Origin of the sequence: Kitasatospora sp. NPDC008050, assembly GCF_042957465.1 — a bacterium.
Classification (GTDB): Bacteria; Actinomycetota; Actinomycetes; order Streptomycetales; family Streptomycetaceae; genus Kitasatospora.
The window spans coordinates 169065-226735 of sequence record NZ_JBIBIJ010000011.1 but is presented as its reverse complement, the minus strand read 5'-3'; the positions used below and the strand labels follow the sequence as shown (position 1 = coordinate 226735).

Sequence of the window (57671 nt, the reverse complement as noted above, 5' to 3'; positions counted from 1 at the left end):
TCCATGTGCTGGGCGGGGACGACTCGTTGATCCAGATCGTCGGCCCGCGCCGGATGCGCCATCTGGAGCGGCTGGTCTGCGGTCTCGAGCTGCTGCGCGCCGTCGCCATCACCGAAGGGGCACCGGCCAGGGCATACTTCCCAAGAGGGGCACCGGACCAGGCGGTGGACGAGGCCCTGCGGCTACTCGGCTCGCGGCGGGTCCACCTGTTCACCGAGTCGCCGGTGCCCGACCTGTGACGAGGGGGAGGGATGAGCGACGGCTTCTTCCTCTGGTACCGCGCTCCGTGGTCCCGCCAGGGTGCCGCGGCAGTGCTCAGGGCGCTGGCCACCAGTGAACTGACGTACCGCAACCCGGAAACCGGCGCCGTCACGCTGATCGCCCGCGACGCCGCGGGCCGGATCCGCCGGCAGGAGGCCACCGAGACGGAACTCCTCGACGCCCTCCTCCTGACCAACGCCGACCGGGCCGACTTTCACCTCTGGCTGCCCGACGGACTCGACGTCTTCACCCTGGTCCGACGCGGGCCGACCGGGCTGGTGGTCGACTTCGCCCTGGACGGGCTGGGTGATCGCCAGGAGCAGGCGATCGCCGCCCTGGTCAGGGTGGCCGGCCGGCCGCAGCGAAGTCTCCAGGGATTCGTACTCGACCGCACCGGCCGCACAGCCGCAACCGACTGGAACGCCGTACTGGCCGGCACCGAGCGCCAACTTCCCCACTGGCCCGACCTGCTGGCACTCCCCCACCACCACGCCGAACGCCTCACCGGCCCCGACCCGTGCCCCTCGGCGTACCAGGACGGCCCGTTGACCGTCCTGGCAGCCCGCTGACCGGCACCGTCCGCGAGCCGGCTCACCCGATCGCCAACACAGAATCCGCCACGAACGCCCAGCCCGCGCCCCCATCGCGCTGTGCAGGGAACGCACCTTCCACACGCGCAGTCATACGCGCAGGACGCCCTCTCCGGTACGTGAGTCGGGCCCAAATCTCCTCCTGAAAGGCATGACATGGGCAACATGGGCAATCCCCTGGACCACGGTGCCGACGAGAGCATCACGTGGCACAAGTCCAGCTACAGCGGTGAGCCGTCCGGCAACTGCGTCGAGGTCGGACGCCACCCGACCGGCACAACCGGCACCGTCCCCGTCCCCGTCCACGACACCAAGGACCGCGAGGGCGGAACTCTCACCTTCTCCCCCGAGGGCTGGACCGCATTCATCAGCGGCATCCAGGCCGACGACCCGCAGTTGACCGGCGGCCTCGCCTAACGGAGACAGGGCAGTGGGCTTCGACGCGCAGCGTCAAGGCTCACATGTTCCTTGCGCCGAATTCGGACGTCAGGCAGCCACTGACTGAAATGAGGTTGGGTGCGGCTCCTTTTGAGGGAAGGTTGTTGATCGGGCGCCGAGTTGGTAGTCGCGCTGGTCGGGGTAGGTGCGCTGGTGCCCACGGGGGTGATGGTAGTCAAGGTCGCTGTCGGTGTGCACGACACGGAGTTTGAGGACGGCTTCGGCGCCGGTCAGGCACTGATCGAAGCCGATCGGCGAGGCGCCGACCGGTGCGGGGTGCGGTCCGGCAGAGGGGCCGGACCTGGGCAGAGGGGGTCTGGTCGGGGCGGACGTGGAGGCGCTGGGCACGACGGCCCCCGACCAGTTGATCCGGCTGTTCAGTTCACGCAGCTGGGCACCAGGACTGCGCTGCCAGCGCAGTTGGTGGGCCTGTTGTGCTCCACCGCGCTGTATTTCAGCGCCACCGTGCCGGCGTTGTTGTTGATCCCGCCGGGACGGGTGCTGGCAGTGTTGTGCTCGAGCACGGTGCCGGTGAGCGTGACGGTCCCACCGTTGTTGGTCAGGCCACCGCCCTGGGCGCCCGTGCCGGTGGAGGTGTTGCGTTCGATCAACAGCCCCTTGGTGCTCAACGTACCCTCGTTGTAGACACCACCGCCCTGGGCATCGGTCCCCTCTGTCGAGTTACGTCCGATCACTCCACCGTCCATCGTCACCCTGGCGGCTGCTCCCTGGTTCGCGATGCCCCCGCCCACTCCCGGCGTGCTCCCCTTCGCTGTGGCCGTGTTGTGTTCCACCCGGGTGTTGTGCAGGTTCACCCTGCCGGGGTTGAGGTTGTAGATCCCTCCGCCGCCTCTGAAGCCACCGGTGCTGGCTGCGGCGTTCGAGAAGATCTTGGAATTATCGATCGTCGCCGGGCCGCTGTTGGCGAGTCCGCCACCGACACCGTCGGTGGTGTTACCGCTGATCGTGCTGTCGTCGGTGATGGTCAGGTTGCCCCTGCTCGAGATTCCGGCGCCGAATGCTGCCGAGGTGTTGTCGAGGATGGAACTGTGACGGATCCGCAGGGTGCCAGAGGCGAGGATGAAGAAGCCGCCGCCATCGAAGGCGGTACCGTTCCTCACGACGCTGCGCTGCTGTCGTTGGGTCCCGTCGGATGGTGGCGCCGCGTCCTTCAATGGTGAGTTCCCATCCCGGGCTGCCAGTTCGGCACCGTCAGCACCCCGATGACCTGCCGCTCGGCCCCCGCATACGCGTCCGCCACCCCCGCGGTGGACACCTCACCGGGCCCCACCGGCACCCGGGAGTTCTCCGGCGCCATCTCGGCGAGCACTTCGGCGAACGTCTCCCGCGCGATCCGCAACCGCTCCAGCACCTCCCGAGCCGCACCCAACCTCCCGGACAACTCGGCGAGTTCGGCCTCCAACCCCTCCACACGCACCCGGGCAGCCGCCTCGCGGGCCTCCAACTCCTCGAACAGCGGTTCGGGAACGCGGCCGACCACGGGGTGCGTGAGCCTAGGGCTGCCAGACCCTGCGGCCCTGGCGGCCGGCCGCCGGATCCGGGAGGCGACGGACGCCGCGCGGCGGTCTCCACCTCCCGGGTGGACGCCAGGTTCTGGCTCACCGGGCGCCACCTGGGCGTCGACGACTTCCTGGTGCAGCCCTTCGGGGTGGACGAGCTGGCGGTCCGGGTGCACGCCGCACTCCGCCCCTCCCAGCGGCAGCAGCCCCGGCGGATCGCGCTCGGGCCGGTCGCCATCGACCCCAACGAGCGGACCGTCACCGTCCGCGGCTCGGCGGTCGCGCTGACCCGCACGAAGTTCGACATCCTGCGGATGCTCGCCGACCACCCCGGGACGGTGGTGCGCCGGGAGCGGATCTGCCGCGAGGTCTGGCAGGGGTCCCGTCCCGAGGGCAACCGCAGCCTGGAGGTGCACATCGCCAACCTGCGCGCCAAGCTCGGCGTGCGGGACGTGATCAGGACCGTGCGGAGTGTCGGCTACCTGGCCGCCCAGCCGGACTTCCAGGCCGCCTGACCCCAGCCCGTTTGACGGAGCGTCAACAACTGGTGAAGCATGGGCGGCGTTCGATCAGCTCTGCCCCGGAGGGCCCCATGCCGTTCCTGCGGCGCAAGAAGGACGAGAACCTTCCGCCCGAGGTCCGGTTCGTGCGGACCGAGCGGTCCGACACGGCCACCTACCACGTCCACAGCGGGCCCGACCGGCAGGCGGCGCTGACCTTCCTACGCCGGAACCCGGTCCCGGACGAGCTCGTCTACACCATCGTGGAGACTCCGGAGGGCAACTTCGGCCGGGACCTCATCTACCTGTTCCACGAGGCGGACGGCTCGACGATCGAACTCGCCGGGCGGCCGCGGGCCCAGCAGCCGACGCCGTCGGACACCCGCTGCGGCTGGTGCTCCTTCTTCGTCGTCCCCACCACCGTTGCGATCAACGACCAGTGGGCCGGCACCGTTCAGGTGTACCGCACCTACGACGAGCTCGCCGCGCTGGTGAAGACCGGGGGCGGATTCCACTGCCGCTCCTGCTCGTTGCTGCAGTGCGCCGTGTGCAGCGGACTGGCCGACGCAACGAGCCGGGCCCGCGAACCGCGCTGCCTGGCCTGCGGCGGCGGGGTCTCGGTCCACGAGAAACTCGGCGCCCCGAAACGGCCGTTCGCGCACAAGCCGGCGGACCCCGAGGACGACCAGGTGCTCACCCTGCCGGCCGACCCGCTGGGCGACGAGCTCTGGGGGCTGGCGCCGCTGCCCGTGCCGTGGCGCATCGACGTCGCGGCCTTCCTCGCCCGGCCGGAACTGCCGTACCTGTGGCCCGAGAACGACAGGTACACCGGGTACATCGGCACGGGCGAGCGGGCCCAGCGGATGCTGCGTGCCAGTTGGACCAACGTCTTCCTGCACCACCCCAACCCCGATGTGGTGCTCCAACTGCTGCGCACCGCCCCGCCGGACGGGATGCTGAGCCTGAGCTCGCTCGCCGACCTGCTGGGCTCGCCGATCGCCGAGGCCCACGTCAAGGAGGAGGCCGCGCGGGCCTTCTGGCAGCTGCCGGACGGCGGGGTCACCTACACGCTCAACGTCCTGCTGTCGCGCGGGACGGTTCCGTCCGGCTACGACACCGGCTCGGTCCACCAGGCGGTCGGCCTGCTGCGGGCGGCCTGCCCGCAGGGGCGGCTCGGCTGGTTCGACACGCAGTTGGCCGGCCCCGAGGACGACTGACCGCCGGGACCCGGTCGGCGCGCCGTGCGAGCGCCTCAGACGCCGATGTGCACGTAGGAGGCCCAGAAGAACGGGTTCCGGTTGCCGTCCGGGCCGCCCTCCCGGACCCGGCGGACGGCCCGGTGCAGGGCGTGCGCGGCCCGGCCGGGGTCGAGCGCGCCGTCCGCGGTCCGCAGGTCGGTGTAGAAGTCGTCAGCGACCCGCACGGAGAGCTGGTCGTCCACCTCCCAGAGGGTGCTGACGACGTGCGGGAATCCGGCGACGTGGAACGCCGAGGCGAGGTGCAGGGACTCGTCGAGCAGCTGCACCGGCCGGGTCGCCGCCGTGCTGCAGGCCGACAGGTAGGCGAGCTGCGCCCCTCGGAGCGTGACCGGGGTCAGGCTCGCGGCGGTGAGCGGGTCGCGCTCGTGGTCCTGGAGCAGCAGTCGGCTGCGCGAGGGCTGGGCCGGGTCGGTGCTGCCGTGGCAACAGAAGTGCGCGATCGGATGGTCGGCCAGCCGGTCCAGCACGGAGTCCTTGGTCGGCTCGGCGGTGCCGCCCAGCGCGGTCTGCGTGCCGGCGAGCACGGTGAGTCCGGGCAGCTGCCGGCGCAGCACCGCGACCTCGTCCGCGACGAACGGCAGGCGGCCCAGACCGGGCAGGCCCGGCGTGGTCGGCATCGCCACCACCACGGCGCGGGGCTCGGCGGCGACCGGCCCGGCGGGCACGGCAGCGGAGGCAGCGGCAGAGGTAGAGGCAGAGGCAGACTGGAAAGTGGACGCGGACCGCCGACCGTGGACGAGCGTGCGCAGCGACGGCGTGTAGGAGGAGACCACCCGGTCGACGACCGTGCGCGGACGCTCCTCCTCGTCCGCCGTGGCGTGGTGGCCCGCTGCATGCAGCGGCAGCAGGTTCAGCAGCCCGCAGGGAACCCACCACACCCGACCCCAACTCGCCCCGTCGGTCGGACGGTTCGAGTGGCCCAGGCTCTCCAGGACGGGCCCGGCCGCGACGTCCCACAGCCAGGCCAGCACGGCCAGCATCCGGGCCCCGGCGTGCTCGTCGCCCGAGCCGTCCCCCACCAGGATCGAGTTCCGGGCCGCTAGGAACGCAGCCACCCGGGAGGCCAGTTCCGGCTCGCCGAGCTCGGGCAGCGGCAGCGCGGTGACGCCGGCCGGGGTGACCAGCAGGGCATGGCTGCCGTAGGCGGTGACGTTGAGGACCGCCACCGGACCAGCCTGCGCCGCGCCGACGAGGTCCTCGGGCCGGGGCGGCAGGCCGAACGAGCCGAACCCGTCCAACGCCCTGATCCGGTCCTGGACGGCGGCGAACTCGGCGGCGAGCTCGTGCCGTTCACGGACCTCGTGGCGCTCGCGGAACTCGGGCCGCTCACTGGGCTCGTGCCGTTCACGGCCACCGCCGTCGGCCGTCGAGCCCGCGTCCGCGTCCGCGTCCACGTCCGCGTCCACGTCCGCGGCGGTCGAGTAGGTGCCGGTGTCCCACGGCTGGTCCAGCCGGTCCCGGAGTTCGACGAAGCGCTCGGCCAGCTCCGGTCGCGCACGGCGGAGTTCCGACAGGTCGTCACGCCCGTCGAGGGCCTGGCTGATGATCACCGCGCGGCCGGCCTCCAGCAGGCTCAGGGCACGGCGCGCCCGGTCCGCCGCGGGCAGTCGCGGGTCGGCGAGCGCGAGCGCGGCGGCCTCACCCGCCAACCCGGCCAGCCCGCCCAGCGCGTACTCCTGATCGCTGCGCACCAGTCGGCGGGGGCTGACGCCCGGCAGCAGCCGCACCGCCTCCGCCAGCAGGTCCGCCGCCCGAAGCGGGTCACCGGCGGCGACCAGGTCGGCCGCGGCCGACCTGGCGGACCCGAGGCGCTGCCGCACCGGTGCCGACTGCACGGCCACCGCCTCGATGTCCACGGCCAGTGCGGCGCTGCGGTCGGCCGCGGTGCCCGTGCGCGCGTAACGCTCCCGCAGCGCGGCGCTCAGGTTGGCGAGGAACCGGGAGCGCTCTGGGTGGTGCTCGGAGATCAGCGCGACACTGCTTCGGCCGGCGGCGACGGCCTCGTCCAAGTCGTCGGCGCTACCGGTCCGTTCGAACCGCTGGGTGAGGCAGTGCGCCAGGTTCGAGTAGTACCGGGCCAGGTCGTCGTTCCGGTGGCGGGCCGCCGCCACGGCCCGCCGGGTGGTCTCGATCCCCTCGTCCAGGTCCGCGAGCCGGCCGCCGTGCCGGAACCTCGCCAGCAAGGCGTTGGCCAGGTTGGACAGGTGCATCGCCTGGTCGGAGCGGTGCACACCGGTCGCCACGGCCTCCCGGCCGGCGGTGATCGCCTCCTCGATGTCCTTCGGGTCCCGGGTCCGCTGGGCGCGGGCCCAGAGCACCAGCCCCAGGGTGTTCAACGTGCCGGCCCGCCGCCTGCGGTCGAGCGACGGGGCCGCCGCCAGCACACGCAGCCGGCCGACCGCCTCGTCCAGGTCGGCGAGCGCGCCCAGCTGCCGGTGGCGCAGGAACAGCAGCCCGCACAACGCCGTTGCGCAGTCCGCCTGGTTCGGCCCGCCGTCCCGCACCCGGGCCAGCCCGGCCCGGGCGAGCGCCACGGCCTCGTCCAGGTCGGCGACGGCACCGGCCCAGCGGTACCGGTGGTCGAGGGCAACCACCAGGGTCCAGGCGTAGCCGGGCGTACCGGTGTTGGCGAGGCCGGCAGCCCCGGAGGCTGCGCCGCGTGCCAGCCGCACCGCCTCATCCATCGGCCCGGCGTCCCCGGTCAGCCGGGTTTGCTGGGCCAACTGCCCTACCAGCTGCACGAGGTGGCCCTCCCGGGTCGGGTGGTCGGCGGGCGTCAGGTCGAGTGCGGCCCGACTGCACGAGATGGCCTCGTCGAGTCCCTCCGCCGTACCGGCGGCTCGGCACCGCTCACCCAGCACCAGGCCGAGCGCGCTCAGGTACGGGGCCCGGCCGTTCTCGTCCTGCGGACGGGCGTTGACGGCCCGCCGGGCGAAGGTGACGGCCTCGTCCCACTCCTCGCCCCGCCCCGTCGCCGCGGCGAGCCGGCCCAGGTTCTGTGCCAGGCGGTGCAGCGCGGCCTTGCGCGAACTGCCGGGCCGGCTCAGCGCGAGCGCCGTGCGGGCCAGGCCGATCGACTCCTCCAGGTCCTCGACCGAGCCGAGGAAGGCGAACCGCGCGCCGAGCGCGGCGCCGAGGCTCGCCAGCGCCGTGTAGCCGTCCGAGGACCGGGTGGGCGGCAGGGCGACGGCGATCCGGGCGAACTCGACCGCCTCGTCCAGGTCGGCCATCCGCTCGGAGACCCGGAACCGCTCCAGCAGCACCGTCCCGAGGGCTGCGAGGCAGCCGGTGTCCGTCCGGGCCAGCGAGACCGCCTCGCGCCCGGCCGCGATCGCCAGGTCGAGATCGACCGGGTCGCCGACCTCCTTGAACCGCGCGTGAGTCGCGGCGAGCAGCTGGTACAGGTACGGCACCCGGCCCGGATCGCCCTCGGGCACCGCGGCGACGGCAGTGCCGAACGAGGCGATCGCCCTGCCGAGTTCCGCTACGGACCGAGTCAGCTCGAAGGCGTCCCAGGCGGAATTTGCCTCCTGGGCATGGGAGGTCGCCGCACCGGGCGAGTGCACCGAGGTGGCCCGTCAGCTCACGGCAGCAGGATCCGCTGGGGATCCGCGCCGATGAGGCCGATCATCCGGTCCAGTTCCGCCGGTTCGATGTCGGCCGGCACCTCCAGCTTGGCCCCGGAGGCGAGTTCGATCACGATCCGCTGGCCCGCCCTGACCGCACCGCGCCCCAGGATCCCGGTGACCAGCGCGGTCAACGCCGAGCTCGCGGCGGCGACGGTCGCCACCAGGACTGCCGGATCGGAGGTCCGGAACCTCGATGCGGGCTGCTCCAACGCCAGCGAGACCCCGTCGCCCCAGGCATCCGCGCCCAGTTCGCCGTGCACGTCCTCAGCCGGGCGCGAATCCGACGCGATGACCACGCGCCAGTGCGCAGACTCCAGCACCATCCCGGGCCCTTCCCTCGAGGAATGATCAACAAGGGCCGCCCGGGCCCCCGTTGGTGCACTGAGTATGGCACGCCGATCACCTGCCACCGTCACTCAGATCAGCCCCTTCCGGATCGCGAACGCGACGGCATGGGTGCGGTTGCGCAACTGGTAACGGGTCGTCACGTTCTGCTGCCGAAGGACGTTCACGGATACTCCACGAACTTCCAGCAGGTCAACGACCGGGTCGGATACATCGACCACACCGACGGTCTGGTGAACCACCGTGTCCTCACAGCGGAAGCGGGCTCGTGGCTGACCGGGCAACTGGGCGTCGACCCGACGGCAGGGGAACTCACCGCTCGCGACTGGCTGACCATGCCGCAACAGCATCTCGCCGAGGTCACTGCAGGCGCGGTGTTCCATGACGATCTCGGCACACTCAGCGCGGCCCGGGAACGGCTGGCCTGGTATCCGGACCAGGTCTGGCGGTACCTACTGGCCTGTCAGTGGCAGCGGATCGCCCAGGAGGAGGCGTTCGTGGGGCGCTGCGCGGAAGCCGGGGATCCTCTGGGTTCGGCGGTCGTCGCCGGGCGCCTGGTGCGCGACCTCATGCGGCTGTGCCTGCTCTTCGGGCGCCGGTATGCGCCGTACGGCAAGTGGTTGGGGAGCGCGTTCAAGCAGTTGCCGGTGGCCGGGGAGTTGTCTGCGTCCCTCCAGGCGACGCTGGCGGCAACCGGCTATCGGGAACGCGCGAAACATCTGTGCGAGGCCTACGAGGTCGTCGCCGTGGTGCACAACGAATCCGGCCTCACACCGTCCCTGGCCACGACCTGCCGCCGGTATCACGGCCGTCCCTATCGGGTGCTGTTCGCCGAGCGTTTCGCGAACGCATTGGTCGAGACGGTCACCGATCGGCAGCTGCGCGAGTTGCCACGAATCGGGAGCGTCGATCAATGGGCGGACAGCACGGACTTCTTGGGCGCGCAGAACCTGCGACACGCTGTGACGGACGCCCTTGCCTGATGCTCCTTCAGTGCGTGATTGATGGTTTCAGTCGTCGCCAGCAGATGATGGCGCAGCCGAGGGTGAGGAAGGCCTGGTGGATGTCGGCGCGGATCTCCCGGCGGATGCGCAGTCGACGGAACCAGTGCAGGAGCGCGAAGGCCGCTTCGACGACCCAGCGGTTCTTGCCCAGGCCGCTGCCGTGTCCGGTGCCGCGGCGGGCGATGAGCGGACGGATGCCCGGCTTGCGGACCTGGCGGCGGTAGATGTCGTGGTCGTAGCCGCGGTCGGCGTAGAGCACGCCGGGACGCTGGCGGGGTCGTCCGCCCCTGCATCCGGACCAGCGGCCACTGGGACCCGTTTGTGCACGGCAATTTCCCTTTCGCGCACCAGCAGTACCCATTCGTACCTGGTTGCGCCCGCCGCGGATGGGATACCTTGCGTAGCCACATGCACATCCCCTGGCGCCAGGGCCTGCGATCGTCCGACCGAGCAGAGGAGACCGCCATCATGACGAACCTGCCGCTGCCCTGTCTGCTGCCCTCGGGTGAGGCATCCCGTTGCGTCGAAGCGGGCCACGGTAACGGGATTGACGGACTCGCCCGAATACGCCGGGCGCCCGCACTGGCCCGGACCGGTGGAGCGTGCTGAATCCGGCGGACACGCCGAGGAGTTGAGCTGCGGGACCGCAGGGTCTCCAGCTCCTGACCGGCATCGGCGTCAGCAGGAGGCGCACGCCCGCGAGGTGGCCGGCGCGCCGTCACCCCTCACCGAGAGCTGCGCGCGCCACCCGGCCCCTCGGTAGGACGCCCCCCACCCACCCGAGTCGTGTTGAGCGCCTGTTGATCACAGTCGGCAAGGGTGAATCCGGGAGATGCGATGCCGGTCATCGTGATCCCTGGGCGAGCGGCTGCTCGGCGGACATGCGCGAATCTCCCACCCTGTCGGCCCTGTTTTCTGGAGTCGGATACTACCAAGGAGTGCATTGACTGTGCTGCGGACTGTCGAGACCATTGATGCGGCCACGCTCCCGGTGTCTGTCGCGATCCACGCCTCGGACCCGATCTCGCAGACCGGGGTGACCACCCAGCTCCGCGAGTACCCGGAGCTGTTGCGCCTCGACGAAACCCACCAGGAGAACGGGCAGGTCGCGCTGCTTCTCGCCGACGCCGTCGACGCGTCGCTGCCCCTGCGGGTGCGCAAGTTGGCCCGTGCCGGGAACTCCCGGGTGGTCCTGGTCGTGGATCAGATCCGGGAGGCCGAGCTGATGGAGCTGGTCACCTGCGGGGTCAGCGCGATCCTGTGGCGCCGGGAGGCCACCGGGAACCGGCTGCTGCGGGCGATCCTCGCCGCCGGGCGGGGGGAGGGCTATCTTCCCGCCGACCTGCTGGGCCGGCTGCTCACTCAGGTGGGGCGGTTGCAGAGCAGCCAGGAGGGGCCTGCGGGAGTCGCCCCGACGGCGGGGATGGCACCGCGGGAGGTCGACGTCGTGCGCCTGCTGGCCGAGGGCAAGGACACCCAGGAGATCGCGGTCAGGCTCGCCTACTCCGAACGCACGGTCAAGAACGTCCTGCACAACCTGATGAACCGGTTCCAACTGCACAACAGGGCCCACGCGGTGGCCTACGCCATGCGTGAGGGCTACATTTAGGGCCCTGTCCAGCGACATCCGGTCGGCTACCGCACCTCGCTCGCCCAGGCTCGGCGCAGTTCATCGAGGTACGGCAGAGCGCCCAGGACGGCGTCCGTGTCTCCCACGAAGTCGATCAGGCAGGCGGTCTCATCGATCCCGATCAGGTCGAGCCGCCGCACCACGGCCAGTGCGTCGTCCACCGTGCCGAACAGGCCGCTGGTCTCGAAGTAGCGGTTGAAGGCCTGCTCCACCATGAAGTCGACGTCCTCGGGGTCGAGTTCGTCCCCGCCGTCGTCGGCGCTGGCCCCGCCGGCCCGGCTGGACAGGCCGACCGAGCTGCGCAGATAGTCACTGAACGGCCGGTGGACGATGCCACGCACCGACTCACGGTCGGCGCCCAGGAAGGTGTGGAGCATCAGCACGACGTTGCCTTCGCCGGCCTGCCCGTGCTCCGCGCGGGCCTCGGCGAAGCAGCGGCGGTATTCCGCGATGCTCGCGGCAAGCTCGTCGATGTCCTGCCCGAGCAGGTGGGTGAGGATCCCAAGGCCCGCGCGGCCCGCCGCCCGGAAGGTCTCGACGCTGCCCGAGGTGGTCAGCCAGACGGGTATCCGGGCCTGCACCGGCGCCGGGAAGATGCGCACCCGGATGGGCTCGCCCCTGCCGTCGGCCAACTCGATCTCCTCACCGCGCCACAGTCGCCGCACCGCGTCGACGGTGTCGGCCGAGACCTGCTTGCGGTCGGCGAAGTTCTCCGGTCGGATGGCGAAGTCACCGCTGTGCCAGCCCGAGGCGAAGGACACCCCCGCCCGGCCCCGCGAGAGGTTGTCGACCACCGCCCACTCCTCGGCGATCCGGACCGGCGAGTGCAGCGGGGCCACCACGCTGCCCGCGCGCACCGACACCCGTTCGGTGACGGCGGCCACGGCCGCGCTGGTCAGGGCCGGATTCGGGTACCCCCCGCCGAACGGGTGGAAGTGCCGCTCCGGGGTCCACACCGCGCTGAAGCCATGGGTGTCGGCGAACCGGGCGCCCTCCATGAGCAGCCGGTAGCGGTCCTTGTCGTGCTGGGATTCGTCCGCGAAATAGAAGAGGCTGAAGTCCACCGGGTTCCTCCGTGGTCGGTCAGAAGGTTGGCAGGGCCTGGGAGTTCGGAGCGGTCGGTCCGGACGGTGCGAGCAGCAGGGTGTGCAGCTCCTCGACCGCGCAACCCCGGGTGCGCTTGGTGACGATGGAGTGGGGTCCCAGCTGGATCCGCGGGATCCCTCGCTCGATCGCCCGGGCGATCGGCTCGTAGAAGACCAGGTTGTAGTAGAGCGATTCGCGGTCGGTCAGGGCGTAGTCGCAGCCCCAGCACCTGATCACCCAGTCGCCCTCGCGTTCCCAGATCACGCAGACCCCCAGTAGTTCGGCGCCCCGGCGGGCGACGAGGGCGAATCCGCTGTCCGCCATGGCCAGGCCGAGGCCGGTGAGGTAGAACTCGATCTGGTCCGCGGTTGTGGAGCGCCCGTAGCGCTGCTCCACCTGATGGACCAGGGGCGCTATTTCCTCGCAGACGTCCAGGACGGCCTCCTCGCTGACGGCGATGCCGCTCGCCAGGAACCGGCGCCGCTCCTTGCGGACGCCGGCCCGGCGGCTGCCGGCGAGCGAGGAGACGTACGCGTCGAAGTCCGGCCAGTCGATGTCCAGCCGGGCGACCGGCTCCTGCCGCAGCAGTGCGCCCCGGCGCAGTTCGGCCGGCACCAACTCCCGTTGGGCGTCGGTGAGGTAGGGCATCAGCGTGACGGCGGCCGGCTCCGTCCGGGCTGCCCGCAGGGCATGCTCGACCAGGAGCCTTCCCGGCGCCCGGCGCCCGGCCGGATCGAGGCCCGGCGCCACGGCGAGGTAGTTGGCCACGGCGCCCGGCGAGCCGAGCAGGTGGGCCTGCTCGGCGGCCGCCCCGCCGACGGGTTCGGGCGCGATGGCCGCAGGCAGCGGCTCGCTGGTGCGGTAGCAGGGCAACAGGCCCACCGGGCGCCGGTCCGCGTCGCGCGCCAGCAGGTAGCGCACCTGTGTGCCGCGCAGCAGCTCGGCGAGTTCGAGCCGGGCGAGTTCGGCCAGGTGGTGCCGGCTGCCGCCAGGCATCGCCAGCCCGTCGAGCGGCTCGTCCTCGAACTCCTCGACCGCGTCGTGCTCTTCGACCACCAGGTCGGACGGCGCCGCGCTCTCCAGCCCAGCAGTCGGCCAGACCGGACCGGGCGGACCGGGCGGACCGGGCGCCGTCACGCGAACTCCCGGCCGAGCTCGGCGATCCGCGGGATGCCCGCGAGCGCGTGTTCCGGGTCCACCCCGAAGTCGATCAGACAGGCGATCTCGTCGATGCCGATCCCCGCCAGCCGTTCGGCGGCGTCCACGGCCTGCGCGACCGTACCGAAGAGCGCGTAGTTGTCGTAGTAGTGGTCGAGCGAGCGGGAGACGATCGCGTCCACGTCGGCCGGGCTGAGGGTGGCGGGGTCGAGCTTGGCCGCGCCGCGCCGCAGCGAGCCCGCGATCAGGCGGAAGGAGCTGGTCAGGTAGGCGTGCAGGGCACCGGAAACCCGCTCGCGGGCCAGCTCGGGCGTGGCGTCCAGGTAGGTGGGCACCATCGCCACGACGTGTCCCGACCAGGAGTTGCCACTGGCCCGCCGGACGGCCGCACGGTACTCGCGGATCTTGTCCGCCAGTTCCTCACGCTCCTGGCCGAGTAGGTAGGTCAGCAGACCGACGTTGAGCTCGCCCGCGGCGCGGAAGGTCTCGGGGCTGCCCGCGGCGGTGAGCCACATCCTGGGCATGCTCTGCACCGGAGCGGGGAACGCGCTGACCGCCACCTGGCGGCCGCCGCCGTCCTTTGCGTCCAGTGCCTCCCCGCACCAGAGCCGGCGGACCTCCTCGACGGACTCGGTCACCTGCCGACGGCGGTGCTCGTACGCCTCGGGGCGCAGGACGAAGTCGGTGGCGTGCCAGCCCGAGGCGAAGGACATTCCCACCCGGCCACCGGAGAGGTTGTCCACCACCGACCAGTCCTCGACGATCCGGATCGGGTCGTGCAGCGGGGCGACGATGCTGCCGGCCCGGATCTGCACTCGCTCGGTGATCGAGGCGATGGCTGCGCCGGCGAGCGCGGGGTTGGGGTAGAGGCCGCCGAAGCGGTTGAAGTGACGTTCGGGGGTCCAGATCGCGCACAGGCCCTCGCGGTCGGCGATCCTGGCTCCGTCGAGCAGCAGCCGGTACTTGCCGACCTCGCGCGGGTCCGGGGCGCCGTGGTCCGCGGCGGCATGGTTCGGGGCGCCGTGATCCGGGGCGGCATGGTTCGGGGCGCCGTGGTCCGGGACGCCGTGGTCCGCGGCCGCGGCGGCGTGCTTCGGGGACCGGGGCGGGTGGTTCGCCGAGGCGTCGTCGGCGAAGTAGAAGAGGCTGAATTCCATCGGGTCTCCCCCGTGTGGGCCGACAGCGGCCCGGTGTCGGTGGTCGGAAAGCGGCGGGCTGGTCAGCGCACGCCGTCGAGCCCGCCGGTTTTGCGGCCATGGCGGATCAGCACGGAGAGCAGCAACGCCGCCGCCGCGAGCCACCCGGCGGCCACGGTGGCCTCCGCGGCGAGCTGCGCGCAGACCCGGCCCGCCGGGGCGCCGTCGAGCAGCCCGCGCAGCGCGCTCAGCCCATGGGTCACCGGCAGCAGGTCCGCCACGGCCGCGACCGGCGCGGGCCAGTACGACAGCGGCACGTTGACGCCGGTGAAGGCCATCAGGATCAGGTACGCGACGTTGAGCGCGCCCCACCCGGCATTGGGGAAGCGCATGGTGATGGCGCCGATGAAGGCGCCGTAGCAGTAGGCCGAGAAGCAGGACAGCAGCACGATCGGGGCGATCGCGACGGCGGCGGCGCCCGGCAGGTGGATGCCGAAGATCGGCACGATGAAGAGCAGCACGACCATCGAGCTGGCGAACCCGCTGACCGGGTTGTTCAGGCTGCGGCTGAGCAGCGCGGTGATGGCGTCGCCGGGGGCGGAGACCAGCAGCTCCAAGGTCCCGTTGCGGCGGTCCCGGACCAGCGAGAGCACCGAGGAGGTGGACTCGATGGTGCCGACGGCCAGGATGTTGCCGACCGCGAGGTAGCGCACGGTGTGGCTGTCGCCGACCACAGTGCCGATGGTGGCGAAGAAGACCACCTGGAAGATCAGGCGCAGTCCCCAGCCGAAGAACCAGGACCGCAGCGTGTACTGCGACCGGTATTCGGCGAAGCCGAGCCGGGCGGCGTTGCGCGTGATCTCCACCCGCGTTGCGAGAGCCTCACTCACGACGTCATCACCCTTCCGGTGTGTCGCACCCGGGTCAGCACGGCGTGGGTGCACCAGACGCCGGCCGCCAGGGTGAGCCCGCCGAGCAGCAGGACCATGGCGAGCTGGAGCCCCGCGTCCTTCATCGCCCCGGGCACGGTCGCCGCCCGCAGCAGGTCCGAACTCCAGGACAGGAAGATCAGCCGCGAGAGCGGACGCGACCACTCGGGCAGCACGGCGACCGGGACGAACACCCCGCCCAGCACGTAGACCGGGTAGTTGAGCGCGTTCTTGAAGGCCAGCGCGGTGCGGCCGAGTACGAAGACGGTGGCCATCACGGTGGCGGTGGCCGCCGTGGCCAGGCAGGTGGCCAGCAGGCCGGCCACGAACCAGAACGGGTGGGCGAAGGAGAGGTCGGCGTCGAAGAAGACCACGGCGAACAGCCAGGACTCCCCGAAGCAGAGCAGCCCGAGCGCGCCGACCGCGGCGCAGCGGCCCAGCAGGTTGTGGAAGAAGGCCGCGGGCGCGGCGAGCACCACGTCCAGGACTCCGTTCCAGCGGTCCGCGTCGATGATGTCGCCGGCCAGCATCAGCGACATCGTCCACATCCCGGCCAACGCGGGGGCCAGCGCGGCCTGCTGGTCCAGGTCGGCGCGCCCGCCGTGGCGGGTGATGGACAGGAAGATGAGGACGTGGAACGGCAGGGCGATGACGATGGAGACCCGCCCGATCGCGCTGCGGAAGATCGCCAGCTGGATGCGGAAGCCCGCTGCGAAGACCCTCATGCCGACACCTTCAACCCGCGCTCGCCGAGCATCTCGACGTAGACGTCGTCGAGGCTCGGGCGCCCGGTCCTGATCCGGGTCACCCCGGCCGCCACCAGCAGGGACAGCACGGTGCGGGCGGCGGACTCCTCGCGCATCCGGATCCGTACCGAGCCCGCGCCACGCTCCTCGACCGAGGCGACCCCGGCGAGGTCGGCGATCTCCTTCAGCAGCGGCTGCGGCGCCTCCTCGACGTCGATGTGCTCGTGGCGCGACATCAGCCGGCTGAGCGCCTCGGGGGTCTCGGTGGTGAGGATCCGGCCCTCGTTGATCAGTGTCACCCGGTCGCACAACTCCTCGGCTTCGGCCATGTCGTGGGTCGCGAGCAGCAGCGACCTGCCCTCGTCCCGCAGGGCGCGCACCAGGTCCCGGAAGGCGCGAGCGGCGACCGGGTCCATGCCCATGGTGGGCTCGTCGAGGACGATCAGGCGGGCCCGGCCGACCAGCCCGCGGGCCAGGTGCAGGCGCTGCTTCATGCCGCGGGAGAAGGTCTCCACCTTCACGTCGGCGCGCTCGGCCAGCCCGAAGCGCTCCAGCACCTCTTCGATCTGCCGCTTGGCCTCGGCGCGGCCGAGCTCCTGCAACGCCGCCCAGTAGCACAGGTTCTGACGTGCACTCAGGCCCTGGTAGAGACCGCGGTCGCCGCCCAGGACGAGGCTGATCTCGCGGCGCACCTCGGCGGCCTCGGTCAGCACGTCGTGGCCGTAGACACGGACCTGACCGGAGGTCGGGAGCAGCGTGGTGGCCAGGATCTTGACGAGGGTGGTCTTGCCGGCGCCGTTGGGTCCCAGCAGGCCGTGCACCTCCCCCTGATCGATCCGCAGGTTCACCTCGTTCAGCGCGACCCGCGTGGTGCGCGGGCCGCGCCAGCCACGGCTCTCGTACTCGCGGCGCAGGTCGCGCACGTCCAGGGCCACGGTGTTCGTGCCGGTCATCTCAGCGCCTCCCGGACGGCAGGTGCGGTGCGGCCTGCGCCGCGTTCCCGCCCAGCAACTCGGACAGGATCCGGCCCACTTCGGGTCGGCGCAGCAGGTCCTGGCGCGGGACGTCGAAGGAGTGCCGGGTGACGGCGTGCCGGGCGGCGCCCCCGGGGGTCGCGGACAGCACGGCGACGTGCTCCGGGGTCCACGGCGCCTCGGCGGCCAGGTGGGCGGCGACCAGGTAGGCCAGGAAGTTCCCGAAGCGGTCGGCCGCCTCGGCGGCCATTTCCTCCTCCAGCTCCGCCCGGGTGAAGGCCAGCACCGCCAGCTCGTGGTAGAGCTCCGCCAGGGCGGCCGCGGTCCTGACCGGGTCGGTGGAGTCGTCCGTGACCCGCCGGGCGCGGGCTCGGGCGCCCGCCAGCTCGGCGGCGCCGAGCTCCTCCGCCAGGCCCTCGACCACCAGGTCGAACTGGGCGCACAGGGTCTCGGCCGCCGGGTGCTCGGGGTCGAAGAGGATCACCACGGGGGCGTGCTCCTGGCGGGCGGCCAGCCAGCGGGCCAGCGCCAGGGCCAGCGAACTTCCCATGCAGTAGCCGAAGACGGCACGGACCGGCTCCGCCCGCCCGGCCAGCTCCCGGGTCCAGCCGGTGAGGTAGACGTCGGGGACCAGCGCGTCGCGGTCCGCCAGGCCGGTCGCCAGGGAGACGGTCTCCAGAACCGTCCAGGGGGTGTCCAGATGCGCCATCAGTTCAGGGAACCCCGCGTCCGACCGGCTCTGGCCGAAGTCCACCGCGAGGACGGATCCCGGCGCACCCGCCTCGTCGGTGAGGGCACCGGCCCTGAGTATGCGCCAGCCGACCGTGTCGGTCATCGTGCTTCTCCTTCCACAGTCATCACCACGGGTCGGGGCTTGGTCGCGTCCACCGCGACCAGACGGAACTCCGCCGTGCACAGGCCGTCGTACGCGTCCGGGATCCACAGGTCGTCCGGGCCGGGCAGCATCTCCCCCAGGTCGAGGCAGACGTCCTCCTGCGGCAGGGCCGCGGCCAGCCGCAGGGCCCGTTGCAGGTTGCGCACCAGCAGCGGGGCGTCCAGGTCCACGTAGAACGGCTTGAGTTCGGCAGGGGTGCGGGCGAAGACGTGCCGGGGTACGCCGCGAGCCCGCAGTTCGGCGGCCAACTGCCCGGCCCCGCGCAGGCCGACGAGCCGCGCCACGGGCACCCGCCAGCTCTCCCGGCAGATCACCAGGTCGTCCAGCAGTACCCGGGGTCCGTGGGCGTCCTTGGGGCGGATCTGGAACCGGTTCACCACCAGGGCGGTCAGGAACTCGCCGAGCGCCTCGGTCACCGAGGCGGACCAGGAGCCGTCCGGCGGCTCGACCACCAGGTCGCCGTCCTGCTCGCGCACCCGCAGCGCGGTCGCGGGCCAGGAGCGGGCTCCGGCCGGGGCGCCGGCATCGCGGCCGAACGACCAGTACGCATAGGCGCCCGGCACGTGCACCGCCAGTGGCGGGTAGGTGCGCGGCGTCACCTCCGGCGAGTCGTTCGGCTGCAGGGCGATGACCCGCCCCTCGGCCATGTCCGCCGCGACGGCCCTGCTCAGCTCCCGCGGGTCGTCGGCCTGGGTGTGGAAGACCCGGCTCTCCAGGGTGTTCAGGGCCACGTGCAGCTCCCCCAGGACCCATCGGCCGTGCTCGCCGGATCCGCCGCGGGCCAGCATCAGGTCCGGGCTGTGGTAGCGGGCGCCGGACCAGGCCGGGCGGCGCGGTGGGAAGAGCGCGGCCGCCAGCGGCCCCGCCTCGGCCGTGTCGATCCGCACCTCGCCGCGGTCCGCCGGGCCGGGGCCCGCCAGGCCCGGGCCCGGGGAACCGGCCGACGGCCGGGCCGTGGCCAGCAGCTCCGCCCAGCGCAGCCGGAAGTCCTCCGACACCTCGTCGATCACCGTGCCGGGCGCACCGGCCAGCACGTCGGCCACCCCCAGGTACAGCTCGCTCAGCCGGACGTCCGGCGTACGTTGGCACAGCACCCGGTAGCGGGCCCGCACCTGCTCGCCGACCGCCTGGGCCGCCTCGGCCGCCAGCCAGCGCGCGCTGTCCAGCAGGAGCGCCAACGGCGCGCGCAACGCGTCCACCAGGTCCCCGCCGATGGTGACGTCGAGGTCGCGGCGGCTGTCCTGGTAGATCGCGGAACGCCCGTACAGGGTCTGCCGCTTCTGCCGGGAGGCCGAGCGCCCGGCCGCCTCGCCCAGGTACCGGTGGAACTCCTCGATCGCCTCATGCGTGCCGACCGGGTCACCGGCGGCCGCCGCGACCTCCGCCCGCCGCCGGGTCAGCTCCTGGAGCTGTTCCAGCGGGGCGCGGCGCACCGCGGCGTCGGGGATCGCGTCGAGCTGCTCCCGCAGCCGCCGCTCGGGGAACGCGTCCAACGGCACGGTGAACCCGGCGTCCAGCACGCCGGTGCGCCTCATCCGCCCGAACTCCGCCGCGACCTCGTGCGGTGGGCATCCGCTGGCATCGGCGGCGGCGGCGAGCGCCGCCCCGGCCACCGGATGGGCGGCAACGGCCGCCAGCAGCGCCGCCGTCAGCGGGCCGGCCGGCTCCGGCGGACGCCAGGGGCGGCGGATCGCCGTGCCGTCGAAGTGGACGGCCGGGTGCAGCCGTACCGGCAGCTGCGGGGCCAACCGCTCGTCCTCGCTCCAGGCTTGGGCCAGCGCCTCCAGGGCCCAGGTCTCGATGTGGGTGCTGCGGCTGCGGATGCCGCCGCTGCCGCGCTGGGTCAGACCGGTGGCCCGCTCGTCGAAGCGGGCCCAGGCGACCGGGCCGAAGAAGCCGATGGTGTCGTTCTTCGCGCAGTACCGCTGGGCGTAGCGGGCCAACAGCGCGTCGCGCTTGCCGCCGCGGTGCAGCTCGCGGCCTTCGCGCAGGGCGGCCGCGTGCCGTCCCACCCAGTTCCGCGTGACGTCCGGGTTCTGCCAGGCCAGGGCCTCCAGGAAGCGGTCCTCGGTCAGGAAGCGACCGGCGCCGCCGTCCGCCTGGCCGCCGTCCGCCTGGCCGCCGTGCTCGGTGACGCCGAGCGCCTTCAGCCAATCGAAGGGCATACCCGCGCCACGCAGGGCCGACCGGCGCCAGATGCCCCAGCCCGCCGACAGCTCCAACAGGGGGTCCGGATCGGTTGCGGCCATCTCAGCGCGCTCCCCGGGTGCGCAGCTCCGCCGCGAGGCTGCTCAGGGTCGGGTAGTCGAAGAGCGCCGCGATGCTCAGGTCCAGCGCGTACTGCTTGCGGATCTGGGACATCAGCTCGACCGCGGTGAGCGAGTTGCCGCCCAGGTCGAAGAAGTCGTCCTCGGCGCTGATCGCCTCGACACCGAGGGACTCCCTCCACAGCTCGCGCAGTCGCCCCTCCACCGGGTCGGCGTCGGCCGGCGCGCTCGCCACTGCGGGCGCCGGGGCCGGGGCGGCCGAGGCGGCCGGGGCGGGCGGGGCGGGCGGGGCGGGCGGGGCGGGCGGGGGCACGACGAGGGCCCGCGCCGGAGCCGGGGCCGCGACAACCGGCACGACGGGCGCCACCTGAGGTGTCCGAGGCGCCGGGCGCGGCGCCGGGGTACGGGGTGCGGCGACCGTGAGCGGTACACCGTCGCGGAACGGGACCACGGCCACCTGGCGCGGCGTCACGGAGTCCAGCAGCTCCAGCAGCAGCCTGGTCCCGGTCTCGGGGTCGATGCCGGACTGTACGGCCGGCGCGCCGTCCTGCGGCACCGCCGGTGCAGCCTCCGCCGCGGGGGCGGGAGCGGGAGCGGCTGCGGGGGCAGGAGCGGGAGCGGCGTCGAGGAAACCGGCGTCCTCCACCCGGCGCATCGTGAAGCCCTCGATGTCGGCGATCACCCGGCCGTCCTCGCCGAGCAGGGTCACGTCGGCCACGATCAGGCCGTCCGCGCTGTCCTGGCGCCGGATGTGGCTCAGGAAGCGGGCCGGCACGGATTCCTGATGCAGCGTCAGGGAGCGGTACATGAACGGAAGGTGGAAGCTGTCGCGCTCGGGGTCGCGGGCGTGCGAGGTCGCCGAGTCCAGCAGGGCGGGGTGCAGGGCGTGGTCGGCGGTCTCCTGGGCGAAGACCTCCGGCAGCGCCAGTTCGGCCAGGTACTCGGCCCGTTCGCCGGGGACACTGTCGATGGCGACCACGTTGTTCCAGCGCGGGCCGAGTGAGAAGAGCCGCTGCGGCTTGCGACCGCCGGAGGCCTTGGCGCGGCGCCGGGTGTGCCGGGCCCGCAGCCGTGCCAGGTCCACCCGCTCCGCCGCCCCGGTGCTCTCAGCGGCGATGCCGCGCACGTGGACCTGCCGCTGCTCGTCCTCGCCGGTCATCGAGGCCACGGTGAAGCGCCACTGGCCGTCCACACCGTCCTCGGGCTCCCAGGAGACCTCCAGCCGGCAGCGGTCCGCCACTACCAGGGGGCGCAGGAAGACCACGTCGGCCAGGCGCACCGGGGCCGGCCGGCCGCCGAGCACCTCAGCGCGGAAGGCCCGGACGATCAGGTCCAGGTGACCGGTGCCCGGCAGCACGGCCTTGCCGGAGATCCGGTGCTCGTCGAGCGCGGGGCACTCGGCCGGGGTCAGCTCGGTGCGCCACACCCGGCCGGCCGCCGGCCGGGCCTGGCGGGCGGCCAGCGCCGGCACCGCCATGCCGACCGTGTTCCAGGCCGGCCAGTTGACGCTCAGCACGCGGCAGCCGCCCAGCAGCCCGTTGCCGGTGAAGGCGTCCAGGAAGGAGTTGGCTGCCGCGTAGTCGCCGCCGCCCGTCAGGCCCATGACGGAGGCCCGGCTGGAGAAGGAGACGAAGAAGTCGAGCTGCGGACGGTCGGCGAACAGTTCGGCCAGGGCCAGGGTGCCGCGGACCTTGGGTGCCAGCACGGCGCTGGTCTGCTCGCCGTCGCGGAAGGCCAGCATGCCGTCACCGGCGACGCCGGCCAGGTGCAGCACGCCACTGACCGGGCCGAAGCGCGCCGCCGCGATGTCCGCCACCCGACGCAGCGAGCGGGTGTCGGTGACGTCGCAGGCGAACACCCGGTACTCGGCGCCGGCCGCGGTCAGCTCCTCCAGATCCGCCGCCAGCCGGGTGGTGCGCGGGTCGCCGGCGGCCAGCAGGCGCTGTCGCTCCTCGCCCTCCGGCAGGCCGGTGCGGCCCAGCAGCACCAACCGCGGCCGCAGCCCGGTGCGGGCCAGCCCCTTGGCGACCTCCATGCCGAGCCCGCCGAGCCCGCCGGTGATCAGGTAGACGCCGCCGCGCCGCAGTGCGGGGCGGGCGGCGGGCACCGGGTGGTACTCCTGCTCGGTGCGCTGCCAGCGGCGGTCGCCGCGCAGGGCGGTGACGCCGGGCGTCTGCCACTGGCTCAGCTCGGCCACCAGGGCCTCCTCCGCGACGCCCGCGCCGATGTCCACCAGCTTGCAGGCGACCCGCTCGTCCTCCAGCGCGACGGTGCGCACCAGACCGTGCGTCATCGCCCTGACCGGGTCGACGGATTCGGCGCCGGAGACGTCGACCGAGTTCTCGGTCAGCACGAGCAGCGCGGGCATGCCCTGACCGGTGGTGTGCCGCAGCCCCTGCTGGACGAGCGTGACCAGGCTGTGGAAGGAGTCCTCCAGCTGCTCCTGGACGGTACCGGAGGTCACCCAGCCGAGCGGGCCCAGTGCCCGGGCGTGCACCAGCACCTGTGGGAGGGCGCCGCGCCCGGCCAGCGTGCGGAACATCCGCTCGACGTCCTCCGCCGCGCCCCGGCGCAGCCGGAACGCCGTGCCGCTCTCCTCGTAGGCGGCGCCGGGCTGGACCCGGGTGATCCGCAGCCCGGCCTGCTGGAGCGCCGCCGACAGCTCGGTGGCGCGTTCGGGGTCCGCGGGCAGCAGGGCCAGGGCCGGGGTGTACCTCGGTGCGCCCGGGCCCGCCGTGCGCGGGACGTCCACCCACGACAGGGTGGTGAAGGGGGAGCCGGCGGCCTCGGGTTGCGCGCCCTGGTCCGGCACGGGAGGCAGCTCCTGAACCGCGGTGTCGGAGGTATCGGCGGCATCGGCGGTGCCGCTCGGCAGCGCCGGAGCGTCCACCCAGTGCCGGACCGACTGATAGGGGTAGCCGGGCAGCGGGACCCGCCGCACGGGCTCGTGCTGACCCACCGCGTTCCAGTCCACCTGGTGGCCCTCGGTCCACAGGACGGCGAGCGCGCCCATGACCGAGCGCCAGTCCGCTCGCTCGCCCTCACCGCGCCGGCGCGGCAGGGACGCCACCGCCAGGTGCCGTTCGCCGGCCGCCGCCGGGTGCCGGGTGACGAGCGAGGTCAGGGTACGGCCCGGGCCGACCTCCAGGAGCAGGTGGTCCTCCTGCGCCAGCAGCGCGTCCAGGGCGGGGCCGAAGCGGACCGGGTCGACCAGCTGCCGCGCCCAGAAGGCGGGGGTGAGGGCCTCCTCCTCGGTGATGAGGCGTCCGGTGACGGCGGAACGGATCGGCAGCCGCGGGGCCCGCAGCCCGACGCCCTCGAAGGCCCGCTCGAACTCCTCAGCGGCGGCCGCCATCATCGGGCTGTGAAAGGCGTGCGAGGTCCGCACCGGGACGCTGGAGTGGCCCTCGGCCCGCAGCTCGGCGGCGAAGTCCGCGAGCGCGGTCGACGGCCCGGCGACCACGCTCTGCTGCGGCCCGTTGACCGCGGCCAGGGCCAGACCGGCGGGCAGCAGGCCCTCGACGGTGGCGGCCGGAGCCGACACGGCGAGCATGCCGCCGGGCTCCATCCGCCCCATCGCCCGGGCCCGGGCGGCCACCAGGGCGACGCCGTCGGCCAGGCTGAACACCTCGGCGACCGCGGCGGCCGCCAGTTCGCCGATGCTGTGGCCCAGCAGGACGCCCGGTCGCACGCCCCAGGACAGCCACATCCGGCTGAGCGCGTAGTCGACGGCGAACAGCAGCGGCTGCGCGAGCGTGGTGTCCCCCAGCTCCTCGTCCGTCGCGGCGTCGCGCCAGGCCTCGCGGATCCGCGGATCGTGGGCGTCCAGCAGGTCGAGGCAGTCGTCGAGCGCGCGGGTGAAGGCGCGCTCGGTCCCGTACAGCCCGTGGGCCATCGCGGCGTGCTGGGCGCCCTGGCCCGGCAACAGGAAGGCGACCTCGCGCGGGGCGGCTGTGCCACGGCCGGTCACCACCCGGGACGCGTCGGCCTCGGCCAGGGCCGCCGCGGCGTCGCCGGTGCCGGTGGCGACCAGCGCGGCGCGGTGCAGGTGGGCCGTCCGCCCGTGCTGGAGGGTGGCCACGGTGTCGGCGAAGGCGTCCGCCGAGGCCCGCTCGAAGTGACCGGCGAGCCGGGCGCGGTACTCCCGCTCGGCCCGCGGGTCCTTGCCCGACCAGACCACCAGACGCTCGCGCTCCTCCTGCGCGGCGGGTGCGGGGGCCGGGCCCTCCTCGACGATGGCGTGCACGTTGGTGCCGCCGATGCCCAGCGAGCTCACGCCGGCCAGCCGCGGGGCGCCGGGGGTGCGCGGCCACCGGGTCAGCTCGGTGTTCACCCGGAACGGCGAACTCTCCAGGCCCAGCTTCGGGTTGGGCTCGGCGCAGTTGATGCTCGGCGGGAGCTGCTCGTTCTCCAGCGAGAGCACGACCTTGATCAGCGCGGTCACCCCGGAGGCGTGTCCGAGGTGGCCCACGTTGCCCTTGACCGAGCCGATCGCGCAGCCGCCGGTCTCCAAGTCACCGTCAGCGAGCCGCTGGTAGGCCTGGGTGAGGGCGGTGACCTCGATCGGGTCGCCCAGCGGCGTCCCGGTGGCGTGCGCCTCGACGTAGGAGATCTCGGCGGGGTGGACGCCCGCCATCTCCAGCGCCTCGGCGACCACCGCGCACTGGCCGGTGACACTCGGGGCGCTGAACCCGACCTTCCCCGAGCCATCGTTGTTGACGGCGGTGGCGCGCACCACCGCGCGGATGGTGTCGCCGTCGGCCAGGGCGTCGCTCAGCCGCTTGAGCACCACGACGCCCGCGCCGCTGCCGAAGATGGTGCCGTTGGCGTCCTTGTCGAACGGGCGGCAGTGGCCGTCCGGGGTCATCGGGCTGCCGGGGGCCCACCAGTGGCCGTGGCCGAGCGGGAACTCGACGTCGGAGCCGCCGGCGAGGGCGAGCTCGCACTCGCCGTTGCGCAGCGCCTGCGCGGCCAGGTGGACCGTCAGCAGGGAACTGGAGCAGGCCGTCTGGACGGTCATCGCGGGACCGCGGAAGTTGAACTTGTAGGAGACCAGGGTGGCCACGTAGTCCGAGTTGTTGAGCACGCCCACCGACATCCCGGAGGCGCTGCGCACGGTGCTGTGGTCGGAGCCGGCCAGCAGGTCCACATAGCGGTTGACGCCGACCGACCCGAACACGCCGACGTCGCCGATCCGCTCGGGGTCGTACCCGGCGTTCTCCAGCGCGGCGTGCGCGGCCTGAAGGAAGATCCGGATCTGCGGGTCGGTGGAGGTGGCGTCGCGCGGGGACAGGTCGAAGAATCGGGCGTCGAACTCGTCGATCCCCGGGGCGGCGGCGACCGCCTTGACGTAGTCGGGGTCGCTCAGCGCCTGCGCGGGCACTCCCGCCGCGGTGAGCTCCTCGTCGGAGGGGAAGCACACCGACTCGCGGCCGTCACGCAGGTTGTGCCAGAAGGCCTCGGTGTCACGGGCACCGGGGAACCGCCCGGCGAGACCGATGATCGCGATCGGCTCAGGCTGACCATTCATGGGACGTTCACCCCTCGTGGTGGATGCGTCGGCGGATCGCCCTGCGGCGGTCCCCGGCGTTGTGCAGGTCGGCGGCGGTGGCACCGGTGGGACGGTGCGGCACCCGTTGGTCTGCGGTCCCCTGGTCGGACAGGAAGCGCAGGAGCGCCCGTGAACTCGGGTGTGTGAAGAGGTCGGTGACGGTGAGCGGGACCGGCAGCTCCCGCCGCAGCGACTCGTGCAGCCGCAGCAGGGTGACCGAGTCCAACCCGATGTCGAAGAAGTTCTCGTCCGGGCCGACCTCGCGGCCGGTGAGGGCTCGCAACCGTTCGGCCAGCAGCGCGGGGACCTCCCCACCGGCCCCCCGGTGCCCGGTGCGGCACGGCACGGGCACCGGGGGCGCCTGGGGCTCCGGGCCGGCGGGTGGCGCGGTGGCCGGGACGACCACCTTGTGGTTGGCGTCCACCGCCAGCTCGGTGGCCAGGGTGAGCACGGACGGCACGGCGAGCGGCGGCAGCCAGGCGGACAGGTGCCGGCGCAGCGCCGCTTCGGTCAGCATGGCCCCGGCGCGGGGCACCGCCCACAGCGCCAGCCGGCCGTCCGTGGTCGGCGCGGCGGCCGCCCGCAGGATGCCGGGGTGGCGCCGGGCGGCGCTCTCGACCTCCTCCGGGCCGACCCGGTAGCCGTTCACCGAGACCTGCCGGTCGGCGCGCCCGTCCACGTGCACCAGCCCGCAGGCGTCGAGCCGGCCCAGGTCTCCGGTGCGGTAGGCGCCCGCCCCGGGCTCGGCGCCCGGGTCGGGCCCGAACCGCCGCGCGGGCCCGCTGCCGTCGAGGTAGCCGGCGGCCAGCAGACGGCCGCGGACCAGGATCTCGCCGCGCTGGCCGATCCCGGCCGGGGCCCCGCCCGGGGTGACCACCACCAGACGCGAACCGGCCACGCCGGACCCCACCGGCAGGACCGCCTCGTCCGCGAGCCCGGCGGGCAGCGGGGCGAAGCGGGCGGCGACCAGGTGAGCGGCGGCGATCTGCGGAGTCTCGGTGGCGCCATAGGCGTTGACCACCGCCGCCCTGGTGAGCGCCGCCAGCCGGCGGACCTGACCGCCGGTCAGCGGCGCGCCGCCGGAGACGACCAGGCGCAGCGTGTCCAGCCGCAGGGTCGGGCGCTCCGCGTGCGCGGCGGTGAGCAGCTCCAGCAGCGCCGGGGTGGCGTGCAGCAGGCTGACCGCGCGGCCGTGCAGCAGGTCCAGCAGCTCGGCGGGGCGGGTGAGGGCCCCCTCCGGCGGCAGTACCACGGTGCCGCCGGCGCGCAGCGGGACGAACAGGTCACGCAGAACCGGGTCGTGGCCCAGGCCGGAGAGCAGCGCCGTGCGGTCCGCGGAGCGCACGGTGTACGCCTCGTCGTAGCGGGCGAGCGCGCTCTCCAGCACGCCGCGCGGTACCACCACGGCGGCCGGCCGCCCCGAGGTGCCGGAGGTGAAGAGCACGTGGCTCGCACCGGGCAGGGTGCGAGGCCGACCGTCCCCGGCCAGCAGCTCTGGCGGGCGGTGGGCCGTGGCGGACAGCCGCAGGATCCGCGCCGGGCGCAGGACCTCACGGCAGGCGGCCAGGCGCAGCTCGGGCAGCGCCGCGTCGAGCAGGGCGGGGGCGGCGCCCAGCTGCCAGGCGGCGAGCAGCGCGACCGGCAGCCAGGGCCCGCGCACCGCTTCGACCGCGACCACGTTCTGCGGCCGGACGCCCTCCGCCCTCAGACGCTCCGTCAGCGCATCCACCTGCTCGGCCAGCCATCGGTAGCCGAGCGCCGTGCCGTCGGCGGCCAGCAGCGCCGGTGCCTGCGGACGACGGGCGGCCACGTCCAGGACCTGCTGGACCAGGCGGCGCCCTGGCGTGCCCGGTGCCGGGGCCGCCAGCGGCAGCGTCAGGTCGGCTCCGGCGGCCCGGCCCCGCCCGGTGACCAGGCTGAGCTCGGCCAACGGGATGTCAGGCCGCGTCAGGACCTGGTCGAGCACGGCCACGTACTGGTCGGCCAGCTCCTCGGCCAGCTCGGCCGGGAGCCGGTCGATGGCGCGGATCAGGTCGAGCCGGTAGCCCGCGTCGTCCCGTCGCAGGTAGACGTTGACGTCGAACAGGGCGGCAGTGCCCGGGAAGTCGACCAGGTCGACGTCCAGCTGTGGCATCGCCGGTGCGGGCGAGGTGCCGGTGAGGTCGTTCACCCAGATCTGGAAGAGCGGGTTGCCGGTCGGGCGGGTGGGCACGCCCAGCGCTTCGATGATCGCGTCGAAGGTGGGCGTGACGTGCTCCAGGGCCTCGACCTGCCGCTCGCGGGTGTGCCGCAGCAGCGCCCCGAAGTCCGCCTGCCCGGCCAGGTCGAGCCGCACGGGCAGGCTCTCGACCAGGAAGCCGACCAGGGCGTCGTCGCCCGACTCACGCCGCCGGGAGGCGGGCATGCCCAGCACCACCTCGGCCCGTCCCGACCAGGCGGCCAGCACGAAGGCCACGCAGCTGAGCACGAGAACCACGGGGGTGACCGCGTGCTCGCGGGCGAAGTCCGCCAGCCGCTCGCTGCGTGCCCAGCCCAGTGGACGCCGGTGCGCCTGGCCGGCGAAGGACGGCCGGTCCGCGGCCGGCCCCAGCAGCGGCAGCGAGGAGTCGCGCGGTGCGTCGGCCAGGCGGGCCCGCCAGTGGGCCAGGTCGGCCGCCCAGCGGGCGCCGGCCACCGCGTCCGCCTGCGCCTCGGCGTGGTCGGCGAAGCGCGGTGCCGGGGCCGGCCAGCTCGGAGCGCCACCGGCCACCCGGGCGGCGTACGCGGCGGCCAGGTCGGCCAGCAGCAGGTCCATCGCGTGCTGATCAGCGATCATGTGGTGCACGGACAGCACCAGGACCGCGTCCTGTGCGGTGGGCGCGTGCAGCAGCGCGGCCGTCCACATCGGGGCGGCGGAGAGCGGGATCGGACACTCGGCCATCGCCTGGACGAAGCCGTCGGCCTCGGCCCGCCCCAGCGGGCCGTCCACCGTGCGCACCCGCAGAGCGGGCCGGACACGGTCGGCGTAGACCAGCACGGGCTCGTCCGCCACCACCGAGGCACGCAGTGCGTCGTGGCGCTCGGTCAGGTCGGCCAGCGCGGCCCGCAGGGCGGGCGTGTTCAGGTCGCCGCGCAACCGCAGGGCGGCCACCACGTTGTAGGCGGGAGAGTCGGGGTACAGCCGGCTGAACATCCACAGCCGGCGCTGGGCGGGGGCGAGCCGCGAACGACGGCGCGCCGGTCGCGGTGCGCTGTCGTCCGCCGCGGTGGCAGCGGTCGCCGCGGTGGCGACGGTCGCCGCGGTCGTGGTCGCCGCGGACGCCAGGTGGGCGCGCAGCGCGGCCAGCGAGCCGTTGTCCCGCAGCAGCAGGGTCAGCGGGAGCTCCACGCCATGGGCCGCACGCACCAGCGTCCGCAGCCGCACCGCCGCCCACGAGGTGCCGCCGAGGGTGAGGTACCCCTCCTCCTCGCCACCGGGGGCCCGTTCCAGCAGTTCCCACCACTGGTCGGCCACCCAGTCCCCGGTGGGCGTCCCGGCGCTCACGCCGATCCCCTGCGGCCGGCGGCCGTCGGGCCCGCGGCGCGGGCCGCGAGGTGGGCGGCGAGCCGGGCGGGGGTCGGCGAGCCGAAGACGTCGGCGAGCTTGACCCTGGTGTCGGCCGCCTTCTCGACCTGCCGCACCAGGCGCGCGGCCAGCAGCGAATGGCCGCCGTTGGTGAAGAAGTTGCTGTCAGCGGTGATGTCGTCCCGCTTGAGGAAGGTGCGCCACAGGCCGATCAGCCTGCCCACCAGCTCCTCGTCACCCGGTTCGGCCGTGTCCGGCGGGCCGGCCGCGGCCTGGGCGTTCGGTGCCCGCCGCGCGCGGCGCAGTCGGGCCGCCTCGGTCAGCGCCCGGTAGTCGGTCTTGCCGTTGGGGGTGGTCGGCAGGCTCTGCACCGGCACCACGTCGTTGGGGACGAAGGAGGCGGGCAGCACGGCCCGCGCACGGTCCCACAGCGGGGCGACGAGTTCCTCGCCGAGCGCGGTGTGCACGAAGAGCACCAGCCGCCCGTCCGAGGACGGATCGCCGACCACCACCGCGGCGGCCGCGGTGACGCCGGGCTGTCCGGCGACGGCGGCCTCGACCTCGCCGAGCTCGATCCGGTTGCCCCGCAGTTTGACCTGGCGGTCGGCACGGCCCAGCAGTTCCAGGGTGCCGTCGTGCCGCCAGCGGGCCAGGTCCCCGGTGCGGTAGTAGCGCCCGAACCGCGGGTGCTCACGGAACCGGTCGGCCGTCAGCCGCTCGTCGCGGTAGCCGAGGCCCACGCCCGCGCCGGCGATGCAGAGTTCGCCCCGCAGACCGAGCGGCAGCTCCCGGCCGTCCGGGTCGGCGACGAAGCACCTGGTGTTCGCGATCGGGCTTCCGACGCCCACCGGGCCCTGCGGTCCCCCGCGCAACCGCGCGGCGGTGGACCAGATCGTGGTCTCGGTCGGTCCGTAGACGTTGTGCACCTCGCAACCGGCGGCGAGCAGCCGCTCGGCCAGCGCCGCGGGCATGGCCTCGCCGCCGCAGAGCACCTGGCGCCCGGCGAGGCGCTCGCCGGCCTCCTCCACGACCAGCCGCCAACTGGTGGGGGTGGCCTGGAGGACCCGGACGTCGTGCCGTTCGACGAGGTCGAAGAGCGCGCCGCCGTCGGTGCGGGCCTCGTCCGGGGCGACCACCACCTTGCCGCCGCGGACCAGCGGCAGGAAGAGTTCGAGGGCCGAGATGTCGAAGGCGAAGGTGGTGAGCCAGAGCACGGCGTCACGGGGGCCGACCGCCAGGGACTCGGCGAAGTGCCCCACCACGTTGGCCAGGTTGCGGTGGCTCAGCTCGACCCCCTTGGGACGGCCGGTGGAGCCCGAGGTGTAGATCAGGTAGGCGCGCTCGCCGGGGGCGGGGGCCGCCACCACGCCGCCGGGCTCCCCGTCGGCCGGGGCCTGGGCGAAGGGCAGGACCGTGCACAGGCCGTCGAGCCACTCCCAGGGCTCTGCCGCCAGCAGCACCGCCGCGCCGGAGTCGGCGAGTTGGTGGACCAGCCGGTCGCGCGGATGCCCGGGGTCCAGCGGCAGGTAGGACGCGCCCGCCAGCCAGATGCCGAGCACGGCCGCTGCCAGCGCGGCGGAACGCCTGGCGTCCACCGCGACCACGTCGCCCGCGGCCACGCCGGCCGCGGCGAGCGAGGCGCGGGTGGCCTCGGCCGTGCGCCACAGCCGGCGGTACGTCAACTCCTCGGCGCCGTCCACCACCGCCACCGCGTCCGGCCGCTCGGCCGCCTGGGCGGCGATCGCCGGCAGGACGCTCGCCGGCGCGGCCGGTCGCTCGGTGCGGTTCGCCCGCTCCAGCACGGCACGGTCGGTGCCACCGAGCAGCGGCAGCGTGCCGACCGCCCGGTCGAGGTCGCGTCCGGCCGCCAGGATCAGCTGCTCGTAGCGCTCCAGCAGCAGCCGGATGTCGGCCTCGGCGTGGATCTCGGTGCTGTAGTTCGCCTTGATCCGCACGCCGCGCGGGGAGGCGGAGACGAAGAACTCCAGGTCGAACCGGCTGTAGCCGCGGTCGACGTCGAGCGTGGTGGCGGGCTGACCGCCGACGGTCAGGAGCCTGTCGTCCTCGTCGGGCAGGTAGTTGAACACGTGCCGGAACAGCAGCCCGCGCCAGCCGGCGTCCTGGCGTGGCAGGTCGGCCAGCATCAGGTCCACCGGCACGTCGGCCCGCTCCACCCCGCCGAGGAAGGCGGCCTGGGTCGCCTGGACGAGGTGTCCGAACCCGCGCTCGGGATCGACCCGCACCCGGCAGGCCAACGTGTTGACGTGGTAGCCGACCCGGTCGCGTGCCTTGGGCCCGCGCACGTCCACCGGCGTGCCCACCACCAGGTCGGGGCCGGCTCCGTGCCGGGCGAGCAACAGGTAGTAGGCCGCGAACAGCACGCTGTTCTCGGTGGCCCTCAGCTCCTTGCGCAGCCGGCTCACCACGGCCATGGTCTCGGCGGACAGCTCGTGCACCACCCGCGCACCGGCCAGGGTCGGCTCAGCCGGCTCAGCCGCCCCGCACCACAGTTCCAGGGCCGACGGATCGACCCCGGCGAGGTGCTCGCGCCAGTAGGCGCTGCTCCGCTCGCTCGGCGCGCTCTCCACCAGCGCCGGCACCTCGGCGGTGAACGCGGCGGGCACCTCGTCCTCGGCGGCCAGGGCGCCATAGAGTTCGGCGAACTCGGCGACCACCAGATTGGCCGAGTGGCCGTCGAACACGATGTGGTGGGCCACGAAGCAGAAGACGTCGCCGCTCTCGCACAGCAGGTGGGCGGCGCGCACCAACGGCAGCCCCGCCAGCTCGAACGGGATCGCCGCGAAGGCCCGGATGTCGTCCTCCAGGCTCTGCGGGCTCGACCGGATGACCTCCACGGCAACCTGCGCCTGCTGCGGCGGCACGTACTCCCTGCGCAGCACGCCCTGTCCGCCGTCACCGGCCTCCCGTGGGTGGAACACCGTGCGCAGCACCTGGTGACGGGTCACCAGCGCGTCCACCGCCTGCTGGAGCGACCACCACCGCAGCCGCCCGGGTACTTGAATCGCCAGCGGGACGTTGTTGATCCCGCTGCCGCGCATGATCTCGTGCAGCAGCCACAGCGCGTTCTCCTTGGCAGAGGCATCCGCTGAGCCCATGCCGTCTGTCGTCCGGCCCACCGAATCCAGCACATCCACCGCCTTCACCCAACCGTCTCCGGGACTTGATCGCTGGGCGAGCCTAGGAAGCGCGGGCGGGAGCCCTCCAGAGGTGGACGGGCAGCGCCGGGGGTCAACAGGGTTGCCCATGTGTACCCACACCGGCCGGCTCGCCGATCACGGCGGACGGCGCCCGCGCCTTCCCGTTTTCTTCTCCCGTCCGGGCTCGGCGTCCGCGAAGAATCGGCGCTCAATCAGGCCGCCGACAACCGAGTGGCGCCTGTCCGGACGAGAGAGCGCGCAGCCATGGACCATCTCAGCCTGGTGTGTACGAGCGGCGCCGAGGTACTCGGGGCGCAGGACCTCGACCCTGACGCCAACTTCTTTGCTCATGGTGGAAGTTCACTCAAAGCAGCCCGGCTGTGCGGACGTCTGCGCAAACAGCTGGGACGCCCGGTCCCACTGGAACTGCTCTTCCGGCACCCCGTGTTGCGGGAGTTCGCGGCGGCACTGGCCCAGCTGCCCGCTCCCGTCCCCCGGCCCGCGGCCGCCGAGCAGGGCACGCCCGGCGCCGACCGCCTGCCCGTCACACCGGCCCAGCAGCGCTCGCTGCTGCGGGACCACGAGCACCGCACGCTCGGCGCGCCGGCTCACGTGCGCACGGTGCCCTGGTGCGTGCTGCTCCAGGGCCCGGTCGAGGAGCGGGCACTGGCCACCGCCCTGGCCGCCTTGCCGGCCCGCCACGACGCGCTGCGCACCGTCTTCCGACTGCGCGACGGGGTCGGCGAGGCGAGGGTCCTGCCCGAGGCCGAGGTCGCCTTGCAGGTGCGCGACCTCTCCGGGCTGCCTGCGGAGAGCCGGCTGCCCCGAGCCCTGGCCCTCGCCGCCGAGACCGCCGGCCTCGCCTTCGATCCGCGCGAACCGACCCGGCTGCGCGCGGTGCTCCACCGGCTCGCCCCGGACCGGTCCGTACTTCTGCTGGTCAGCGACCACAACGTCTGCGACGGTCGCTCGGCCGACATCCTCGGCGCGGACCTTGCCCGTCTCTACACCCGTGAGGTGCGCCGGGACGCCCGCGAACTCCCCGAGGTTCCCGTGCAGTTCTCCACCTGGGTGGCCGACCGCCACGGCCCCGCGGGCCGGCGGGAGCAGCGGGCACGGCTGCTGCCGTACTGGACACCCGAGGTGGCGCGCAACCGCTTCTTCCCCCAGCTCGATCTGCCGATCGCCCGGCCGACCGGTGACGGATGGGCTGCCGAGGGCATCCGCCATCGCAGCGTGCTGCCGAACGGTACGGCCGACGCCATGGAGGACTACGCCAGACGGCACAACACCACGCTCTTCACCGTCCATGCCGCGGGCTTCGTGGCGTACCTGCACGCGGTGACCGGCGAGCGCGACATCACCATCTGCGCGCCCGACGACCTGCGGGGGGCGGACGGCGTGGAGCACACCGTCGGCTGGCTCGCCACCGCCGTGGCTCTGCGCTTCCGGCTGCCGCAGCGCCCCACCTTCGACGACGTCGTCACGGAGGTCCGGCGCGTCCTGCTGGGTGCCATGGACCACCGCGGCCCCGGCTACCGCGACGTCCTGGACGCCGGCAGTACCCCCCAGCAGGGCGCGCCCACCGTCATCTTCTTCGAGTACACGGAAGGGGACGACGCCCAGGACGCGGCCCTGCTCTTCGGCGACACCCCGGCCACCGGGCTGCCGCTCCCGATGGCCGGGACGACCGCCGGCCTGTCCCTGTGGTCCCGCCGGACCCCCGAAGGCCTGGTGACGACCGTCGTCCACGCCGGCAACCACCTCGACGAGGCGGCCATGGAGGACTTCCTCGCCGGCTGGCGCGCACTGGCGAACCGCGCGGTCACGGCCTGCGACCTGCCGCCGGCCGGGACGCTCCAGGACAGCGGCGGGGGGCGGACGGCATAAGCGTCGCTCAGCAGGCAACAGCGCCCGGCAGCCGGGCGCCTCCCCCACCCGGCGGACATCGACCTTCCGAGCTCCTGCCCCGTCGGCCCAGGGCCCGGCGTGGCCTCCCACCTACGCCAGGAAAGGCATCCGCATGACCACCTATCCGCAAGAGACGTTGCTCCGATCCCGCTCGGAACGGGGCGACGGCATCCGGCTCCCCCGCTTCACCCTCCAGGACCTGCCCGCGCTCGACTTCGCCCCGCCGATCGTCCCCGAGCTGGTGGCCCCCGGCGAGCTGTCCGCTCCCTGGGCCTACAAGCGCTTCCGCGACCTGGAGGCCAAGGAGGCCTTCCGTGACCTGCTGCTGAAGGAGCTCGACAGCGCCTTCGCGGAGCTGGCCCCCGGCACCGCGACCGCGGCGAGCGGCGCGCTGCGGCACCTGCTCGGCCAGCTGACCGAGAAGGGCGCGGTGGTCCTCGCGGACATCGTCGCCACCCAGGACTTCCTGGCGCTGGTCGAGCGGTACGACGAGATCATGACCGAGGAGGGCAGCGGCAGCTTCATCCACCGCTTCGTCGACCTGCGCAGGACCGCCGGGCTGCTCACCGACCCCTCGGTCAACCAGCCGCTGCTCCACCCGCTGATGGTCGCCCTCATCTGCTACGCCGTCGGCGGGCCGGTGCGGATCGTCGACGCCCGGGCGAAGGACGCCGAGCCGTTGTCGGTCCTGGCGCAGGACAACATGCTCCACATCGACAACACCCCCTTCAACGACGAGTACAAGATCCTCGTCACCTGGCGGCGCGGCACGGCCGAGGGCCCAGCCGGCCAGAACTTCACGTTCCTGCCCGGCACCCACAAGCTCGCCCGGAGCTGCTTCACCGATGCCGAAGGCGTCCCGTGGTCGAGCGAGAACGCCTCGATCTTCACCACGCCCGACAGCATCCGAAAGGTCTTCGCGGCCCAGCAGCGGCTGGGCAACGAGACGCAGCCGACCGTGGTCGAGGTCTGTGACCCCGACCGCCCGCTCAGCAGCGTCTTCGCCGCGGGCTCGCTGGTGCACCACCGCTTCCGGACCGCCTCCGGGAAGGCCCGGAGCTGCGTCATCATCGCCTTCCACCGGGTCGCCGACAATCCCGGCCGCCTGGTGAGCGACGTCGAGGACACCCCGGCCGCGTCATTGAGCGAGCTGCTCACCTGCGGTACCCCCGACGAGTCGTACGGGCCGCGGCTCCTGGCCAGCCTGAAGGCGTCGGCCGGCGAGATCGCCGCTCTGCTGGCCAGGTGGGAGCGAACGCCCGAGCGCCCCGTGCCGCTGCCGCTGCACGAGCAGACCCTCAGCGGGCAGCGCTTCGAGGAGTGGATGGCCGCCGCGACCGAGGCGCCGAAGGTCCAGGAGATCCGGGACCGCGAGCAGGTCGTCCCGTTCGGCGAGATCCTGTTGCGCGAAGAGTTCTTCGACCTGGTCTGGCGCCTGATGCGCTTCGACAAGCACGGCCCGCTGGACCTGATCCTCCACCACGACAATCACGAGGAGCCGCGCAAGTGGGCACGCAACCTCATTCGTGAGGCCTCGAAGGACCGCCTGCAGGAGCGGCTCTCGGGCTGGAAGAACACCCTCGACCAGCCCCGGCCCTCGGACGCCCTGCTGCCCGGGCAGGTGCGGGACCTGGTGATACGGGTTCTCGACCTGGTGAGCCTGGATGGGACCCAGCAGCCTCCCGCCGACTGGCTGGGCGACCTGGCGGGCATGAGTCTCGATGTGGCCGGGCGCTCGGTGACCCAGTTGCTCGAGGACCTGGCCGAGGCCGTGCTGCGCTGCGAGGACCTGCCGGCCTACCTGTCGACCTGCCTGTTCGTCTTCTGGGCGGTGGATGCCGCGTACAGCCTCGACGGCAGGCGCAACGCCGCGGTCCTGGAGATCTCGGGCCGGCTGCTGCGGCACTACGTTCTCCTGGCCCTCACGTCGGCCGGGTGAACCGGCCACCGGACCACGCCCCTCCCCTTCCGGCCAGCACCAGTTGAGGATGCCGAGATGTCCCGCACTTTCGAAGAACTCGTCAGCGAGGCCGAGTCGGCGTCCGTGGCAGGCTGGGACTTCTCCTGGCTGGAGGGGCGAGCGACCGAGGAGCGCCCCTCCTGGGGCTACCAGCGGCTGATGAGCGAGCGGCTGGCGACCGCCTCGGCCGCACTGGACATCCAGACCGGTGGTGGCGAAGTCCTCGCCGAGGCTTCGACGTTACCGCCGGTGATGGCCGCCACGGAGTCCTGGCCGCCGAACATCGCCAGGGCCACCCGGCTGCTGCACCCGCGTGGCACGGTGGTTGTGGCGACCCCCGACGAAGCCGCGCTGCCGTTCGGCGACGCGGCGTTCGACCTGGTGACCAGCCGCCACCCCGCCACCGTGTGCTGGCCGGAGATCGCCCGCGTGCTGCGGCCGGGCGGAACGTACCTGTCGCAGCACGTCGGCCCCGCCACCACGCCCGAACTGGTGGAGGCCTTCCTCGGAGCGCGAGCCAGAGAGCGCAAGACGCGTCGGCCGGTCGACAAACGCGCCGGAGCGATCGCGGCCGGCCTCTCGGTCGTCGACCTGCGTATCGAGCGGCACCTGCGGATGGAGTTCTTCGACATCGGTGCGCTCGTCTACTTCCTGCGCAAAGTGGTCTGGACCGTGCCCGGCTTCACCGTTGCGGGCCATCACGAACAGCTGCTGGAACTGCACGAGCGAATCCGGGCGGAGGGCTCGTTCGTCACCCATGCCTCCCGCACGCTCATCGAGGCGCGCAGGCCCGTCTGATCCGGGGCGGGATCGGGGTGAGGGCGGATCGGGTCGAGGGCGGATCGGGTCGAGGGCGGTGGCCACGCCGACACGGAGTAGTCGCCGCCCAGACCCACCTGACGCACACTCCCCGCCCTCGCCGCCCTCCCCGCCCTCGCTGCCCTCGCTGCCCTGGTGCTCGAAAGCACCCCCTTCGCCCCGGGCTGACCGAGAGCCTCCTGACTTTGTGCCGCGACGCCTGGTGGCCCCTCACCGTGGAGGGGCCACCGAGCAAGCCCGTGCTCTCGGCTCGGACGGGCGGCGTAGGCACCTCCGTCCTCGGGAGACCTCGACCTCTGTCCGGCTCTGGACGCGCTGAACCACGACCGCCCGGCTCGACGTCACACGCCGTCCACCCCAGGTGTGAAGAGCCGGGCAGGTGATCACCCCGGGGCAAAACAGACCTCGCCCGGATTCTCGAGTCTCGCGCAACCGCGGTCTGTGGGGGCTGGTGATTGTCCGGTGGCGTTTGGCCGGTCAGGCGCGGTCGTGGAGCGTGACCTGGTAGCCGTCGGGGTCGGCGAAGGTGAATGTCCGGCCGAAGGGGCCGTCGATCGGCGCGGAGACGATGGTGTGACCGCCTGCGACGAGAGCATCGTGGATGGCCTGGACGTCTGTGGCGTGGAGCCAGATCGCGGCACCGATGCCGGGCTGAGCAACGGATGCGAGATCGGTGCCGGGAACGACGTCGCGAAGTGCGAACGCGATCGGCTTCGTCTCGAAGACGACGGCGTGCGGAGGTCCGGCCTGCGAGCGGACGAGGCCGAGGTACTGCTCGTAGAACGCCTGCGAAGCGTCGAGGTCGCGCGCCTGGAGCGAGATGAAGTCGGGGCCGGTGGCGGGCATGATGATGCTCCTTCCCTTCGTGTCAGATTCCTGACACAGACCAATGTATGTCAGAATGCTGACATGAGTCAAAACGGTGTCGGCGTCGACCTGGACAAATCACTGGGCTACCTGCTGAAAGAGGCTTCGAGCGCCCTGCGCGCAGCCATGGAGGAGGTGCTGCGGCCACTCGGGATGAGCGTGACGCACTACTCCTGCCTCGAACTGCTGGCTCAACGGCCGGGCTTGTCGAACTCCGAGCTCGCGCGTGGCGCGTTCGTGACACGGCAGTCGATGAACGTACTGCTCCAGGCCCTGGAACGAGACGGCTACGTGACCAGGCCTGCGGAGGCACCCGTCGGGAAGGTTCTTCCGACGCGGCTCACGCCTCGCGGCCGACAGAGGCTCGAGAAGGCGACCGTAGCGGTCCGGTCCGTCGAGGTCAGAATGCTGGCCGGCCTGACCGAGGCCGAGCAGTCAGGCGCGTTCCGGATCCTGCAAAGCATGATCCATTCCCTGCGCGATGGCAACGACGGTGCATAGCTCGTTCCCCGGCGCACGTCTCCTCGCGCCCGGCCAGGAGTGCAGCCGAACATGAACATCCTTGCAGGATGCGGAGCTCTTCCTCCAGGGGCTTGCCCTCGGCCAGGAAGGTGTCCTGGCCCATCGCGGTGAGGGCGACCAGGCGTCGGCGCCGGTGGGCGGGGTCGACGGTGATCGTCACGTACCCCTGCGCCTCCAGTGGGCGCAGGGCGCGGCTGATGGCGGGCCCCGCGGCGGTCGCGGGTTGTGTCATAGCAGGCGGTGCGCCCGGAGATCGGCCACGTACTTGGTGATCAGGTCCGGTGACAGGCGGGGGATGTTCACCGAGCGAGGTGATGGCCCGCGCGGTGAAGTCCACCGGGAGTGCGTCGAAGTGCCCGCGGCTCTCGCCGGTGCCCCGGGTGTAGAAGCTGCCGGGTGCGGTGCCCGTCGCCAGCAGGCTCAGCACGAGGCGGGTGAAGACATCCGGGACGTTGAGCTGACCGCGGTAGCGCGGGTGCGCGAGGATCATGTTCGAGCGGAAGACGGCGACCGGCAGACCGAACGCTTCGTGCGCCTCGCGCAGCAGCACCTCGCCGGCCCATTTGCTGGCCGCGTAACCGTCGGCGTAGTCACCGTCGAGGTCGCGTGCCCCGCAGGCGGTCCGGGTGTCCGCCGACTCGTCGGCGGCTGCCGCGTTCCCGAAGACGACGGCGAGCACGTGGAGATGCTGGGCGGCGGACCTTCGGTAGCGCTCCATGAGTTCCGGGTCGCCGCTGTCGAAGGCCGCGTCTACGCGGCGGCCGCCGACCGGGCCGGTGTGCCCGTGGTAGAGGTCGGCCACGGCAACGGCCTGGGCGCCTCCTCGCTCCAGACCGGCCGCGCCAAGCTCAGCGACTCCGGGATGCTCTCCACCGTCCGCGAGGCCCTGACCAGCGCCCGGATGGGCGTGTTCATGGGCCCCGGCTGGGGCACCAGCGACGACCTGCGAGGAGCGTTGCGGCACGGCGCGCAGGTGTTCCGGATCGCCGCGCACCGCACCGAGGCCGACGTCACCGAGCGCCACCTGGGCTTCGTCGCCGAGCACGGCGGCCAAGCCCAGGGCGTTCTGATGATGAGCCACATGGCTGGCCCCAGCCAGCTCGCCGAGCAGCGCGCCCTGCACCACGCCGCTGACAGGTCCAAGGGGATGATGGTCTGCACAGGTCATGGTGCGGGCGAGTTCATACGGGGGATGCGACAGTGATCGAGGTAGAGCGCCACGGGGCATTCAACGTCAACTGTGTTGGATTGGAGCGTCTGCCGTTCCCGTTGAGTTTCAGCGTCCGGGAGGCCGACGGCTCGTGGATGGTCAGCGCGGCGGCCGCCCGGGCCGGAGAGTTGATCGATGTGCTGACCCGCACGGCGAACGACGCGGTCGTCGTCGTGAACCTGGCGACGAACAGTTTCCTGAACGAGGACTACCAGCAATGGCGGCCGTCGCTGATCGCCGCAGAGCAAGGGGTCGACTGCACCGTCCACCCGGTCGGGGAATGGGCCTCTGACTCCATCGAGCTCGGCGAGGAGTTCCTGGTGATACACCGGGACAGCCTGCCCCGATTCCTGAGCAGCGACTGGTCGCCCTACGAGCTGTCGCTGGTCGACATGTCGTCGGGGGCGACCCCTGAGCAGCTTGATGAGCTCGCTCTGGTCATCGGCACGGCCACCGGCAACGAGCCGGTCCTGCCTCGCCTCGGTGGCTCGCGTTTCTGGTTCTCCGGGCACGACGACTGCTACCTGGCGGTCGAATCGACAGATCCGGCCATGCCCGCATCGGTCCTCGGCCGACTTCTGGCCCTGCTGGCCGGCTCCGCTCTGATCGATGCCAATGGAGCCTCATCAGTGAGGGTTCCGGAACCGGACGGTGCGCTGCCGGAGCAGCTGATTCGTGAGAGCCCGCACTGGATCGGAGCCGTCGGGACCGCATCCGGAACCATGGTGACCGTCACGTTGTCAGCCCTGTCTCAGCGGTGGCGTCTCGGCCAGGAGCCGCCGGAGCGGGCCGACCATGTGGCCACGCTCAACCTGGACCACGGCGTGTGGCATCTCGCCCCCGCCAAGTCATAGGGGCAGGGTGCGCCTTTGGTCTCGCCGGTGACGTCGAGCCACGATACGAAGCACTGGCCGAGTCGACTCAATGGCTCCCAGGACCCTCGGGGAGTCGTCGAGTGCCTCCTGCAGGGCCTGCTCGAAGGTCTCGCGGTCACCGGGCGGGCCGTAGCGGGAGAGCTGGGCGCGCGGCTCGCGCAGCTCTCGCAACTTCACCGGCCTCGGTGCGGCCGGCGGCTGGTGGTCGTGCTGGACGGTCACCTGGTCCGCCTCAGGGGTGGTCGCGGGCAGCGCCGAAGCGGGCACCCGCAGGATCGACGGTAGCGGGTGGCGGGCGGTTGTTGGAGCCGTCCCGGTCACACTGCACCACGGCTGGGCGTCCGGCGGCGGGCCGGACCACCGGCCGCGCTCGGTGACAGACCCGGCGAGGTGCGCCACGATGATCACCATGACAGATGGAATAGCCTGGCTTGCCGCCCCTCAGTCGATCGCCTTCGGGGGCTACAGCGTGGTGATGGCCCGTGGGTTGGGCGCTGAGGAGCTCGTGTCCCGGGTCACCGCGACCGTGTACGGGCCCAAGCGCACCGCGCGTTGCCTGGATGAACTCACCGGCGAAGACCTGGTCGAGGTCCTGGAGTGCGACTACGGCGACGTCCTCGCCGGGATAGCGCTGCGCTACGGGCAACGTGGCGACACGGCCTTCGTAGTCACGTACGGCGGCTGGCAGGGGGAGATCGGCGACCTGCTGCCCGTCTCACGCGACGACGTCCACGTCTTCCATCTGGAGTTCGAGGAGGAGAACGGCAAACCCGTGCCGCCGCAGTTCCGCTATTTCCACGACGAACGCCTCATGGCCGCCTTCAACCTCCATCTGGATCGTTCGTGGGGCAACGACCGTGTGAGCGGAGACCCCGAAGCGGCCGCACGCGTGGAGGAGATGCTGACCGCTGCCGGCCTGCCCGACGAGAACATGCCCCGCCGCGAAGTACACCGCACCTCGCTGGAGGTCATCGGGCGGTGCTTCGGCCTGTCCCTGCCGCGTACGCAGATCCTGGACGAGGAGCTCCCCGCGGCAATCCTGGAGACGGCTTGATCGCATCACCTGCGGAACGGGCTGCTGCACCACCAGGCCGGTCCGTCCCCTGCGGGCTTCAGCTGGCGAGGCTTGCCACCGCACTTGTACAGGCAGCCTCCATGGGCCGACAACCCCATCCGGTCCGCGCAGGACGCATGTGGTGCCGGCCGCCCTGGTTCACCGACTTGAGGCAGGCGCCGCCACGCCTGCCGCCCCTCCCCCGTCCCGCGCCGGCCCCCGCCGCGCCACTCCGTACCGGAGGGCGGGTGCCGCCCCGCCGGTGGGACACCGCACGCCTGGCAGCCCTGCACGACCCGGACCTTGAGGTTGCGGCGGCCTTCGGCTGCTTCCTCATCATGGCGCTGCGACGCTCTGTGACCGCTGGGGAACTTGTGCGCGTCTTGCGTTTCAGGTCGCCTGCCCGGCCGGCGCTCGCAGGGCCCGCGCGGCGGGTGATCCGGGGTCGGCCGTGATCAGGACGACTTCCTGGTCGTCCTCGGGCACGAGCAGGATGTCGCAGTTCAACCGCAGCCTGCCGGCTTCCGGGTGGTCGAGGGTCTTGGTGCGGTGCCCGGGTGCGTGGACCGGACGTGTCTGCCAGATCTGCCGGAACTCCTGGCTGCCGGCGTTCAGTTCGGCCAGCAGGGCGGTCAGCTGCGGGTCGTGCGGGTAGCGGTCGGCGGCCCGGCGCAGTCGCGCCACCACGATGTGCCCGAACTCCTCGGCGCTGGAGCTCTCGTACGTTCGCCCTCGGCCCAGGAAGCGGCGCCGGGCCAGGTTTGTCGTCCCGCGTGCGAGACCGCCGCCGAGAAGTGCCTCGGCCAGGGGGTTCCAGGCGACGACGCCATAGGCCGCGTCGGTGACGATGGCAGCTGTCTCCGGTAGCCGCTCCAGCATCCGGGCCACGTGCGGGCGGACCTGCCGCACGGCGTTGCTGCCGGGCGGCGGGGTCGACCCCGCCAGGCGGAACAGGTGGCTGCGCTCGGCCGGCGCGAGCCGCAGCGCCTGGGCCAGCGCCTCCAGGATCCGGGCCGATGGCCGCGGGCGTGCTGGTCAACAACGCCGGCATCTCACCGTCACTCGCCCCGCCGGCCGACACCCTCGTCGAGGAGTACCGGCGCACGTACGAGACCAACGTGTTCGCGGTGGCGGCGAGGCCCGCGGCGCGGAGGTGGAGGTGGAGGTCGGGGCCGTCCTGGGTGAGTGGGTGGCCGCCCTCGTCCCCGGCAGGCGGGACCGCACGATTCAGTGGCGGCCGGTCATAGATGGCCGGTGCGCTGTCCTGTCGGTCGAGCTGCGGCGACGCCACGATCGGTGCCATCGGTCCGGCCCTGCGCCCCGTCGAGCGCCATCGACGTCGGCATCACCTTCGACTTCAACCAGACCGGCAATCTGGCCTGCACGGAGGCCAGCTGCACCGTCAACGAGAACGTCACGACCTCGACCACGAGTGCCCGCAGCGCCACGCTGTCCGGCAGTGTCAGCGCCGCGATGAGTGCGAGCGTGACAGTCAACGGCAGCGCGGCCGGGAGCTGTTCGCAGACCCAGGCCTTGCCGATCAACGGCAGCGGGACGATCAGCTGCATCGACCCGGCGGTCGCCCCGGTCGTCCAGCAGATCAAGGCCGAGAAGCAGGCCGAGGCGGACCGGCAGGCCCAGGCCACCGGCCAGAACGTCAACATCCCCTACACCCTCGACTACGAGGCCAGCGTCCAGATCGAGGCATTGGCCACCGTCCAGGCCGAGATCGACCGGGCGGTCCAGGCCGAGCAGGCCGAGCAGGACACCGCGAAGCAGAACACCCGCTGTCCGCTCAACAGCTTCGTAGCCGGAACCCGCGTCCTGCTGGCCAACGGCACCTCCGAACCCATCCAGGAGGTCAGGGTCGGCGACCGGATCGAAAACGCCACCCCGGGCAGCCAGGCCGTCGCGGCACACACCGTCACCGAGATCCACCGCACCGACGGCGACCGCGACTTCGTCGCCGTGGTCATCACCACCCCGGCCGGCACGGCGACGATCGACTCGACCGCACACCACCTGTTCTACGACCTCACCCTCGCCACCTGGGTCGATGCCGCCGCCCTCGCACCTGGCGACCGTCTGCAGACCACCGGCGACGGCAGCGCGACCGTCCAGGCGGTCCGCACCTACACCGCCGCCGACCGCACCTACAACCTCAGCGTCGACGGTGTTCACACGTACTACGTGCTGGCCGGTGCGACACCAGTCCTGGTGCACAACGAAGACCCGCTGCCCACCCAGACAAAGGGCCGGAACCAGCCGCTCACCAGCAAGCAGGCGAGCGACCTGGCGGCGTACCTCGGATACCGTGACACGGGCCAGCGCCTCAAGGGCCAGAAAATCTTCACGAACGGGAAGACCTTCATCTCGCAGGACATCGGCGACGGTAACGGCTCACACAACGGTGGCACCTGGAAGATCGCGAAGTCGGCGAAGGACCTGGGGAGCAAAACGACCCGCACGGCGACGACCGATGCTCTCCTCAATGAGATTGGCTGCTGATCCGGTGAGTTCGGAAACACCTGTGGACCGTGACATGTACTGGAGCGTCGTCCTACCCGGGATGACGGAGGCACAGGCGGAGCACCTGCTCTCGGTGGCCGGCGAAAGCCCGATCGGACTGCTCGGTTCCACGGTCGACCCCAGCTACTTCCTGTCGCTCCACATCGACCGCCATTCGGCCGAGACGCTGAAGGCGGCGCTGTTGTTGCTCCTGGAGTCCGGGTCCGCCGGCATCGAGGCGAAGGGGATCGGCCGCGGGTTGCTGGAGGCGGTGGACGACTGGATCGAGGCGGGCGGCCAGTACCTGGGCGAGTAACCGACGCTCAGTCACCAGGAGGTCCCCGGGGCGGCCCGACAGCGGCCGCCCCGGGGACCTCCTGCTCAGTGGCGTTCGAACGCCCACGGCTTCACCCTCCGAAGGAGGCGTCGGCCTCCGCCTTCACCGCCTCCAACCGGATAGTTCATCCGATTGCGTGCTACGGTTCCCACCAAGCGGATGAACTATCCGCATGACTGAGTGGAGGGGCCCATGACAAGGACAGCCGTGGTCACGGCAGGGACGGCCGGCATCGGACTGGAGACGGCTCTGGGACTGGCCGACGCCGGGTTCGCAGTCACCGTCGTCGGACGCAACGCCGACCGGGGCGCCCAGGCGGTCGACCGGATCAACGCGACGAACCCGGCGCACCCCGCACGGTTCCTGCCCGCCGACCTCGGCTCGCTCGACCAGGTGCGCGCGCTCGCCACCCGGATCGCCACCGAGCACGCCACCACGGGCGAACCGCTGACCGTGCTGGTCAACAACGTCGGGGCGATGTTCCCCGAACGACGGACCCTGGACGGGATCGAAGCGTCGTTCCTCGTCAACCACCTCTCGCCGTACCTGCTGACGGAACTGCTGCTGCCCACGCTGACGGCAGGGGCGCCCAGCAGGATCGTGAACGTGACCTCGGGCGCGGTCGGGCTCGCGAAGCGGACCTTCGACGCCGTCGAACCGCCCGGCGGCTACTACGGCTTCCACTGGTACGGCCGTGCCAAACTCGCCAACCTCGCCTACACGTTGGACCTGGCCGGCCGACTGGAAGGCACAGGCGTCTCTGTCCTCGCCGCCGACCCCGGAGGCGCCGCGACCGACATGACCAACGGCACCATGACCGACCCGAAGATCGTCTCCCCAGCCCTGCGGCTGCTGTGGCCACTGGTGCGCCGCAAGTTCGAACGCTCCACCTCGGGTCCGGCCTCCCTGGCTGCCCGGCCCTCGATCGTCGCCGCCACCGACGACGCCCTCGCGGGCCGGACCGGCATCGTCATCGGAGCCCAGGCGCACCCGGTGACGCCGCTGCGCGCAGCGACCGACCCCCGCCTCGCCCAGGACGTGCGCCGGCTCAGCGAACGGCACGCACCCCTCACCACCGCCTGACCCGCCGGGCGCCACGGGTACCGGTGGCGGGGATCATCCGGATGAGTCATCCGATTAGCATGTCCCCTATGACGACTCCCCTACGCAAGGACGCGGCCCGCAACTGGGACCGGATCGTCGCCGTCGCCCGTGCCCTGGTCGACCAGGGCACACCCCTGCAGCTGAACGACGTCGCCGGCCGCGCCGGACTCGGAGTCGGCACCGTCTACCGGCACTTCGCCACCCCCGAGGCACTCCTGGAGACCATCGCCACTCCCTGCCTGGAAGCCCTGGCCGCCCACGGGCAGCAGGCGCTGGCCGACACCGACCCCTGGCGCGCACTCGAAGGCTTCCTGTTCCGCACCGTCGAAGCACAGGTCACCGACGCGTCATTGGCCCCGGTCGCCGCCGCAGCCACCGACACCCTGCCGCGCACCACGGAACTCAAAACGGCGCTTCGGTCGGCCGGCACCGCACTCCTCGACCGGGCTCGCGACACCGGGGCGGTTCGACCGGACCTGGCCGCCACCGACCTCGTCCCGCTCATGTGCGGCATCGCCTACGCCGTCAACGTCCACGGCGGCACACCCACCGACCGGATCGACACCGCACACCGCTACCTGGCCACGCTCCTCGAAGGACTGCACTCCACACCACAGCACGCGTGAGGCCATCGCCCGCCCGCCAGATGTCCTCGCGGCCCAGCGCCGCGAGCGAGCCCGCATCCGCAGCGAGAAGGGCCTGCGCCGGGGCGGACGACCGGCGAAGATCGCGTGAGCCTACCCATGGGCGGCCTGGCCTCGTACGTGTGGAGCCATCTGCAGGTGCTGCGGCACTGCGGCATCCTCGATCGGATCTCCGGCAGGCGTACCTGGGCGAATGGCTCAACTACGCCAGGGATCACTCTGGCGCAGGCCGGGGGTGCTGCGCTGAGATGGTCAGTGCCCGGACCAACAACGCCGTCCGCCGGTCGCGCTCAGCCAATCCCTCGGGGGCCCGATGAGAGACGCGTCCTGCCCGCGGCTGCGGTGACCACCGTACGCCGCACCGCACCGCACCACGTCACGCCCGTCACCGAGTCGTGCGGGCCCCTCGACCCTGTCGGTGATCCCGGCACGTGCCCCGGTCAGGGGACTTGCGGGCATGGCCGTCCCCGGCGAACGGCGCCGAACGACGCCGTGCCTCCGGCACACCCGGGCACGGCCGATCAGTCACACCGACCCCTGGAGAGTGGTTCCATGTTCCGACGCACGCGGCACGTCCTCGGCCTCACGGCCGTCCTGGCAGGCACGCTCGCCGTCGCCGCGCAGCCCGCCCTCGCCGCGCAGCCCATCCAGCCCGCGCAGCCCGTCCGGGCCGCCCAACCGGCCCCGTCGATGACCATCGGCGGTGGCGACGGGATCCTGGTCCAGGTGCACAATCCGACCGACCCGAACACCCTGCACTACGAGATCTGCACCCTGACCGCCGTCGGGTACGACGCGGCGGGGAACCTGGTGGGCCTGACCAATGCCCACTGCTTCATCGACCCGGCGGGCAACAAGCTGGTGGGCGACAAGGTCTACAAGACCACCGCGCCGAGCGGCCAGGGCCTCAGCGCGGCTCCGCTCCCGACAGCCCAGCAGGTGGTCCACGACGCGGCGGCCGGGGCGGTCGGCACCTCCACCTACGTCAGCACGCCGAACAACCTGGCCTCCGGCGGACCGGCCGGCCTGGACTACGCGGTGATCCAGCTCGACCCGACCAAGGTCGCCCCCACGAACACCGTCGGCGGTGTGACGATCACCTCGATCGGGGACATCCCGCCGGTCGGGACCCGGATCTGCAAGCAGGGCTGGCGCACCGGCCTGACCTGCGGTGTCCTGACGGGCAGTGACCCGATCTGGTTCACCAGCCTGATCTGGACCTGGGGCGGCGACTCCGGCTCCCCCACCGTGGCGGGCAACACCCTGATCGGCAACGCGTGGGGCGCCTTCCACCACACCCGGATCACGAGCATCCTGGCCGACCTGAACGCACGCGGCGGCGTCGGCGCCGGTTTCCACCTCGCGCCCTGAACCCCGCTCCCCCGCCTCCTCTGCCCCACCGCACAGCGGTGGGGCAGAGCGCTGCCACGAGGAACGCGCGGAGGGAGTCAGCCATCCGGGCAGCCCGGGAGCACCTGGACCACCGATACGCGGGACGGTTGGTGGTGTCCGGGATCGAGGAGCACGAACTCGACGGAGCGCCGTCGGTGAGCCTGGCCACGGCTCTCAGGAGTGCGGGATCGTAGCCGCGAACCAAAGGCTGACAACATGATTTCAACATCAGTGGCGTAACCGCTGACCATCTCGCTCGTTCACCGGAGCATGGCCAATCATCTGCGCATCATCACCGCCTTTGCTCTCACCGGGACTCTCACCCTGGCCGCAGCCGGCACCGCCGATGCCGCCCCGTCGAAAACGGAGAGCACCTGCGCCGAGAAGTACTTCGACGGCAGCTCCGGAAAGTGGACGCGAGGGGATCTGTGTCTTCGGGAGAACGGGCACGACATGTGGATCACATTGCGGGGAGAGTGCAAACCGGGTGCGCTCTCCGCGTACCGGGCCTGTACGTCCAGGTCGGTTCACTACGCCCTCAAGAAAGATGGCGACGAGATCGGGCATTTCAGCCTCGGCGAGCGCCTTCAATACCCCGGCCCCGGCAAGTACGAGGTGTCGGCAGACGTCTATCTCGACGGATCCTGGTACGAGTCGGGGGAAGGCCGGTACGGCGTGCACACCTCTGGACCGATGAGCCTGGAAGCACCCTTTACAACGCCCACCGATCCTGAGCGGCTACGGGCGAACATCAGCGATCCCAAGGTCTACCGGGACGCCAACGGCCGGGAGCGCGCCACATACACGCTGACGATCACCAATGACTACCCGACGGACAGGACCGCGGGAATCATGCTTGCCAGGAGCTACTATTCTCTCGGCATTGATTCCCCGAGCGGGGGGTGCACTGAAATTCCAGGAAACAAGATCAGCGACATGTACTGCCGCTTGGGGAGCATCCCACAAGGATCTTCTCGGAGCATTACCGTCAGCACGGGAAAGGGGCCCTTCACCTGCGATTCCGCCCCCTTTTCCTGGAGCGGCTATCTTCAGGACAGCCAAAGCCACATCGCGAAAGATGTGACCGGCCCCACGCCCTGGTGCCCCAAGCCCTAGCCCAGGCGGAACATTCCGGATCATTCATTCGTCATAGCATTTGAGGCAGACGTCCCGGCCGCCTTTCAGGTGGCCGGGACAGGTATTTTGGGCCACGCACAGGCCTCGCGCGGCGCGGCGGCCAGTCGCGGGGAAATAGCGTGCTCGGCCAGTGGAGCAGGTCTCAACGAAGCGCCCCGCACGCCCTGCGCACAGAAGAGCCTCATCGCCGCGGCCAGGATGCGCTCCTGCGGCGGACTCGAATCATTCGTCGTCATGACTTGACGCTGACAGAAGGAGCGTTCTACCTTTGAGAGGAGAGAGAACGGTCCTTCTGCTCTGCTGGCGCCGCTTCCACGGATACCGCCCGCAGGCAGCCCGACCGTGCCCCGAACCCACCAAGGAGCCACCCCGCCATGCCCGCCAACCGCACCCCCGTCATGTTCATCCACGGCCTGTGGCTCCACTCGGCGAGCTGGCGGCCGTGGGCCGACCGGTTCCGCGACGCCGGCTACGAGCCGATCCTGCCCGAGTGGCCGGGCGTGCCCGCCACCGTCGCCGAGGCCCGCAGGAACCCCGACCGGCAGGGCGGCGTCGGCCTCGCCGAGATCTCCGCCCACCACGCCCGGATCATCCGCGACCTGGACACCCCGCCCATCCTGATCGGCCACTCCGTGGGCGGCTTCATCGCCCAGCACCTCCTGGGCCAGAACCTGGCACGCGCGGCCGTCGCCATCTGCCCCGGCCAGATCAAGGGCGTCAAGGCCGTCGGACCCGCCCAGGCCAAATCCGCCTTCGCGTTCCTGCGCAACCCCGCCAACACCAAGCGCGCCGTCTCGCTCGACCCCGCCCAGTTCCGCTACGCCTTCGCCAACGCCGTCGAACAGCAGGAATCCGACGAGCTGTTCCAGGAATGGACCATTCCCAGCCCCGCCCGCCCCCTCTTCCAGCTCGCCCTGAGCAACTTCGCCCCCCACTCACCCGCCAAGGTCGACACCGCCAACCGCACCCGCGGCCCCCTGCTGCTGCTCTCCGGCAAGCTCGACCACACCGTCCCCGACGTCCTCACCCGCTCCACCCACAAGCAGTACCGCAACTCCCCGGCCACCACCGACTACCACCGCTTCGACGACCGCGGCCACTCCCTCACCGTCGACCACGGCTGGCGCGAACTCGCCGACCACTCCCTCACCTGGCTCGACAAGGCCGACCTCGGCTGAGCACTTTCCACCCCGACACCGCGAGCCCCGACGGCGGCTTCGGCATCGAGGTGACGCTGCGCGACCCGCGGCAACATCCCGCTCACCCTGATCGTCGAGTAGCCCCCTTCCGCGGCTGGACGGTGCACGCCGCGCCGCGCACCAAGCGCTCGCTGCCCCACACCCGGCCGCCTTCCCGGCCGGGCCCTCTCAACCCCTAGGAAAAAACATCATGCGTCATCGTCATGTCCGCGTGCGTACCGTGAGCCTCGCAGCAGTCGGGGCAGCACTCCTGGGCGCCTCACTGACCCCGGTGGCATCGGCCCACTCCGCCCCGGCCAAGGCCAAGCCGACCGTCGTGCTGGAGCACGGCGCGTTCGCGGACGCCTCCGGCTGGAACGGCGTGGCCCAGCGCCTGCAACACGACGGCTACACCGTCATCGCCCCCGCCAACCCGCTGCGCGGACTGCCCGAGGACTCCGCCTACCTCACCAGCGTCCTCAAGGGCATCCAAGGGCCGATCGTGCTCGTCGGCCACTCCTACGGTGGCGCCGTCATCACCCAGGCCGCCGCCGGCAACCCCCAGATCAAGGCCCTCGTCTACATCGCCGCGCTGATGCCCGACAAGGGAGAGGTCCTCGGCGCACTGACCGCCAGGTCCACCCAGGCCCAGCTCCAGCCCGCCCTCAAGCCCCTCCCGTACGCCAACGCCGACGGCACCGGCGGAACCGACCTGTACATCGACCCCGCCCGTTTCCACGACGTCTTCGCAGCCGACGTACCCACCTCCCAGACCAACCTCATGGCGGCCGAGCAACGGCCCGTCACCGCCGCCACCTTCGCCTCCACCGCCACCGCCGCCGCCTGGCACACCATCCCTTCATGGGCCATGATCGCCACCCAGGACAAGACCCTGGGCGCCGACGTCGAACGCTTCGAGGCCGAGCGCGCCGGATCCCACACGGTCGAGGTCAACAGCTCACACGTCGCGATGATCTCCCACCCCGCAGCCGTCACCCACCTCATCGAGGACGCCGCCAACTCCACCTCCCACTAACCTCAAGCATTGTGGAGGTGAGGTCGCGCGGGACCGTCCGCGGCACCGGTGGGGGTGTGGGCGGCGGGTAAGCCTTTGGTGAGGGTAGGCCTTTGGTGAGGGTGGCGGCGAGGCCGGCGAGCATCTGGCCGGGCTCGGGCCGGTCCTGGTGCCAGGCGGCGACGGTGGTGAGGGTGAGATCGCTGCCTTCGATGCCGAGGGTCACGACGGGCTCGCCGGTGAAGGCCTTGCCCGTGGTGCCGCTGCCCAGGGCGATGAGGGTGAACGCCTGTCCTGCGGCGACCAGGTGGGCCAGGCCGGCGAAGTTGTGTCCTTCGAGTCCGATGCGTTTGCGGACCGCGACCCGGTTCAGGACCTCGTCCAGTCGGTGGTAGATCTCCGGTGCGGCGTCATAGCCGATCGAGGCGAACGGCAGGTGGGCGAGTTCTTCCAGCCGGACCGCTGTGCGTTCGTCGAAGCCGGTTCCCCGTCCCACGACCACGGCCACCGGGACCGTCTCCAGGTCGAGGGTGCGGATACCGGGGCCGGTGACGGGACCGTGGAGGAAACCCATGTCGATCTCGCCGCTGAGCAGCGACCGCACCAGGGGCTCGGTACTGGCGGGGTGCAGCCGTACGGGGAGGTCTGGGTGCCGGCCGGCGAGGGTGCCCAGGAAGCGGGTGCGCAGTTCGGTGGAGACGTCGGGTGCGATGCCGATGACGGCGGTGCGCGGATGGGCGCGGGCCGCCGTGTGGACCAGGCCGGGGATGGCCTCGAACTGTCTGATCACGTCGCGGGCCGCCGGCAGCAGCGCCTCGCCGGCGGGGGTGAGTTCGACCTTGTGGTGGGTGCGGACGAACAGGGGGGTGGTGAGTTCGCGTTCCAGGTCCTTGATGCGCTGGCTGAGCGGGGAGGTGGCCATGTGCAGGCGTGCGGCGGCGCGGGTGAAGTTCAGTTCCTCGGCGACGGCCACGAAGTACCGCAGGTGCAGCATGTCCATCTGCCTCAACATACGCCCATCTCACAACTCCCGTGTGACCGCTGTGGTCATGTGCGTGTGCGGGCATTGGTCGTGGCCGGCGGGGACGGTCGCCTCCTAACGTCGAACGGGAAGAGCCCACCCCACAGGAAGGTGTTGACCATGAGCGGTCGACCCCCCGTTCGCATCGCCAACTTCTCCGGCTACCTCGGAGACCGGTACACCGCCATCGACGAGGCCGTGGCCGGTGACCCGGTCGACGTGCTGGTCGGTGACTACCTCGCGGAGATCACCCTCGCCGGTCTGTCGGCGCGCTGTCAGGAGGATCCGGCGCGGGGCTACGTCGAGTACTTCCTCGACCAGTTGCGGCCCCACCTGGCCACGCTGGCCCAGCGGCGGGTCAAGGTGGTGACCAACGCGGGCGGATTCAAGCCCGCCGCCCTGGCCCAGGCCGTGCGCGCACTGGCCGCCGAGGCGGGCCTCGACGTCTCGGTAGCCCACGTCGAGGGCGACAACCTGCTGTCCCGCCTGCCCGAACTGGCGGCGGCGGGGCATCGGTTGGAGCACCTCGACAGCGGTCGCCCGCTGTCCTCGTGGGGTGCGGCGCCGGTAGCAGCCAACGCCTACCTCGGCGGGTGGGGCATCGCGCGGGCGCTGGCCGAGGGCGCGGACATCGTCGTGTGCGGCCGGGTCACCGATGCCTCCCTGGTCCTGGGCCCGGCGGCGTGGTGGCACGGGTGGAGTAGCACGGACTGGGACCGGCTGGCCGGTGCGGTCGTCGCCGGGCACATCATCGAATGCGGCCCGCAAGCCGTCGGCGGCAACTTCTCCGGCTTCACCGGCATCCCGGGCATGCTCGCCCCCGGCTTCCCGATCGCCGAGATCGCCGAAGACGGCACCAGCGTGATCACCAAGCACCGGCGCGACGGCGGGGCGGTCACCGTCGACACCGTCACCGCCCAACTCGTCTACGAGATCCAGGGGCCGCGCTACCTCAACCCCGACGTCACCGTCCACCTGGAGGACGTACGCCTCGCCCCGGTGGGTCCCGACCAGGTCCGCGTCTCCGGGGCCGCAGGATCGCCCCCGCCGCCGACCACCAAGGTCGCGCTCTTCGCACCCATCGGCCACACGGTCGTCAACACCCTCTACGTGACCGCGCCCCAGGTCGAGGAGAAGGTGGACCTGCTGCGCGCCCAACTCGGCAACGACCTGCCCCCAGGCGTGGACGAGCTGGACATCACCAGGATCGGGACCGCCGCCACCGACCCCGAGACCCAGTGGGACGCGACCGTGGCGCTGCGGGTCATGGCCACCGCCCGCAAGCCCGAACCGCTGGAGCGCCTCGACCTGGCACGCCGGCTGGGCAGCCTGTACCTGCAGAGCATCCCGGGCTTCTTCCTCGACGGCCAGGCCCTCGCCCAGGTCAGCCCGCAACCCAGGATCGACTACTGGCCCGCACTGCTGGACCTGACCGCCGTGGCCCACCGGGTGGTCCTCGCGGACGCCCGAACCATCGACATCGCACCGCCCGAGCAGACCGCGACGGCACATCAGCCCACCCACCCCGAGCCCGAGCCCGAGGACGCGGCACCGGCCACCCGGGTGCGCCGGGTGCCACTGGGCACGGTCGCCTACGCCCGCAGCGGCGACAAGGGCGGCAACAGCAACGTAGGGATCTGGGCCCGCGACCGAGCCGCGTGGCCGTGGCTGCGCCAGGCCCTGACCACGGCCGAACTGCGGCGGCTCATGCCGGAAGCCAGGGGCCTCGACGTGGTCCGCCACGAGTTCGAGCACTTGCACGCGGTGCACTTCGTCCTGCGCGGGCTGCTGGGCACCGGCGGGTCGTCCAACCTGCGGGTCGACCAGGTCGGCAAGGCGGTCGGCGAATACCTGCGCGCCAAGCACGTCCTGGTCCCCGAGACGCTGCTGACCGACGCGGAGCACCCCCATGACGCTCACTGACCGGCTCACCCAAGCGGTCGCCAACCCGCTGACCCACGACGCCTTCGACCCGTACGCCCACCTCGCCGAGGTCCTGGCCGGAATCGGCATGAGCCCCGCCGACACCGGCGGCAGCATCGTCTTCCACGGTGCCGACCCGGTGGTGCCGAGCACCCTGCGCCTGGGTGCCGCCTCCGCCATCGCCCTGGCCGCCAAGTCCGCCGCCATCGCGAAACTCTGGCGACTGCGCGGCGGATCCGGACAGGACATCGCGGTGGACCTTCGGGTGACCCCGCACCGGCTCTGCCCCTTCTACGACCGCACGTGGGAACTGCTGAACGGCCATCCACCCACCGCCTCGTCAAACCCCTCCCAGGCCCTGGGCTTCCGTTTCTACCGCACGGCGGACGACCGCTGGGTCATGCCCCTCAACCCCTACCCCAAAATCAAGATCGCCGCCCAGCGGCTGCTCGACGTCCCCGACGACCCGCAGCGGGTGGCCACCGCCATCGCCCGCCGCGACGCCCGCGAACTGGAGGAAGCCGCCGCAGCAGCCGGGGTGGTCCTGCCGATGCTGCGCACCACCGACGAACTGCTCACCGAGGCGCACTACCGCGAAGTCCTCGCCGACCTGCCCCTGATCGAGATCACCAAGATCGCCGACAGCGAGCCCGAACCGCTGCCCGGCGGCGCCGACCAACCCCTGTCCCGCATACGCGCCCTCGGCATGGGCCACGTGATCGCCGGCGCCGGCCTCGGCCGAGCCCTCGCCCTGCACGGCGCCGACGTCCTCAACCTCTGGCGCCCCGACGAGTTCGAACACGACCTCACCTACGCCAGCGCCAACGTCGGTGTCCGCTCGGCCACCGTGGACCCCTACCAGGCCGAAGGCGCCCGACAGATCACCGAACTGCTCACCACGGCAGACGTCTTCTACGCCAACCGCAGGCCCGGATACCTGGCACGGATCGGCCTCTCAGCGGAAGAGACCGCGCACCTGCGCCCCGGCATCATCCACGCCACCGCCTCACTCAACGGCGAACAGGGCCCCTGGGCAGACCGCGTGGGCTTCGACCAGAGCGCCGGAAGCCTGACCGGCATGATGCTCCTCGAAGGCGGCGGCCAACACCCCGCACTGCCACCGATCCTGGTGGTCAACGACTACATCGTCTCCTGGCTCCTGGCCGCCGGCGTCACCGAGGCCCTCACCCGCCGCGCCACCCACGGCGGCAGCTACCGGGTCCACGTCTCACTGACCCGCGCCGCCCTGTGGATCCTCGCCATGGGCGTCTTCGACCACACCTACGCCCACGAAACCGCCGGACACGGCGAACAGCACGCCTACCTGCCCCCGCAGACCTTCACCGCCGACACCCCACTGGGCCGCTACCAAGGCGTCACCGACCAAGTCACCATGAACCGGACACCCGGCCGGTACCGCACCATCCTCGTACCCCGCAGCTCCTGCCGCCCGCAATGGGAACACTGACACCCCGACACCAGGCCCCGCCCCGCCCCGGAGAGCCAATCCGGGGCGGGGACTGCGCCTGGTCCTCCGATCGGGTTGTCCGGACTGTGTTGTCCGGGGCGGGTCCGCCGACCCCGGACAACGCCCGGACGGCTAGACCTGACGTCAACGCATCGCCGGGTGACCGGTCCAGGAGGGCGGGGAGCACGGAAGAGCGTTCGACTCCGGAGGGAAGACATGATCACGAAGCGGATTCGCCACACGGCGGTTCTCGCGCCGCTCGTCGGGCTCCTGCTGGCGCTGGGCCCGGCGGTGTCCGCGCATGCGGCCACCAGCACCACCACCGCGCCGGCGGCCAGTTGTGCCAGCGATCCCAAGCAGAACGCGGAGACCCTCTTCTCGGTGTGGCAGGGCAACGTCGACATCATGCTTCGCTACAGCCCCACCTGCCGCACCGCGTGGGCGGCCCGGGGTGGTGACGGTGCGCCCGGTGACGAGATCTGGGTCTGGAACGAGAACACCGGCGCCACCCAGTCTGCCTGGTACCCGGCGTGGTCCACGGGTGTCGTCGATGACGCGGGCACCCAGTCCCACGCGTGCTACGAGGGGCCCGGGGTGCCCAAGTTCTGTACCCCGTTCGCCTAGAAGTGCCCTGCCCTGTGCCCCTCGGACCGCGGTTCCGGTCCGAGGGGCACAGCTCTCCGCCTCCTGCCGACCAGGTTCAGGAGCATGGGCGGACTGTAGGGGAGCTCGGGAGCACAGCGCTGCCACTGCTGGGAGGTGAGCGTGTTCCTGGTGGTGGCGCAGATGCGCCGGTGGCCCGGCGGGCGTCGAGTGTCCACACGCGCACGGTCCGGTCGTCGCCGGCGCTGGCCAGGGTGTGGCCCGCCAACTCGGCGATGAGCGCCCCGAGTCGACGCCGCGAGAGGCCCGTGCGGATACGACGCGAAAGAGCCGTACGGGCCAGGGTAGATGCCACCATCTCCCCAACTCGTACGGCTCACTTTGCGTTTCGGCCCGAGCATTCCGGTGACATCGACTGAGCGCGCGCCATCGAGGTTTGAGCGATTCACTCTTCAGCGCACCTCCGGAAAGCCCCCAGCTGCTCACCTCCTCATGCTGGTGTCAAACAGCAGCTGAGACAGGGTGTGACAGGGAGTCCACCTCGGAAGCGCTGTCCGTCACGGATGAGGGCCCACAGGACGTTGACGCGTCGTCGGGCCAGGGCGAGGACGGCCTGGGTGGGTCGCATGCCTTCGGCGCGCTTGCGTTCGTAGAAGCGGCGGGATTCCTGGTAGCTGCCGGATGCTTCCATGCCGTCGGCGACGTCGACCGCCCAGAGCACGTCCTCGTCCAGCGGCGCGGGCCGGTGTCCGTACCGCTGGCCGGTGTCTGTACCGCGCCGGGTGCGCCCGCGGCGGCGACGCGGGCGCCGAGTCGTCAGGCGGGCTGGACGGTGATGGTGCACAGGCGCTTGGTGGCCCGGGTCAGGGCTACGTACAAGTCCCTTTCCCCACCGGGGCGGGCCGTGATGATTTCCTCGGGGTTCATGACGACGACCCCGTCGAATTCCAGGCCGCGTGCTTCGGACGCCGGCACGATGCGTGCATGGTGAGCGATGCCCTGGGCCGTCAGCTCGCTCACCCTGGTGTCCGCGCAGATCACTCCCAGAAGCTCGCCCGGGTGCGCGGTGCTCTGGGCGCGGAGTTCCTGAAAGACGGCGGTGACCAACCCGTCCGGAGGTGTGGTCACGGCGCGAGGGCTCTCACCGCTTCGCAGTGACCGTGTGGGCTTCTGGTCCGGAGCGATCCGCGTGAGCAGGTCCCGCACGCTCTCCAGGATCTCCTGCGTGGTGCGGTAGCTGACGGTCAGGTTGTGCAGTTTGAACCGGGGTCCGACGTGAGGGCTCAGTGCTTCCTTCCAGTCGCGTGCTGTCGCGACCGGGCCTGCCTGGGCGAAGTCACCCACCAGCGTCATCGCCCTTGCCGGGCAGCGGCGGACGATCATCCGCCACTGCATGGCGGTCAGTTCCTGCGCCTCGTCGACGACGACGTGCCCGTACGTCCGCTCAGGGGGGCCGTCGACCAGGCTCGCCGCCTCGTCCAGCAGCGGCACATCGGCATCGGT

Annotated in this window: 45 protein-coding genes and 2 pseudogenes (2 of these 47 cut by a window edge); 25 read left to right on the top strand and 22 right to left on the bottom strand. The window is 72.1% G+C overall.

Annotation, left to right across the window (positions count from 1 at the left end; all coding sequences use genetic code 11):
* The 3 genes from ACFZB9_RS22900 to ACFZB9_RS22890 form a co-directional block, all read left to right on the top strand.
* Positions 1 to 239: the end of a hypothetical protein gene (locus ACFZB9_RS22900; RefSeq protein WP_391449864.1), read on the top strand. It extends 967 nt beyond the left edge of the window; the window shows 239 of its 1206 coding nt (coding positions 968-1206); the start codon falls outside the window, past its left edge; its stop codon occupies positions 237 to 239.
* A 12-nt stretch (positions 240 to 251) separates the two neighbouring features.
* Entirely contained in the window at positions 252 to 830 is a 579-nt protein-coding gene (locus ACFZB9_RS22895) for a hypothetical protein (protein ID WP_391449863.1), read from the top strand.
* 186 nt (positions 831 to 1016) lie between these two features.
* On the top strand, positions 1017 to 1268 hold the full coding sequence (locus ACFZB9_RS22890; RefSeq protein WP_391449861.1) for a DUF397 domain-containing protein: 252 nt from the start codon (positions 1017 to 1019) through the stop codon (positions 1266 to 1268).
* A gap of 398 nt (positions 1269 to 1666) precedes the next feature.
* Here the strand turns inward: ACFZB9_RS22890 and ACFZB9_RS22885 are convergent, their stop codons facing one another.
* Positions 1667 to 2410 (bottom strand): hypothetical protein, encoded by a 744-nt coding sequence (locus tag ACFZB9_RS22885; protein ID WP_391449859.1) that lies wholly within the window; start codon positions 2408 to 2410, stop codon positions 1667 to 1669.
* Between the two features lie 50 nt (positions 2411 to 2460).
* Complete coding sequence (locus tag ACFZB9_RS22880) at positions 2461 to 2790, bottom strand: hypothetical protein (protein ID WP_391449857.1); 330 nt, start codon at positions 2788 to 2790, stop codon at positions 2461 to 2463.
* Between the two features lie 99 nt (positions 2791 to 2889).
* On the opposite strand from ACFZB9_RS22880, the gene ACFZB9_RS22875 reads away from it, so the two are divergent.
* Positions 2890 to 3324: a response regulator transcription factor gene (locus tag ACFZB9_RS22875; protein ID WP_391449856.1), complete on the top strand. Its 435-nt coding sequence runs from the start codon at positions 2890 to 2892 to the stop codon at positions 3322 to 3324.
* Positions 3325 to 3401: 77 nt separating this feature from the next.
* On the top strand, positions 3402 to 4526 hold the full coding sequence (locus tag ACFZB9_RS22870) for a hypothetical protein (RefSeq protein WP_391449854.1): 1125 nt from the start codon (positions 3402 to 3404) through the stop codon (positions 4524 to 4526).
* 35 nt (positions 4527 to 4561) lie between these two features.
* On the opposite strand, the gene ACFZB9_RS22865 is transcribed toward ACFZB9_RS22870, so the two are convergent.
* Complete coding sequence (locus ACFZB9_RS22865; RefSeq protein ID WP_391449852.1) at positions 4562 to 8134, bottom strand: CHAT domain-containing protein; 3573 nt, start codon at positions 8132 to 8134, stop codon at positions 4562 to 4564.
* A 17-nt stretch (positions 8135 to 8151) separates the two neighbouring features.
* On the bottom strand, positions 8152 to 8520 hold the full coding sequence (locus ACFZB9_RS22860; RefSeq protein WP_391449850.1) for a hypothetical protein: 369 nt from the start codon (positions 8518 to 8520) through the stop codon (positions 8152 to 8154).
* 21 nt (positions 8521 to 8541) lie between these two features.
* On the opposite strand from ACFZB9_RS22860, the gene ACFZB9_RS22855 reads away from it, so the two are divergent.
* Positions 8542 to 9525, top strand: a complete 984-nt coding sequence (locus tag ACFZB9_RS22855) for a DUF4037 domain-containing protein (RefSeq protein ID WP_391449848.1) — start codon at positions 8542 to 8544, stop codon at positions 9523 to 9525.
* A gap of 7 nt (positions 9526 to 9532) precedes the next feature.
* On the opposite strand, the pseudogene ACFZB9_RS22850 reads toward ACFZB9_RS22855, so the two are convergent.
* Positions 9533 to 9829, bottom strand: a pseudogene (locus ACFZB9_RS22850) (transposase); the annotation flags it as partial.
* 666 nt (positions 9830 to 10495) lie between these two features.
* On the opposite strand from ACFZB9_RS22850, the gene ACFZB9_RS22845 reads away from it, so the two are divergent.
* Positions 10496 to 11155 (top strand): response regulator transcription factor, encoded by a 660-nt coding sequence (locus tag ACFZB9_RS22845; protein ID WP_391449846.1) that lies wholly within the window; start codon positions 10496 to 10498, stop codon positions 11153 to 11155.
* A 26-nt stretch (positions 11156 to 11181) separates the two neighbouring features.
* Here ACFZB9_RS22845 and ACFZB9_RS22840 read toward each other — a convergent pair whose 3' ends face one another.
* The 11 genes from ACFZB9_RS22840 to ACFZB9_RS22790 all read right to left on the bottom strand — a co-directional run bounded on the left by ACFZB9_RS22840 (position 11182) and on the right by ACFZB9_RS22790 (position 32578).
* A complete protein-coding gene (locus ACFZB9_RS22840) occupies positions 11182 to 12240 on the bottom strand; it encodes a MupA/Atu3671 family FMN-dependent luciferase-like monooxygenase (protein WP_391449844.1) in 1059 nt (352 codons plus the stop codon).
* Positions 12241 to 12259: 19 nt separating this feature from the next.
* Complete coding sequence (locus ACFZB9_RS22835; RefSeq protein WP_391449842.1) at positions 12260 to 13399, bottom strand: peptidogalycan biosysnthesis protein; 1140 nt, start codon at positions 13397 to 13399, stop codon at positions 12260 to 12262.
* The gene (locus tag ACFZB9_RS22830) at positions 13396 to 14577 is read right to left on the bottom strand and encodes a MupA/Atu3671 family FMN-dependent luciferase-like monooxygenase (RefSeq protein ID WP_391449841.1); all 1182 of its coding nucleotides are present in this window, start codon (positions 14575 to 14577) and stop codon (positions 13396 to 13398) included. The genes ACFZB9_RS22835 and ACFZB9_RS22830 overlap by 4 nt, the downstream gene beginning before the upstream one ends.
* Positions 14578 to 14639: 62 nt before the next feature.
* Complete coding sequence (locus ACFZB9_RS22825; protein ID WP_391449839.1) at positions 14640 to 15446, bottom strand: ABC transporter permease; 807 nt, start codon at positions 15444 to 15446, stop codon at positions 14640 to 14642.
* On the bottom strand, positions 15443 to 16210 hold the full coding sequence (locus ACFZB9_RS22820) for an ABC transporter permease (protein WP_391449837.1): 768 nt from the start codon (positions 16208 to 16210) through the stop codon (positions 15443 to 15445). The genes ACFZB9_RS22825 and ACFZB9_RS22820 overlap by 4 nt, the downstream gene beginning before the upstream one ends.
* Complete coding sequence (locus ACFZB9_RS22815; RefSeq protein ID WP_391449835.1) at positions 16207 to 17184, bottom strand: ATP-binding cassette domain-containing protein; 978 nt, start codon at positions 17182 to 17184, stop codon at positions 16207 to 16209. The genes ACFZB9_RS22820 and ACFZB9_RS22815 overlap by 4 nt, the downstream gene beginning before the upstream one ends.
* Position 17185: 1 nt before the next feature.
* Complete coding sequence (locus ACFZB9_RS22810) at positions 17186 to 18040, bottom strand: hypothetical protein (RefSeq protein ID WP_391449833.1); 855 nt, start codon at positions 18038 to 18040, stop codon at positions 17186 to 17188.
* The gene (locus ACFZB9_RS22805; RefSeq protein WP_391449831.1) at positions 18037 to 20349 is read right to left on the bottom strand and encodes a lantibiotic dehydratase; all 2313 of its coding nucleotides are present in this window, start codon (positions 20347 to 20349) and stop codon (positions 18037 to 18039) included. Before ACFZB9_RS22805 ends, ACFZB9_RS22810 begins: the two co-directional genes overlap by 4 nt.
* Position 20350: 1 nt before the next feature.
* Positions 20351 to 25897, bottom strand: coding sequence for an SDR family NAD(P)-dependent oxidoreductase (locus ACFZB9_RS22800; RefSeq protein WP_391449829.1), 5547 nt, complete (start codon positions 25895 to 25897; stop codon positions 20351 to 20353).
* 7 nt (positions 25898 to 25904) lie between these two features.
* Complete coding sequence (locus tag ACFZB9_RS22795) at positions 25905 to 29441, bottom strand: condensation domain-containing protein (protein ID WP_391449827.1); 3537 nt, start codon at positions 29439 to 29441, stop codon at positions 25905 to 25907.
* Positions 29438 to 32578 (bottom strand): amino acid adenylation domain-containing protein, encoded by a 3141-nt coding sequence (locus ACFZB9_RS22790; RefSeq protein WP_391449826.1) that lies wholly within the window; start codon positions 32576 to 32578, stop codon positions 29438 to 29440. The genes ACFZB9_RS22795 and ACFZB9_RS22790 overlap by 4 nt, the downstream gene beginning before the upstream one ends.
* Before the next feature lie 306 nt (positions 32579 to 32884).
* Between ACFZB9_RS22790 and ACFZB9_RS22785 the strand changes: the two genes are divergently transcribed.
* The 3 genes from ACFZB9_RS22785 to ACFZB9_RS22775 all read left to right on the top strand — a co-directional run bounded on the left by ACFZB9_RS22785 (position 32885) and on the right by ACFZB9_RS22775 (position 37289).
* A complete protein-coding gene (locus ACFZB9_RS22785) occupies positions 32885 to 34510 on the top strand; it encodes a condensation domain-containing protein (RefSeq protein ID WP_391449824.1) in 1626 nt (541 codons plus the stop codon).
* Positions 34511 to 34643: 133 nt separating this feature from the next.
* Complete coding sequence (locus tag ACFZB9_RS22780; protein ID WP_391449822.1) at positions 34644 to 36470, top strand: hypothetical protein; 1827 nt, start codon at positions 34644 to 34646, stop codon at positions 36468 to 36470.
* Between the two features lie 57 nt (positions 36471 to 36527).
* On the top strand, positions 36528 to 37289 hold the full coding sequence (locus tag ACFZB9_RS22775) for a class I SAM-dependent methyltransferase (RefSeq protein ID WP_391449820.1): 762 nt from the start codon (positions 36528 to 36530) through the stop codon (positions 37287 to 37289).
* Between the two features lie 498 nt (positions 37290 to 37787).
* Here ACFZB9_RS22775 and ACFZB9_RS22770 read toward each other — a convergent pair whose 3' ends face one another.
* On the bottom strand, positions 37788 to 38156 hold the full coding sequence (locus tag ACFZB9_RS22770) for a VOC family protein (protein WP_391449818.1): 369 nt from the start codon (positions 38154 to 38156) through the stop codon (positions 37788 to 37790).
* Positions 38157 to 38219: 63 nt separating this feature from the next.
* On the opposite strand from ACFZB9_RS22770, the gene ACFZB9_RS22765 reads away from it, so the two are divergent.
* On the top strand, positions 38220 to 38678 hold the full coding sequence (locus tag ACFZB9_RS22765) for a MarR family winged helix-turn-helix transcriptional regulator (protein WP_391449816.1): 459 nt from the start codon (positions 38220 to 38222) through the stop codon (positions 38676 to 38678).
* Here the strand turns inward: ACFZB9_RS22765 and ACFZB9_RS22760 are convergent.
* Entirely contained in the window at positions 38578 to 39501 is a 924-nt protein-coding gene (locus ACFZB9_RS22760; protein WP_391449814.1) for an SDR family oxidoreductase, read from the bottom strand. The two genes, ACFZB9_RS22765 and ACFZB9_RS22760, sit on opposite strands and share 101 nt — an antisense overlap.
* Between ACFZB9_RS22760 and ACFZB9_RS22755 the strand changes: the two genes are divergently transcribed.
* The 3 genes from ACFZB9_RS22755 to ACFZB9_RS22745 all read left to right on the top strand — a co-directional run bounded on the left by ACFZB9_RS22755 (position 39478) and on the right by ACFZB9_RS22745 (position 41838).
* Positions 39478 to 39903 (top strand): hypothetical protein, encoded by a 426-nt coding sequence (locus tag ACFZB9_RS22755; protein ID WP_391449812.1) that lies wholly within the window; start codon positions 39478 to 39480, stop codon positions 39901 to 39903. The two genes, ACFZB9_RS22760 and ACFZB9_RS22755, sit on opposite strands and share 24 nt — an antisense overlap.
* A complete protein-coding gene (locus ACFZB9_RS22750; RefSeq protein ID WP_391449810.1) occupies positions 39900 to 40763 on the top strand; it encodes a hypothetical protein in 864 nt (287 codons plus the stop codon). The genes ACFZB9_RS22755 and ACFZB9_RS22750 overlap by 4 nt, the downstream gene beginning before the upstream one ends.
* Before the next feature lie 421 nt (positions 40764 to 41184).
* Positions 41185 to 41838 (top strand): DUF6461 domain-containing protein, encoded by a 654-nt coding sequence (locus ACFZB9_RS22745; protein WP_391449808.1) that lies wholly within the window; start codon positions 41185 to 41187, stop codon positions 41836 to 41838.
* A 390-nt stretch (positions 41839 to 42228) separates the two neighbouring features.
* Here ACFZB9_RS22745 and ACFZB9_RS22740 read toward each other — a convergent pair.
* Together ACFZB9_RS22740 and ACFZB9_RS22735 are read right to left on the bottom strand one after the other, a co-directional pair.
* A pseudogene (locus tag ACFZB9_RS22740) lies at positions 42229 to 42864 on the bottom strand (transcriptional regulator); the annotation flags it as partial.
* A gap of 215 nt (positions 42865 to 43079) precedes the next feature.
* On the bottom strand, positions 43080 to 43406 hold the full coding sequence (locus tag ACFZB9_RS22735; protein WP_391449806.1) for a hypothetical protein: 327 nt from the start codon (positions 43404 to 43406) through the stop codon (positions 43080 to 43082).
* Here ACFZB9_RS22735 and ACFZB9_RS22730 point away from each other — a divergent pair.
* From ACFZB9_RS22730 to ACFZB9_RS22695, 8 genes are all read left to right on the top strand, one after another.
* Entirely contained in the window at positions 43372 to 44346 is a 975-nt protein-coding gene (locus tag ACFZB9_RS22730) for a toxin C-terminal domain-containing protein (protein WP_391449804.1), read from the top strand. The two genes, ACFZB9_RS22735 and ACFZB9_RS22730, sit on opposite strands and share 35 nt — an antisense overlap.
* Before the next feature lie 61 nt (positions 44347 to 44407).
* Entirely contained in the window at positions 44408 to 44662 is a 255-nt protein-coding gene (locus tag ACFZB9_RS22725) for a hypothetical protein (protein WP_391449802.1), read from the top strand.
* Between the two features lie 213 nt (positions 44663 to 44875).
* Positions 44876 to 45766, top strand: coding sequence for an SDR family NAD(P)-dependent oxidoreductase (locus ACFZB9_RS22720; RefSeq protein ID WP_391449800.1), 891 nt, complete (start codon positions 44876 to 44878; stop codon positions 45764 to 45766).
* 68 nt (positions 45767 to 45834) lie between these two features.
* Positions 45835 to 46413, top strand: a complete 579-nt coding sequence (locus ACFZB9_RS22715; RefSeq protein ID WP_391449798.1) for a TetR/AcrR family transcriptional regulator — start codon at positions 45835 to 45837, stop codon at positions 46411 to 46413.
* A 570-nt stretch (positions 46414 to 46983) separates the two neighbouring features.
* Positions 46984 to 47802 (top strand): peptidase S1, encoded by an 819-nt coding sequence (locus ACFZB9_RS22710; RefSeq protein ID WP_391449796.1) that lies wholly within the window; start codon positions 46984 to 46986, stop codon positions 47800 to 47802.
* 291 nt (positions 47803 to 48093) lie between these two features.
* The gene (locus ACFZB9_RS22705) at positions 48094 to 48939 is read left to right on the top strand and encodes a hypothetical protein (protein ID WP_391449794.1); all 846 of its coding nucleotides are present in this window, start codon (positions 48094 to 48096) and stop codon (positions 48937 to 48939) included.
* A 395-nt stretch (positions 48940 to 49334) separates the two neighbouring features.
* Positions 49335 to 50138, top strand: coding sequence for an alpha/beta hydrolase (locus ACFZB9_RS22700; protein WP_391449792.1), 804 nt, complete (start codon positions 49335 to 49337; stop codon positions 50136 to 50138).
* 241 nt (positions 50139 to 50379) lie between these two features.
* The gene (locus tag ACFZB9_RS22695) at positions 50380 to 51174 is read left to right on the top strand and encodes an alpha/beta fold hydrolase (RefSeq protein ID WP_391449790.1); all 795 of its coding nucleotides are present in this window, start codon (positions 50380 to 50382) and stop codon (positions 51172 to 51174) included.
* Here the strand turns inward: ACFZB9_RS22695 and ACFZB9_RS22690 are convergent.
* Positions 51140 to 52153, bottom strand: coding sequence for a LysR family transcriptional regulator (locus ACFZB9_RS22690; RefSeq protein WP_391449788.1), 1014 nt, complete (start codon positions 52151 to 52153; stop codon positions 51140 to 51142). The genes ACFZB9_RS22695 and ACFZB9_RS22690 overlap by 35 nt on opposite strands.
* A 141-nt stretch (positions 52154 to 52294) precedes the next feature.
* Between ACFZB9_RS22690 and ACFZB9_RS22685 the strand changes: the two genes are divergently transcribed.
* From ACFZB9_RS22685 to ACFZB9_RS22675, 3 genes are all read left to right on the top strand, one after another.
* On the top strand, positions 52295 to 54097 hold the full coding sequence (locus ACFZB9_RS22685) for an acyclic terpene utilization AtuA family protein (protein ID WP_391449786.1): 1803 nt from the start codon (positions 52295 to 52297) through the stop codon (positions 54095 to 54097).
* Complete coding sequence (locus ACFZB9_RS22680) at positions 54084 to 55565, top strand: CoA transferase (RefSeq protein WP_391449784.1); 1482 nt, start codon at positions 54084 to 54086, stop codon at positions 55563 to 55565. Before ACFZB9_RS22685 ends, ACFZB9_RS22680 begins: the two co-directional genes overlap by 14 nt.
* Before the next feature lie 216 nt (positions 55566 to 55781).
* A complete protein-coding gene (locus tag ACFZB9_RS22675; RefSeq protein ID WP_391449782.1) occupies positions 55782 to 56189 on the top strand; it encodes a DUF2690 domain-containing protein in 408 nt (135 codons plus the stop codon).
* Positions 56190 to 56984: 795 nt separating this feature from the next.
* On the opposite strand, the gene ACFZB9_RS22670 is transcribed toward ACFZB9_RS22675, so the two are convergent.
* A protein-coding gene (locus ACFZB9_RS22670) for a HelD family protein (RefSeq protein WP_391449968.1) crosses the window boundary here: on the bottom strand, positions 56985 to 57671 show its 3' end. It continues 1341 nt past the right edge of the window; 687 of the gene's 2028 nt are visible here — the last part of the coding sequence; the start codon falls outside the window, past its right edge; it ends in the stop codon at positions 56985 to 56987.

Excerpts from the sequence above, each read along its gene's own strand:
- ACFZB9_RS22720 (WP_391449800.1), top strand. The coding sequence starts at position 44,876 with ATGACAAGGACAGCCGTGGTCACGGCAGGGACGGCCGGCATCGGACTG.
- ACFZB9_RS22675 (WP_391449782.1), top strand. The coding sequence starts at position 55,782 with ATGATCACGAAGCGGATTCGCCACACGGCGGTTCTCGCGCCGCTCGTC.
- ACFZB9_RS22765 (WP_391449816.1), top strand. The coding sequence starts at position 38,220 with ATGAGTCAAAACGGTGTCGGCGTCGACCTGGACAAATCACTGGGCTAC.
- ACFZB9_RS22890 (WP_391449861.1), top strand. The coding sequence starts at position 1,017 with ATGGGCAATCCCCTGGACCACGGTGCCGACGAGAGCATCACGTGGCAC.
- ACFZB9_RS22770 (WP_391449818.1), bottom strand. The coding sequence starts at position 38,156 with ATGCCCGCCACCGGCCCCGACTTCATCTCGCTCCAGGCGCGCGACCTC.
- ACFZB9_RS22725 (WP_391449802.1), top strand. The coding sequence starts at position 44,408 with ATGACGGAGGCACAGGCGGAGCACCTGCTCTCGGTGGCCGGCGAAAGC.
- ACFZB9_RS22820 (WP_391449837.1), bottom strand. The coding sequence starts at position 16,210 with ATGAGGGTCTTCGCAGCGGGCTTCCGCATCCAGCTGGCGATCTTCCGC.
- ACFZB9_RS22690 (WP_391449788.1), bottom strand. The coding sequence starts at position 52,153 with ATGGACATGCTGCACCTGCGGTACTTCGTGGCCGTCGCCGAGGAACTG.
- ACFZB9_RS22710 (WP_391449796.1), top strand. The coding sequence starts at position 46,984 with ATGTTCCGACGCACGCGGCACGTCCTCGGCCTCACGGCCGTCCTGGCA.
- ACFZB9_RS22745 (WP_391449808.1), top strand. The coding sequence starts at position 41,185 with ATGATCACCATGACAGATGGAATAGCCTGGCTTGCCGCCCCTCAGTCG.
- ACFZB9_RS22855 (WP_391449848.1), top strand. The coding sequence starts at position 8,542 with ATGATCAACAAGGGCCGCCCGGGCCCCCGTTGGTGCACTGAGTATGGC.
- ACFZB9_RS22715 (WP_391449798.1), top strand. The coding sequence starts at position 45,835 with ATGACGACTCCCCTACGCAAGGACGCGGCCCGCAACTGGGACCGGATC.
- ACFZB9_RS22805 (WP_391449831.1), bottom strand. The coding sequence starts at position 20,349 with ATGGCCGCAACCGATCCGGACCCCCTGTTGGAGCTGTCGGCGGGCTGG.
- ACFZB9_RS22860 (WP_391449850.1), bottom strand. The coding sequence starts at position 8,520 with ATGGTGCTGGAGTCTGCGCACTGGCGCGTGGTCATCGCGTCGGATTCG.
- ACFZB9_RS22895 (WP_391449863.1), top strand. The coding sequence starts at position 252 with ATGAGCGACGGCTTCTTCCTCTGGTACCGCGCTCCGTGGTCCCGCCAG.
- ACFZB9_RS22815 (WP_391449835.1), bottom strand. The coding sequence starts at position 17,184 with ATGACCGGCACGAACACCGTGGCCCTGGACGTGCGCGACCTGCGCCGC.
- ACFZB9_RS22680 (WP_391449784.1), top strand. The coding sequence starts at position 54,084 with ATGACGCTCACTGACCGGCTCACCCAAGCGGTCGCCAACCCGCTGACC.
- ACFZB9_RS22705 (WP_391449794.1), top strand. The coding sequence starts at position 48,094 with ATGGCCAATCATCTGCGCATCATCACCGCCTTTGCTCTCACCGGGACT.
- ACFZB9_RS22775 (WP_391449820.1), top strand. The coding sequence starts at position 36,528 with ATGTCCCGCACTTTCGAAGAACTCGTCAGCGAGGCCGAGTCGGCGTCC.
- ACFZB9_RS22790 (WP_391449826.1), bottom strand. The coding sequence starts at position 32,578 with ATGGGCTCAGCGGATGCCTCTGCCAAGGAGAACGCGCTGTGGCTGCTG.
- ACFZB9_RS22810 (WP_391449833.1), bottom strand. The coding sequence starts at position 18,040 with ATGACCGACACGGTCGGCTGGCGCATACTCAGGGCCGGTGCCCTCACC.
- ACFZB9_RS22830 (WP_391449841.1), bottom strand. The coding sequence starts at position 14,577 with ATGGAATTCAGCCTCTTCTACTTCGCCGACGACGCCTCGGCGAACCAC.
- ACFZB9_RS22780 (WP_391449822.1), top strand. The coding sequence starts at position 34,644 with ATGACCACCTATCCGCAAGAGACGTTGCTCCGATCCCGCTCGGAACGG.
- ACFZB9_RS22800 (WP_391449829.1), bottom strand. The coding sequence starts at position 25,897 with ATGAATGGTCAGCCTGAGCCGATCGCGATCATCGGTCTCGCCGGGCGG.
- ACFZB9_RS22685 (WP_391449786.1), top strand. The coding sequence starts at position 52,295 with ATGAGCGGTCGACCCCCCGTTCGCATCGCCAACTTCTCCGGCTACCTC.
- ACFZB9_RS22870 (WP_391449854.1), top strand. The coding sequence starts at position 3,402 with ATGCCGTTCCTGCGGCGCAAGAAGGACGAGAACCTTCCGCCCGAGGTC.
- ACFZB9_RS22700 (WP_391449792.1), top strand. The coding sequence starts at position 49,335 with ATGCCCGCCAACCGCACCCCCGTCATGTTCATCCACGGCCTGTGGCTC.
- ACFZB9_RS22785 (WP_391449824.1), top strand. The coding sequence starts at position 32,885 with ATGGACCATCTCAGCCTGGTGTGTACGAGCGGCGCCGAGGTACTCGGG.
- ACFZB9_RS22735 (WP_391449806.1), bottom strand. The coding sequence starts at position 43,406 with ATGCAGCTGATCGTCCCGCTGCCGTTGATCGGCAAGGCCTGGGTCTGC.